Origin of the sequence: Streptomyces sp. NPDC006510 (genome assembly GCF_040611955.1) — a bacterium.
Taxonomy (GTDB): Bacteria; Actinomycetota; Actinomycetes; order Streptomycetales; family Streptomycetaceae; genus Streptomyces.
The window spans coordinates 1-45,662 of the sequence record NZ_JBEXPH010000053.1; the positions used below are offsets into that span (position 1 = coordinate 1).

General features: G+C 70.3%; 28 protein-coding genes and 1 pseudogene. 13 read left to right on the top strand and 16 right to left on the bottom strand.

Annotated elements, in window-relative coordinates:
• Window positions 1–354: 354 nt before the first annotated feature.
• From ABZY11_RS18235 to ABZY11_RS18245, 3 genes are all read left to right on the top strand, one after another.
• Window positions 355–1,101: a helix-turn-helix transcriptional regulator gene (locus ABZY11_RS18235; RefSeq protein ID WP_356480089.1), complete on the top strand. Its 747-nt coding sequence runs from the start codon at window positions 355–357 to the stop codon at window positions 1,099–1,101.
• 199 nt (window positions 1,102–1,300) lie between these two features.
• Entirely contained in the window at window positions 1,301–2,503 is a 1,203-nt protein-coding gene (locus ABZY11_RS18240) for an MFS transporter (RefSeq protein ID WP_356480090.1), read from the top strand.
• Window positions 2,504–2,557: 54 nt separating this feature from the next.
• Window positions 2,558–4,003: a glyceraldehyde-3-phosphate dehydrogenase gene (locus ABZY11_RS18245; RefSeq protein ID WP_356480091.1), complete on the top strand. Its 1,446-nt coding sequence runs from the start codon at window positions 2,558–2,560 to the stop codon at window positions 4,001–4,003.
• A gap of 582 nt (window positions 4,004–4,585) precedes the next feature.
• On the opposite strand, the gene ABZY11_RS18250 is transcribed toward ABZY11_RS18245, so the two are convergent.
• Window positions 4,586–5,071, bottom strand: coding sequence for a carboxymuconolactone decarboxylase family protein (locus ABZY11_RS18250; protein ID WP_356480092.1), 486 nt, complete (start codon window positions 5,069–5,071; stop codon window positions 4,586–4,588).
• 101 nt (window positions 5,072–5,172) lie between these two features.
• Here ABZY11_RS18250 and ABZY11_RS18255 point away from each other — a divergent pair, with 101 nt between their 5' ends.
• The gene (locus tag ABZY11_RS18255) at window positions 5,173–6,183 is read left to right on the top strand and encodes an RNA polymerase sigma-70 factor (RefSeq protein WP_356480093.1); all 1,011 of its coding nucleotides are present in this window, start codon (window positions 5,173–5,175) and stop codon (window positions 6,181–6,183) included.
• A gap of 62 nt (window positions 6,184–6,245) precedes the next feature.
• On the opposite strand, the pseudogene ABZY11_RS18260 reads toward ABZY11_RS18255, so the two are convergent.
• A pseudogene (locus ABZY11_RS18260) lies at window positions 6,246–6,699 on the bottom strand (PaaI family thioesterase).
• Between the two features lie 41 nt (window positions 6,700–6,740).
• Window positions 6,741–7,358, bottom strand: a complete 618-nt coding sequence (locus ABZY11_RS18265) for a LysE family translocator (protein WP_356480094.1) — start codon at window positions 7,356–7,358, stop codon at window positions 6,741–6,743.
• 111 nt (window positions 7,359–7,469) lie between these two features.
• Between ABZY11_RS18265 and ABZY11_RS18270 the strand changes: the two genes are divergently transcribed.
• Together ABZY11_RS18270 and ABZY11_RS18275 are read left to right on the top strand one after the other, a co-directional pair.
• Window positions 7,470–7,922, top strand: a complete 453-nt coding sequence (locus ABZY11_RS18270) for an Lrp/AsnC family transcriptional regulator (protein WP_356480095.1) — start codon at window positions 7,470–7,472, stop codon at window positions 7,920–7,922.
• Between the two features lie 420 nt (window positions 7,923–8,342).
• Window positions 8,343–8,840, top strand: coding sequence for a discoidin domain-containing protein (locus ABZY11_RS18275; RefSeq protein WP_356480096.1), 498 nt, complete (start codon window positions 8,343–8,345; stop codon window positions 8,838–8,840).
• A 106-nt stretch (window positions 8,841–8,946) separates the two neighbouring features.
• On the opposite strand, the gene ABZY11_RS18280 is transcribed toward ABZY11_RS18275, so the two are convergent.
• From ABZY11_RS18280 to ABZY11_RS18290, 3 genes are all read right to left on the bottom strand, one after another.
• Window positions 8,947–10,596 (bottom strand): amidohydrolase, encoded by a 1,650-nt coding sequence (locus tag ABZY11_RS18280; RefSeq protein ID WP_356480097.1) that lies wholly within the window; start codon window positions 10,594–10,596, stop codon window positions 8,947–8,949.
• A gap of 82 nt (window positions 10,597–10,678) precedes the next feature.
• Window positions 10,679–12,094 carry a cytosine permease gene (locus tag ABZY11_RS18285; protein ID WP_356480098.1) on the bottom strand — a complete coding sequence of 472 codons (1,416 nt, stop codon included), beginning with the start codon at window positions 12,092–12,094 and terminating at the stop codon, window positions 10,679–10,681.
• 345 nt (window positions 12,095–12,439) lie between these two features.
• A complete protein-coding gene (locus ABZY11_RS18290) occupies window positions 12,440–13,204 on the bottom strand; it encodes an aminoglycoside adenylyltransferase domain-containing protein (protein ID WP_356480099.1) in 765 nt (254 codons plus the stop codon).
• 394 nt (window positions 13,205–13,598) lie between these two features.
• Between ABZY11_RS18290 and ABZY11_RS18295 the strand changes: the two genes are divergently transcribed.
• The 5 genes from ABZY11_RS18295 (at window position 13,599) to ABZY11_RS18315 (ending at window position 18,697) form a co-directional block, all read left to right on the top strand.
• Window positions 13,599–14,204: a TetR/AcrR family transcriptional regulator gene (locus ABZY11_RS18295; RefSeq protein WP_356480100.1), complete on the top strand. Its 606-nt coding sequence runs from the start codon at window positions 13,599–13,601 to the stop codon at window positions 14,202–14,204.
• Window positions 14,205–14,301: 97 nt separating this feature from the next.
• Entirely contained in the window at window positions 14,302–15,741 is a 1,440-nt protein-coding gene (locus ABZY11_RS18300; protein WP_356480101.1) for an FAD-dependent oxidoreductase, read from the top strand.
• Between the two features lie 360 nt (window positions 15,742–16,101).
• Entirely contained in the window at window positions 16,102–16,431 is a 330-nt protein-coding gene (locus tag ABZY11_RS18305) for a hypothetical protein (protein WP_356480102.1), read from the top strand.
• Between the two features lie 43 nt (window positions 16,432–16,474).
• Window positions 16,475–17,731, top strand: coding sequence for an MFS transporter (locus tag ABZY11_RS18310; RefSeq protein WP_356480103.1), 1,257 nt, complete (start codon window positions 16,475–16,477; stop codon window positions 17,729–17,731).
• Between the two features lie 84 nt (window positions 17,732–17,815).
• Window positions 17,816–18,697, top strand: coding sequence for an NmrA family NAD(P)-binding protein (locus ABZY11_RS18315; protein WP_356480104.1), 882 nt, complete (start codon window positions 17,816–17,818; stop codon window positions 18,695–18,697).
• Window positions 18,698–18,721: 24 nt separating this feature from the next.
• On the opposite strand, the gene ABZY11_RS18320 is transcribed toward ABZY11_RS18315, so the two are convergent.
• The 7 genes from ABZY11_RS18320 to ABZY11_RS18350 form a co-directional block, all read right to left on the bottom strand.
• On the bottom strand, window positions 18,722–19,924 hold the full coding sequence (locus tag ABZY11_RS18320; protein WP_356480105.1) for a cytochrome P450: 1,203 nt from the start codon (window positions 19,922–19,924) through the stop codon (window positions 18,722–18,724).
• 65 nt (window positions 19,925–19,989) lie between these two features.
• The gene (locus ABZY11_RS18325) at window positions 19,990–21,045 is read right to left on the bottom strand and encodes an NADP-dependent oxidoreductase (protein ID WP_356480106.1); all 1,056 of its coding nucleotides are present in this window, start codon (window positions 21,043–21,045) and stop codon (window positions 19,990–19,992) included.
• Complete coding sequence (locus ABZY11_RS18330) at window positions 21,042–22,763, bottom strand: NAD(P)/FAD-dependent oxidoreductase (RefSeq protein WP_356480107.1); 1,722 nt, start codon at window positions 22,761–22,763, stop codon at window positions 21,042–21,044. The genes ABZY11_RS18325 and ABZY11_RS18330 overlap by 4 nt, the downstream gene beginning before the upstream one ends.
• A 20-nt stretch (window positions 22,764–22,783) precedes the next feature.
• Window positions 22,784–24,466, bottom strand: coding sequence for an NAD(P)/FAD-dependent oxidoreductase (locus tag ABZY11_RS18335; protein ID WP_356480108.1), 1,683 nt, complete (start codon window positions 24,464–24,466; stop codon window positions 22,784–22,786).
• Window positions 24,456–33,980 carry an amino acid adenylation domain-containing protein gene (locus ABZY11_RS18340; RefSeq protein ID WP_356480109.1) on the bottom strand — a complete coding sequence of 3,175 codons (9,525 nt, stop codon included), beginning with the start codon at window positions 33,978–33,980 and terminating at the stop codon, window positions 24,456–24,458. The genes ABZY11_RS18335 and ABZY11_RS18340 overlap by 11 nt, the downstream gene beginning before the upstream one ends.
• A gap of 49 nt (window positions 33,981–34,029) precedes the next feature.
• Window positions 34,030–34,902 (bottom strand): sterol desaturase family protein, encoded by an 873-nt coding sequence (locus ABZY11_RS18345; protein ID WP_356480110.1) that lies wholly within the window; start codon window positions 34,900–34,902, stop codon window positions 34,030–34,032.
• Between the two features lie 480 nt (window positions 34,903–35,382).
• Entirely contained in the window at window positions 35,383–36,891 is a 1,509-nt protein-coding gene (locus ABZY11_RS18350; RefSeq protein WP_356480111.1) for a glutamate synthase subunit beta, read from the bottom strand.
• A gap of 257 nt (window positions 36,892–37,148) precedes the next feature.
• On the opposite strand from ABZY11_RS18350, the gene ABZY11_RS18355 reads away from it, so the two are divergent.
• Window positions 37,149–37,739 (top strand): lytic polysaccharide monooxygenase auxiliary activity family 9 protein, encoded by a 591-nt coding sequence (locus tag ABZY11_RS18355; protein WP_356480112.1) that lies wholly within the window; start codon window positions 37,149–37,151, stop codon window positions 37,737–37,739.
• A gap of 515 nt (window positions 37,740–38,254) precedes the next feature.
• Here ABZY11_RS18355 and ABZY11_RS18360 read toward each other — a convergent pair.
• A complete protein-coding gene (locus tag ABZY11_RS18360; protein WP_356480113.1) occupies window positions 38,255–39,850 on the bottom strand; it encodes a hypothetical protein in 1,596 nt (531 codons plus the stop codon).
• A 196-nt stretch (window positions 39,851–40,046) separates the two neighbouring features.
• The gene (locus tag ABZY11_RS18365; protein ID WP_356480114.1) at window positions 40,047–43,412 is read right to left on the bottom strand and encodes a glycosyl hydrolase; all 3,366 of its coding nucleotides are present in this window, start codon (window positions 43,410–43,412) and stop codon (window positions 40,047–40,049) included.
• A 213-nt stretch (window positions 43,413–43,625) separates the two neighbouring features.
• On the opposite strand from ABZY11_RS18365, the gene ABZY11_RS18370 reads away from it, so the two are divergent.
• Entirely contained in the window at window positions 43,626–44,642 is a 1,017-nt protein-coding gene (locus ABZY11_RS18370; RefSeq protein WP_356480115.1) for a LacI family DNA-binding transcriptional regulator, read from the top strand.
• Window positions 44,643–44,667: 25 nt separating this feature from the next.
• Here ABZY11_RS18370 and ABZY11_RS18375 read toward each other — a convergent pair.
• The coding region (locus ABZY11_RS18375; RefSeq protein ID WP_356480116.1) for a DMT family transporter at window positions 44,668–45,662 on the bottom strand (995 nt) is incomplete at its 5' end.

Below are 45,662 nucleotides of genomic sequence, written 5' to 3' on the forward strand. Positions count from 1 at the left end.
CCATGGTTAGCGGCGGCCGGGGCGGGGGTCAATGATGTGACGTACTACCCGAATACGGAGCAATGTCCGAAATGAGAGGTTCTATATCGATTTCATGCCGCTCGGGCGGCCCTGTTCCTACTATCCGCCCTAGGATGTGACGTGGCCCCTATGGGTGGCATCACATTCACAGGGCCATTTCGAGGGCATTCGAGGACATCCGAGCCCGGTTCGCCGTCGGGCCACCACGGGCGCTCGCACCCACCGCTCGCCACCCGCGCCACCTGATCGACCGGCCGCCCACCCGCCCCCGTACGCCCAGGCTGTCGGCGCCCACCCGCACGACTCGGCGCCCTTCCGCTAGCGTCCCGATCCATGCCGGACATCCGCCACTCCCCCGAGGCGCCCACCCGCACCCAGGCAATGGCTCCCGGGGAGCGCATCGACGCACACCGCCACGACGACCATCAGGTCGTCTACGCGGGCTCCGGTGTCCTCGCGGTCACCACCGACGCGGGCACCTGGTTCGCCCCCGGCACCCGGGCCATCTGGGTTCCCGCCGGCTGCGTCCATGCCCACCGCGCCCATGGGCACCTCGCCCTGCACCTGCTGGGCCTGCCCGCCGACACCAATCCCCTCGGCCTCGATGCCCCGACCGTGCTCGCCGTCGACCCCCTGCTGCGCGGACTGATCCTCGCCTGCACCCGGAGCCCCCACGACGACACACCGGAGCGGCGGCGCCTGCGCGCGGTGCTCCTCGACCGACTGCGCGCCTCGCCCCAGCAGCCCGTACAACTGCCCGCCCCCACCGATCCCCGCCTCAGAGCCGTCTGCGACGCCCTGCACCGCGACCCCGCGGACCCGCGCACGCTGGACGCCCTGGCGAGCACGGCGGGAGCCGGAGAGCGCACCCTCAGCCGCCTCTTCCGCCGCGAGCTGGGCATGACGTTCCCGCAGTGGCGCACCCAGCTACGCCTCTACCACGCCCTTCGCATGCTGGCCGACGACGTACCGGTGACGACGGTCGCCCACCACTGCGGCTGGTCGTCCACCAGCGCCTTCATCGACGTCTTCCGCCGCGCCTTCGGCCACACCCCGGGGACCCACAACCGTCGCCCCTGACCGCCCTGTGCCGTACCGGCGAACTCTGAGCGTGCACCATCCCCATTCGATCAACAAGCAGTAGCCCGGTAGCGCGAGTTGACCACCACCGAAGCGGGCGGAAGCACACGGCACCCGACGACGTCGCACGGCGGAATTTCGGTAATGGTTGGCAGATTATCGGAAGCGCGACAAGCCACCCGGCGATGACCCTGATGCCATGCCAAGGAATAGATCAATCGTTCTACTTTCGGTCGGGCATGCGTGCGTGGATGTCTATCAGGGCGCCGTGGCGTCGCTCGTCCCGTTCTTCGTCGCCGAGCGCGCCTACACCTACGCAGCGGCCTCGGGCATCGTGCTCGCCGCATCGCTGCTGTCCTCGGTGGCCCAACCGGCGTTCGGTGCGCTCACCGACCGGCGGGCCATACCCTGGCTGCTGCCCGTGAGCACGGTCCTGGGCGGGCTCGGGGTCGCGTTGAGCGGCCTCAGCGGTTCGTATGCGCTGACGCTGCTGTTCGTGGCGGTGTCCGGTATCGGGGTCGCCGCCTACCACCCCGAATCCGCCCGCGTCGCACGGCTCGCCGGCCAAGGCAGCCACAGCGCGATGGGGTGGTTCTCCTTCGGCGGCAACGTCGGCTTCGCGGTCGCACCCCTCCTGGTCACCGCCGTCGTGGCCACCGGCGGGCTGCGGTTCTCACCGCTGCTCGTGGTACCAGCCGTCGTCGGCAGTGTGTTGTGTCTGCCCGTCCTGCGCGCACTGGAGAGGACGAGATCCTCCGGCCCCGGGGCCGGGACCGGGGCCGCGACGGGCAGCGACGACAAGGTCTCGTTCGTGAAGCTGTCGCTCGCCGTGGTCTGCCGGTCGATCGCCTTCATCGGCCTGAGCACGTTCATCTCGTTCTACGCCCGGCAGCGCACGGGAGGCGGTACGACGGCGGGCTCGGCCGCGCTCTTCGTCCTCTACCTCGGCGGCGCGGCGGGCACCGTGCTGGGCAGCCGTCTGGCCAACCGGTGGGAGCGGGTCGCGGTGGTGCGCATGTCGTATCTGATCACGGTCGGCGCCGTGGCCGGGACCGTCTTCGCGCCCGGCCCGGTGATCTACTTGTTCATCGCCCTGACCTCCGTCGGCCTGTACGCCCCGTTCTCGCTTCAAGTCACCCTGGCCCAGGACTACTTGCCCTCACGCGTCGGCACCGCCGGCGGGATCACCCTCGGTCTGACCGTCAGCATCGGCGGCCTGGTCAGCCCGCTCATCGGCAGCATCGCCGACGCCACCTCCCTGCAGACGGCCCTCACCCCGCTGATCCTGATGCCCGCCCTGAGCTGGCTCCTGTTCCGCACCCTGCCCGAACCGGCCACGCCGAAGCACCTCGGCGCCCCAGTACCGGTCGCGGCACCCGCCCCGGGCGGCCCACTTGAGTGATCAAAGTAGCGAGGGGTTACCATATGAGCGCCGCCTAGCTCGAAAGATAAACCTGTGACTGTCAATGACGACTCGTTCACCAGCTGGAAGAACCGCGAGGAGATCGCGGAGTCGATGATCCCGGTCATCGGGAAACTGCACCGGGAGCGGGACGTAACGGTCCTGCTCCACAGCCGCTCCTTGGTGAACAAGTCGGTGGTCAGCATCCTCAAGACCCACCGATTCGCCCGCCAGATCGCCGGTGAGGAACTCTCGGTCACCGACACGCTGCCGTTCCTCCAGGCCCTCACGACGCTCGACCTCGGCCCTTCGCAGATCGACATCGGCATGCTCGCCGCGACCTACGCGGCCGACGAGCGCGGTCTCTCGGTGGAGGAGTTCACCGCCGAGGCCGTCGCCGGCGCCACGGGTGCCAACAAGATCGAGCGCGGTGACGGACGCGACGTCGTCCTGTACGGCTTCGGCCGCATCGGCCGTCTCGTCGCCCGCCTGCTCATCGAGAAGGCCGGCTCCGGCAACGGACTGCGGCTGCGCGCCATCGTCGTCCGTCGGGGCGGCGACCAGGACATCGTCAAGCGAGCCTCGCTGCTGCGCCGCGACTCGATCCACGGCCAGTTCCAGGGCACGATCACCGTCGACGAGGCGAAGAACACAATCGTCGCCAACGGCAACGAGATCAAGGTGATCTACGCCAACGATCCGTCCGAGGTCGACTACACGGCGTACGGCATCAAGGACGCCATCCTCATCGACAACACCGGCAAGTGGCGCGACCGCGAGGGGCTGTCGAAGCACCTGCGCCCCGGCATCGACAAGGTCGTCCTGACCGCGCCGGGCAAGGGCGACGTCCCCAACATCGTGCACGGCGTCAACCACGGCACGATCAAGCCGGACGAGCAGATCCTGTCCTGCGCGTCCTGCACCACCAACGCGATCGTGCCCCCGCTGAAGGCGATGGCGGACGAGTACGGCGTCCTGCGTGGCCACGTGGAGACCGTCCACTCGTTCACCAACGACCAGAACCTGCTGGACAATTACCACAAGGCCGACCGCCGTGGCCGTTCCGCGCCGCTGAACATGGTCATCACCGAGACCGGTGCCGCGTCCGCCGTCGCCAAGGCACTGCCCGAGCTCAAGGCGCCGATCACCGGCAGCTCGATCCGTGTCCCGGTGCCGGATGTCTCGATCGCGATCCTCAGCCTGCGGCTCGGGCGCGAGACGACCCGCGACGAGGTCCTCGACTACCTCCGCAACGTGTCGCTGACCTCGCCGCTCAAGCGCCAGATCGACTTCACCACCGCCCCCGACGCGGTGTCGAGCGACTTCATGGGCTCGCGCCACGCCTCGATCGTCGACGCCGGTGCCACCAAGGTCGACGGCGACAACGCGATCCTCTACCTCTGGTACGACAACGAGTTCGGCTACTCGTGCCAGGTCATCCGCGTCGTCCAGCACGTCTCCGGCGTGGAGTACCCGACCTATCCGGCCCCGGCGGTCTGATTCCGGCGGACTCCCCCTCACCCCGGCCGGTCCACCCGCCCCGGGAAGAGGATCATCCAGACGCACCGTGACGGGCGCCTGATGGGCAGATGCCCGTCAGGCGCCCGTCGCGTTGACCGTGCCCACCGCGCTCTCCAATTCGGCCACAGCGAGGCAGACTTGATCCGCGAGTGACGGAACCGTCGCTCGCGGTCGGGCGACGCGCGGGGGAACGTTGAGCGTGTTCAGCGAAGGGAACGACGCCTCCCGGCGAGGAGGTGCAATCGATCCGTACACCGACGGCGTGGCGATCGTCCTCGGCGACGCCCAAGTCGAGCCGCGAGCGGGCCTGGCCTCCGAGGTCGGGCCCGAGCATCTCCGCCTGGGGCCGACCAGGCCGTCCGAGGACGCCGACGAACTGCCGCTGCGGCACGACAGGCCCTTCTGGCGGCGGTGCCGGGCCACTGAGCCGGCGTTCCACGCGGTACGGGGTGCGCGCTGGTCTTCGACGCCTGCCCGGCCCAACGCGGTTGGCCGCGATCGGACATGAGCGGGCCCGGTCCGGACCGGATGGTCCTGGGCCGGGCCGGGTTCGTCCGCCGGTCAGTCGAACGAGGCGGCGAACATACCGGGCTTGTAGGAACCGCCCTGCTGGTGCACGATCACGGCGAGCCGGTTGGCCGCGTTGATCAGGGCGACCAGGGCGACCAGCGCGGCGATCTGGTCGTCGTCGTAGTGCTTGCGCACCTGGCCCCAGGTCTCGTCGGACACACCCTGGTGGGCGTCCGCGAGCCGGGTGCCCTCTTCGGCGAGCGCCAGGGCGGCCCGTTCGGCCTCGGTGAACACGGTGGACTCCCGCCAGGCGGCGACCAGGTTGAGCCGGACCGCGGTTTCACCGGCGGCTGCCGCCTCCTTGGTATGCATGTCGATGCACCAGCCGCAGCCGTTGATCTGGCTGGCGCGCAGCGACACCAACTCCTGTGTGGAATGCGGCAGCGGCGACTGCTGGATCACCAGGCCGGCATTGGCGAAGCGCTTGGCGAACTTGGCGGCGATCTCGTTCTCGAACAGGTTGAATCGGGTGTTCATCACTTCGTCCTCACTCGTGGTGTTGCGCTGGACGAACACGAGACGCCGACGGCCCGCTCCTTGTGACGGGGCTGCCGTGTGACGTACGCCACCGCTCATGGATGTCACAGAACCGGGGGGACCGGCGTCCTGTGCGCGTGGGACCGTCGGGAACGAACAGTCAGGAGCAGCCGGTGAAGAGCGAGCAGAGCGGGCGCACAGAGGCCACGGCCGGGCAACTCGCGGGTGACGGCCGTGTGGACCCCGCCACCGAGGCGTTCGTCGCCCATCGCAATCTGCTGTTCACCGTCGCGTACGAGATGCTCGGCTCGGCCGCCGACGCCGAGGACGTGCTCCAGGAGACCTGGCTGCGGTGGGCGGGGGTCGATCTCGGCACGGTGGAGAACCAGCGTGCCTTCCTGGTCCGGATCACCACACGCCAGGCGCTGAGCCGACTGCGTACGCTCGGCCGCCGCAAGGAGTCCTACGTCGGGCCCTGGCTGCCCGAGCCGCTGCTCACCGCACCCGACGTGGCCGAGGACGTCGAGCTGGCGGACAGCGTCTCGATGGCGATGCTGCTGGTGCTGGAGACGCTCGCGCCGACCGAGCGGGCGGTGTTCGTACTGCGCGAGGTGTTCGACGTCGAGTACGACGAGATCGCCGCGGCCGTCGACAAGAGCCCGGCCGCGGTCCGGCAGATCGCGCACCGGGCGCGGGCACACGTCGCGGCGCGCCGACCGCGCGGGGTCGTTTCCCCGACCGAGACCCGGGACGCACTCGACGCGTTCCGCCGGGCGACCGAAACGGGCGATCTCCAGGGCCTGCTCGACATCCTCGCGCCGGACGTCGTCCTCATGGGCGACGGCGGCGGAATCAAGCAGGCCGTCCTGCGGCCCGTCGTGGGGGCCGACAAGGTGGCCCGCCTGCTTGCCGCCGGGCTGGGCAGGCTCACCGAAGTGTCGCTGCGGCCCGCCCAGGTCAATGCCTACCCGGCGCTGATCTTCCGGCTCGACGGCGCGATCGACACCGTCGTGGCGGTGCGCATCGACGACGGCCTCATCTCCGCGCTCTACGCCGTGCGCAATCCCGAGAAGCTGTCGCACATGGAGCGGGAGACCACCCTGCGCCGCTGAACCCGGAACTCCTCGGCGGCGCACACGGTGCCGGCCTCCGCCGCCGGGTCACCGACCGGCGGTCACTGCTCGGGCCGTGCCACGCGGATCAGGGTCTGCTGCCCGTTCGCGACGAGCTTGCGCTGCTCGTCCTGGATCCCGAACACCTCCAGCCGGCACACGGTCAGGGTGCGCCCCGGCTTCAGGACGATTCCGACTGCCTCGATGTGGTCGCCGACGGCGGGCGCGAGGAGGTTGATTTGCACTCACGCTGAGGACCTCGGTGTTCTCGGGGAACAGTGTGAACGCGGCGTAGCCGTCGGCGCTGCTCGCGATCGCGCTGGTGGCACCGGCGTGGAAGTAGCCGTGCTGCTGGGTGACTTCGGGGCGGCTCGGGAGCACGATGTATACGCGGCCCGCCGCGATCTCGGTCAACCGCGCGCCGAGGCGGGCCATCAGCCCCTGTCGATCGAAACCGGCCCGGATGCGGGCCTGCACTTCGGGGCTCGCCGGGTCCTGCCGCGTCTGGTCCTCCATGTGCTCTCCTGCGGTGGATGCAGCGAGGTGGTGTGGTTCCTTCAGCCGATCAGGCGTTCCGCCAGCAGGAACCCGCCGATGACGATCATCATGACACCGGAGGCGCGGCTGACCACCCGGGCAGCCGCGGGCCGGGTCTTGAGGACGGTGCGGGCCAGGACGCCGACGGTGAGGTAGACGGCGGCGCAGGCGGTCATGTGGAGCGTGCCGAGCAGCCCGGTCTGCGCGGCGACCGGCCAGCCGCCCGCGGAGTCGATGAACTGCGGGAACAGCGAGAAGTACAGCAACAGCGCCTTGGGGTTGAGTCCGCTGATCCCGGCTCCCCTGAGCATGATCTGCGCGCGGGAGGACCCGATGGCCTCCTCGGAGGACGTCAATGTGGCCGGCTGCCGCAACACACCCCAGCCGAGCCACACCAAGTACCCGGCCCCGGCGACGGTCAGTGCGGTGAGCAGGGTTGCCGAGCTCGCCACGATCACCACCAGGCCCGCGACGGCGAGCAGTGTGTAGCCCGCGTATCCGGCTATCAGCCCGGCGACCGCCGGAACGACCGACCGGTCCCGGAGGCCCGCCGAGATCGCGTAGGCCCAGTCCGCGCCCGGGGTGAAAACCAATAGAAGATCTACGGCCAGGAATGCCGCCAGTGTGGTCGTGCTCATGGGTCGGTCCCTCTCACGTTCTTTGTTACGTGAGGAAGGCTAGGCCGGATCAGCCCGAAGGTGTTCCCGGATTTGTCTCGTGATCGCGAGTTCTGGGGGAGAATCTTCTCCATGGATGCCTTGGACCGTAAGATTCTTGCCGAGCTCCAGCTGGATGGCCGCCTCACGGTCACAGAGCTGGCCGCCCGGGTACAGCTGAGCGTCTCGCCCTGCCACCGTCGCCTGCGCGACCTCGAACGCGAGGGCGCGATCCGCGGCTACCGAGCGGTGGTGGACCCGGCCGCCGTGGGCCTGGAGTTCGAAGCCCTCGTCTTCGCCACCCTGCGCTGGGAGGACCCCGATACCGTCACCACCTTCGAAGAAGCGGTGACCGCAGTCCCGCACGTACTCCAGGCCCAGCGGCTGTTCGGCGAACCCGACTACCTCCTGCGCGTCGCCACCACCGACCTGGCCGCCTTCCAGCAGCTCTACGACGAGCAGCTCGCACGACTGCCCGGGGTCCAGCGTCTGACCTCAACGCTGGTCATGAAGCACGTGGTCGACGACCGCCCCCTCCCCGGATAGCGGAGCCGCCGAAGCCACCCGGAGCTTGATCGGGCCGGAGCCGTGTCCGCCTCAACGGCTGCCTCGGCAACGCCTTGAACTGCCGCCGATCAGCAGACCCGGCCCCGGTACGCACACCGGACAGCACGAAGGCCACTCGGCGCCCGCCGCCTATGTCCTGGCCCGCTCCGTCCGGCGCGCCGCCGGACGGCTCACCGGGTACTTCGCGATGGGGCTGGCATCCCGGTCCAGACGATCGTGATCACCCTCATCGTGATCAAGCTGTCCTGTCCATCTTCGTGATCGACTGGGTGACGGGCTGGTGGGACAACCACAGCACGCTCCTGGTCTTCCGCGGACCCGAAGCTGGTCTCCATCGGCGCTGACCCGGCGGGCTACAAGCTCCGGGCCGACTCCCCCGCGCGGGCGCGCGGCGCGACGGTGGCGCAGGGCATCAAGGACTACTTCGGCAACCCCGTCCCGGCCACCGCTCCCGACCGGTGCTTCCACCAGTTCACCGGAGCTCCGTACCGCCCGGCCGTCATCACCTCGTACCCCACGCTCGGCAACAGCCACGCCTACCGGATGGCCGACGGTGACACCTCGACCGCTTGGAGCAGCGCGGCCGCCGGGATCGCCTTCCCCGGCACCATCAATGTGGACTTCCGGCAGCCCACCAGCATCGGCACCGTCACCCTGCACACCGCCTTCGCCACCGGCCAGGGCATCAAGCGGTTCGACGTGCAGACCTGGAACGGCTCGGCCTGGGTGCCCCGGGCCGCCGGGCAGCAACTGGCCTGGTCGGGCTACACCTCGACCGTCGAGCAGCGCACGATCACCCTGCCCCAGCGGGTCACGACCGAGCGCCCGCGTCCGACGGTCCGTGACGCCCACCTCCAGTGGGGCAACTTCGCGGTCTACGAGATCCAGGCCGCCTGACCGGTCCCGATCCACCGGCCGGACCCGAGTACCGTGAAACGGAAAGAGCCCTGACGGCCTCCCGGTCGCGCAGCCGCGCGTAATTCCGGGAGGCCGTCAGGGCCGGTCACGCGAGATGCTCGACGACGCCACCGACCACGACGGTCTCCGCCACGGTGCCGGGGATGTCCTCGGGTGCGGCGCGCAGGATGTCACGGGAGAGGACCACGAAGTCGGCTTCCTTGCCGACGGTGAGTGAACCGCGTTCGTTCTCAAGGAAGTTGGCGTACGCCGAACCCATCGTGTACCCGTGGACCGCGGCCTCCACGCTGATCGTCTCCTGCGGCATCCAGGGCTCGCCACCGCCCAGCGGGCGCCGGGTGACGGCGGTGTGGATGCCGATCATCGGGTCCATCTCGGCCACGTTCCAGTCGCTGGAGAGCGCGAGCACGGCGCCGGCCGTGTGCAGGCTGCGCATGGGCCATGCCTTGTGCCAGCGCTCGGCTCCGACGTTCTCCGCCCAGTCCTTGCCGGGGCCGGCGACCTCCGGGGCGCAGTGGCGGGGCTGCATGCACGCGACCACGCCCAGCTCGGCGAAGCGCGGGGTGTCCTCGGGGTCGAGGCACTCGACGTGGACGACCTGGTGGCGGGCGTCCCTCGCCCCGTTGACCGCGCGGGCGTGTTCGACGGCGTCGAGCACGGTCCGGATGCCCCGGTCACCGGTCGCGTGGACGAAGCACTGGAAGCCGCGGGCGTCCAGCTTCGTCAGCAGCTCGGCGAACTCCTCGGGCGGGTAGAAGGTGTCGCCCCGGTGGTGGCGGCAGCCCGCGTAGGGTTCCAGGAGGGCCGCGGTACGCGGCTCGACGACGTCGTCGATGTAGAGCTTGAGCGGTCCGACCCGGATCCGGTCGTCGTCGTAGCGTGCGGCGGCGGCGAAGTCGTCGAGGTCGGCGTCCGTGGTGCCGCGCGGGTGGAAGAGGGCGGCGACGATCCGGGACTTGAGCCGGCCCTCGGCGCGTGCGCGTTCGAAGAGGGGGAGGTCGTCGAGCGAGTTCTGGGGTTCGACCACCGTGGTGATGCCGAAGCCGATGGCGTCGTCCAGGGACTTGGCGAGCCGCCCGTACTGCCGGTCGGGCGAGGCCCACGGCAGACCCAGCTGTTGCAGGGCGCGGTGGCCGTCGCGGGAGAGGCCCTTGACCGCGAAGTCCTTGATGAATCCGGTGGGTTCACCCGTGGCCGGGTCGGTGGCGGCTTCACCGAAGGGCAGGTGGATGCGGTCGCGGTCGATGCCGAGACGGCGCAGGCCCGCGGTGTTGACCCAGGCGGTGTGTACGTCGTAGCTGAGCATGAAGGCCGGTACTTCGCCCGTGGCCGGGTCGAGGTCGGCGGCGGCAGGCATCCGGCCGTCCGGGATGGCCGAGTAGTCGAAGGCTTCCGCCTCGATCCACTCGGCGTCGGGGTTGGCCGTGTGCCAGGCACGGATGCGGGCGTGGACCTCGTCGAGGGTACGGGCACCGGAGAGCTGGACGCAGGCGTCGTCCGAGCCGAGCCGGACATGGTTGTGGGCGTCGATGAACCCGGGGAGTACGAGTTTGCCCTCGGCGTCGATCACCCGTGTACCGGGCCCCGTCCACCCGTTCGCGTCCTCGTCGGAGCCGAGCCAGGCGATGCGGCCGTCGATCACCGCCATGGCCTGTGCCTCGGGAAACGCCGGGTCGACAGTGTGGACGCGCGCGTTGCGCAGGACGAGGTGGGCGGGGCGGGCGGTGCTGGCCATGTGAGGTGACTCCTTGTGGTGCGGTGGCGCGGTCGGTCGGTGGTGCGGGCGCCCGGTGGTTCGGGCGGGGCGCGGCCGCCGGTCAGGAAGGGGCGGTGTGCGGTGCGACGGTCCGCCGGGCGAGCGCCCAGTAGACGAGCCCCGAGACGACGGAGCCGAGCAGGGTCAGGTCGGCGCCGCCCAGCGGTGCGACCAGCGGGCCCGTCCACAGCTCGGAGTCGCAAGTGACCGCGGCGAAGACCATGCCGGCAAGCAGCGCGGTCATGCCGGCGGGGTGGTAGCCGGACCGGTACCAGTAGGCACCGTCCGGTCCGGCGTGCAGTGCCGGTGCGTCGTAGTGGCAGCGGCGCATCAGCATGTCCGCGAGGAACACACCGCCCCAGGGTGCGAACACGATGATCAGCAGGGAGAGGAAGGACAGCAGTGAGCTGGTGAAATCGGTGAAGAAGAGCGCGCACAACGAACCCGCCGCGGTGACGGCCGCGCTGATGATGATGGCCTTGGAGCGGCTCCAGGGGACGCCGAGCACCTGGAGGTTCAGGCTCGACGAGTAGAGCGTGACGATCGAGTTGGTGACCGAGCCGCCGAGCACCAGAGCGAGGAAGAGCGGCTGGAACCAGCCCGGCAGAAGCTTCTCCGTTCCCGCCACGGCGTCGGTCATGTCCGTCTGCGTGGCGGCGGCCACCCCGGCCACGCCCAGAGCGACCGAGGAGACGAAGCCACCGAGGGCCCCGTACCAGGTGAGCGAGCGCATCGAGGTCGTCTCCGGGAGGTAGCGCGTGTAGTCGGCGGGCATCGGAACGTACGAGAACGGCCCGGCCAGCATCACGACGAAGGCCAGACTCCACCCGGACGCCCCTGGGTGGACCGCCCCGCTGCCCGTGTCGGCGCCCGGCAGCAGGAACACGAGGAGGGCGGCGAACCCGACGGCGAGGACGTACGCGATCCAGCGCTCGGCGAACTGGACGGTGGCATGGCCCCAGAGCGCGACGAGGAAGGTCAGCGCAAGGGTGATCAGCAGGGCGAGGGCCCGCCCGGTGCGGCCGGACGCCCATCCCAGATCGGCGAAGAACGCTTCGAGGGCGAGCGTGCCGACGACCGTGTTGAGGATCGTGTAACCGATGCTGACCACCCAGTTGAGCATGCCGGCGGGCCAGTTGCCGCGTACGCCGAACGGGGCCCGGGAGATCACCAGGGTGGCGGTGCCGGTGCGCACGCCGCTCAGTCCGGCGGCGCTGATGGCGAAGAACGCCAGTCCGCCGATGACGACGACACCGGTCGCCTGCCAGAAGGAGAGCCCGAAGGCGACGGCCAGGGCGCCGTTGATGACGTAGGTGAAGGTGAGGTTGGACCCGAACCAGAGCCAGAACAGATCCTTCGCGCTGCCGTGGCGGTCCTCGTCGGGAATCGGGTCGATGCCGTGCGTCTCGACCTGGAAGACCTGGTCGGTGGCGCCCGTCCCGCCGGGCGCCCTGGCGGTCGTCTCCTGCTGCGTCATGCGGCCTGCCCCTCATCCGTGCGTGCTCCGGGAGCCCCGGAGCACACTTTGAATGCCGTTCTAAAAGTTAGAACGGCATTCAAGATGTGTTCTCGGGGGCCCGTCAAGACCTCTGCCGAAATCGGCGGGCTGCCCGGCCACCGTGTGGTCGCGGGTGGGCAGGGGTGTGCCGCCCACGATGAGCACGGTGTGCTGGGCGAACCGCCTGCAGGGCCGGCGTGCGAGCATCGGGCCGAGGCGGCGCTCAGAGAACGGGGCCGTCCAGGACGGCCCAGACGCCGTGATCACACCGGCCCCGACCGAGATCGCTGTACGGGGTGGTGCCGCTCACTGGGCAGGTCACGGCTACCGGGGGTCCGGCACCGGTCCGGGCAGGCCCAGCTGTCCACATACGGCTGCCACGAACGCGGCGGCAGCAGGAGCCGTCGGCCCCGTCCGGCCGCCGCGCTGGTGGGCAATGGCCGCGGCTACGACCGCATTGTCCCCGCGACGGGCCAGGTACCAACGGCCGCCGTCGACCTTGGAACACAGCTGCCCGTCATCGGCGAATCGCAAGGCACGGCAGGCGTTGAGGACGGCATACGTTGGGCCGGCGTGGTCCAGCGCCCACCGCAGCTCGCTGCCGATCGCGGCGCCGACACGGTCGGCGGGAACCGGGCCGAAGACCTCGAAGGCCGGAGGACCACAGACGGCGAGCGCATGCTCTCGGCTCACGGCACAGTGCAGGACCAGGTCCGGATCGCCGGCGTGGCCGGACCCGGGGATGATGACGGTCTCGGTCGCGCTGGTGCGGATGTGGACCTCGAACGGGCAGGAACCGAGGCTCGCCGCAGTCGCGGCGGTGATGACGCTCATCTCCAGCCCCGTGCCGGGACACCGCGCCGCGGTCCGCGCCACCAGCTCACCCATGGCCTGTTGGGCAGCCTTGGTGCCGGATTCGGTGGCGACGGCCAGCACATCCACGTCACTGCGGTCGGCACGGAACTCCCCCAGCACAGCCGAGCCATGCAGGTAGACGCCGACCAGGTCGGGCCGCGCTCCGGCGAGGGCTGCCGAGACGTCAGCCACGTAACGGACGACGTCGGAGGGCGCGGGGGTGTCATCAACCACGGACCCGAGCATAGTGGCGGCTCACCCGACTCCGTTCGCGTCACGGAGGTCGTGGGTTCGCCGCGTGAGCGAGAAACAGGCCGTCACTGCCGCGTCCACGTACTCACCTGGCGCCAAGGCGGGTAAGGGCGACCTGCCGGCCGTCCGACGCGAAGGCGAGTGGCGAGCGCAGCGGGTCGTGCCTGTCTCCGCAGGAGACGATGTGTACCCGGTGTACGTGGACGCCGAGGCAGGCAAGGCGGACGAGAGAGCGTCTCCCCCTCAAGGGCCGCCTTCGGATCCTCCCGGCTGAGGGAGTCGGCTTGCAGGAATCCGACCGACACGGCGCCCAATTCCTTCCCGGTGCGGCCGCCCCTTAAGGTCGTCACCGGGTTCACGGAAGAGGAGGGGCGGCGTGGCAGCGACGGCGCGACGGCGTGACGGGCACCTGGCCCGGGAACGCATGCTGGAGGAGGCGATGGCGGCCATCGCCGAGGACGGCCTGGCCGCACTGACCATGTCGGCACTCGCCAAACGCCTCGGCACCAGCGGCGGTCACATCCTCTACTACTTCGGCAGCAAGGACCGTCTGCTCCTGGAGGTGCTGGGCTGGAGCGAGAGCGCGCTCGCCGAGGAGCGCCGGGCGCTGCTGGCCGGCCGGTCCGGTGCAGAACGCAAGCTCGGCCTGTTCGTCGAGCTGTACCTCCCCCGTGGGCCGCGCGATCCGCGCTGGACCCTGTGGATCGAACTGTGGGCGCGCACCGCGTCGAACGAGCCGCTGCGACAGGCCCAGGCCGAGATCGACCGCGGCTGGCAGGAGGACCTCGAATCGCTCCTCGCCAAGGGCGTGCGGCAGGGGCGCTTCGCCGCGGACCTCGACACGGAGGCGCGCGCCTCCGAACTCCTCGCCCTGCTCGACGGGTTGAGTACGCGTGTGGTCCTCGGTCAGCGAGGTGCGGACCGGGCGAGTGCGCTGCGTATGGCGCTGTCGGCGACCGAGCGGCTGGTGGAGCGGGCCTGAGCCCGCCGGGACCACCGCCACGGGCCCGCCGCCCCTCGGCTCGGCCCCTGAGAACTGGGATACGGTTGGTGCGCAACACGGCGTGAAGGGGGCCGCATTGACGCGGGTCGCGATTGTCGGTGGCGGGATCGGCGGCCTGGGCGCGGCGTTGTTCCTGGCACGTCGGGGTCATCCGGTGACCGTGTTCGAGCGGGACGACCACCGGCCGGGACGCGACCTCGACCGGGACTTCTTCGACTGGCACCGTCCCGGTGTGCCGCAGGCGGTCCAGCCGCACGGCCTCCTGGCTCCGGTGCGGACCGTACTGCGCGCGGAGGCTCTGGACGTGTACCGCGCGATGCTGCGCATGGGGGCCCGCGAACGCAACGAACTCGACTGGTTCGACGAGCGTCCACCCGCCCGCCCGGGGGACGAAGATCTGGTGACGGTCGAGACCCGGCGCATCGTGCTGGAGGCCGCGCTGCACGATGCGGTGCACCGCGATCCGGGCATCGACGTGCGGCTCGGGGAGCCCGTCGAGCGGCTCCTCGTCGACCGGCGCGGTGACATCCCGCGGGTCACGGGGGTGCGGTCCGGATCGGCGACGCACGACGCGGATCTGGTGCTCGATGCCGGCGGGCGCCGGTCCCCGGTGCCCCGGTGGCTCGCCGAGGCAGGCTGCCGGGACGCCGTCGTGGAGCACCACCGGGCCGGAATCGCGTACTTCTGCCGCTGGTACCGGCTTCGGCCCGACGGGCCGCGCAATCCCGGACGTGTCAAGGCGGGTTCGGTCTCGGCTTTCGCCGTCGGCGGGGTGTTCCCGTCGGACAACGGCATCTTCGCGGCGTCCCTGACGGTGTCCACCGCCGATCCCACCCGCGCGGCGCTGCGGGACCCCGCCGTGTTCGAGCGGGTCGCCCGGACGTTTCCCGCCATCGCCGCATGGCTGGAGCTGGAGCCCGAGGCGGTCTCCGGAGTGCTGGTGATGGGGGGCCTGCACAATCGATGGACCGCGCTGGCCGACGGCGACGGGCCCGTGGTCACCGGCCTGGTCGGCGTCGGGGACTCGGTCGCGTACACCAATCCCACGATGGGGCAGGGAGTGGCCATGGCCCTGCGGGCGGCGCAGTGGGTGGCTCGCCACGCCGGTGCCGCCTCGGACCCGGCGTCGTTCACCGGTGAATACCACCGATGGACGGCACGAGCTCTGCGTCCGTGGTTCGATGTGCAGGTCGCCTCGGACCGGGCGAACGCCGCTCAACTCGGCGATCCCGCACGGGTGTCGACGGAGCCTCCCACCGCGGCCGCCCGCGAGCGGGCCGCCCTCGCCGCCTGCGCGTTCGAAGACCCGCTGGTCATGCGCGCACGGGCAAAGGTCCGCCACCTTCTCCTCACCGCCGGTCAGGCATACGGCACCGAAGAGGTACGTGCCCGGCTGACGCACTGGCTGGGCGAACACCCGGACTTCACGCCCCGGTTCGACGGCCCCACACGTGCGGAATGGGAGTCCGCCACGGGGCACGCGCGGCACGCCGTCCGAACGCTTCGCACCTCCTGAACAGTGCGTACTGCCTGACCGGTCCTGCCGGTGGCGAGTACCAGCAGCGCACTCGGACCATTCGCACCATTTTTGCACTGTTGTCACTCGTTCGGGTGGTGCATCACTGGGTGTGGCCATATTGTCGTTTCAGGAACGACGGCTGAAAGAAGGGCGCCACGACCGACGACTGCGCCGGGCGGCGTGGGCCCGACATGAGGCAGCCGAGGAGCCGATATGCACATACGCAACCTCAGCACAGCATTCATGCTGTGCGCCGCCACAGCACTCGCAGCGGCCATTCCCGTACCGGCATCCGCTTCCGCATCGCCGCCCGGAGCGGCGCCCTCATCCGCCCAGTCCCGCCCATCGACTCGCGTGGTGGCCGTCGACTGCTTCTCGAATGCGCAGGTGCGCCCCGGCGACTTCCTGCTCGCCTGCGGGGACGGCAACAACCGCCTCATCAAGATCCACTGGTCCCACTGGGGAGCGACATCCGCCGCGGGCACGGCACTTGACGCGGTGAACGACTGTCAGCCGTACTGCGCGGCCGGCAAGTTCCACTCCTACCCCGTCATCGTGCGACTGGACCACCCCGAGACCTGGCGACCCCATCCCGAGCTGCGGCAGTTCACCCAGCTGCACCTCATCTACACCGAGGGCAGGCCGGCGGACACGGAGCGGGTCGTGACGCACGAGCTCTGGGACTGACCCCTCCCCGACCCGGCCACGACGGAGCACCGGTCCCGAGGTGATGTGCGTGAGCATTCGCAAATGCACATCCAATGTCGACAGTAGATGGCGGCCCGGCTATGTGGCTGCGGCACTGGTGTTCGCCATCGGTATGGCCGGGACCACCCTGCCCACCCCGCTGTACGGGCTCTACCAGCAGCAGCTCGGGTTCTCCGAGCTGATGGTGACCGTGGTCTTCGCTGTCTACGCTGTCGCGGTCATCACGGTGCTGCTGGTGGCGGGAAACCACTCCGACGAGGCCGGTCGACGGCCGGTGCTCCTGTACGCGCTGGCCTTGTCGGCGGCGAGTGCGGGGTGTTTCCTGCTGGAGGGCGGTCTGCCGCTGCTCTTCGCGGGGCGGCTGCTGTCCGGCTGCGCGGCGGGCCTGCTGAGCGGCGCGGCCACGGCGGCCGTCATCGAACTGGCGGGTCCTGGGCACAAGGCACGCGCGGGGTTCGCCGCCACCGCGGCGAACATGGGCGGCCTGGGCTGCGGGCCGCTGCTCTCCGGGATCCTCGCGCAGTACACGCCCTGGCCGCTGACGCTTCCGTTCTGGGTCCACCTGGGCCTGGTGACGCTGGCCTGCGGGATCACCTGGCTCCTGCCGGAGACCGTGGCCGTGCCGAAGCGCCGACCGCGCCTGAAGCCGCAGGGGCTGACCGTTCCCTCCGAGGTGAAGGGGGTCTTCCTGCCCGCCTCGCTGGCGGCCTTCGCCGGCTTCGCGCTGCTCGGCCTGTTCACCGCGGTCGCACCGAGCTTCGCCTCGAAGACTCTCGGTGTGCACAATCTGGCGGTCTCGGGCGCCGTGGTCTTCTCGGTGTTCCTCGCTTCGACCGTCGGGCAGTCCCTGACCCAACGGATCGGCGCGCGCCTCGCGCTCCCCGTCGGCTGCGGCATCCTCGTCGCCGGCCTGCTGCTGGTGGCGTCGTCACTGATCGCCGAATCCCTGCCCCTGCTCGTCCTGGGTGCCCTGTGCGGCGGCACCGGCCAGGGACTGGCCTTCCGTGCCGCGCTCACCCTGATCAGCGGCGTGGCCCCGGCGCAGCATCGCGGCGGCACCATTTCGGCGTTCTTCGTGGTCGCCTACGCCGGGATCTCCCTGCCCGTGGTCGGCGTCGGCGCCATGGCCACCTGGCTCGGGCTGCGCCAGGCCGGGCTGATCTTCGCGGGCTGCGTGATCCTGCTGGCGGCGGGTGCGGGCACGTACGCAGCGCGCAGGCTGCCCCGGGTGCCGGATCTGCAACCGGGCCCACCGCCGACGGCATCCTCCCGGTTCTGAGTACCTGGCCGGAACGGGCGCCGACGGCCCGTACTTGTGTGGTTCCCGCTGGCGGGCCCGGCTGCCTCTGGTAAGCATGGACGCATGTCGCTCAATCACGGAGATCTCAAGTCCATCGCGGTACTCGGCGCGACCGGTGGTCAGGGTGGCGCGGTGGTTGCCGCCCTGCTGGAGGCGGGGCGTGCCGTACGGGCCGTGGTGCGCGATCCTGCCAACAAGCGGGCCCGCGCGCTGGCGGCGGCCGGGGCGGAGGTCGTGCCGGGCGATCTGTTCGACGCGGCCTCGCTCGCAGAGGCTTTCCGGGGCACGGCGGCCGCGTTCGCCGTCACCACCCCGTTCCAGGACGGCCTGGACGCTGAGGTTGCCCAGGGCGCGGCGATCGTACGGGCGGCCGCGGACGCCGCTCTGCCGCATCTGGTGCTGGCCTCCGTCGCCAGCGCGGACCGCGATACCGGTGTCCCGCACTTCGAGACCAAGGCCAGGACCGAGGAACTGCTCGCCGCCTCGGGACTACCGGCGACGGTGGTGGCACCGACCTATTTCTACGACAACGCCCTGGGCGCTCTGGACGAGGTGGCCACCGGTCTCCTCACCATGCCGATCCCCGGTGACACTCCCCTCCAGCAGGGGGCACGGCAGGATCTGGGCCGGGTCGTGGCCGCGGTCGTCGGCGATCCGGACCGCTGGATCGGGCAGCGGATCGAAGTGGCGGGCGACGATCCCACGCCGGTCCGGATGGCCGCGGAGATCGGGCGGGCCGCAGGCGGCACGGTCGAGTTCCGCCAGTCGTCGCTGGAAGACCTGCGCACCGCGAACCCCGATATGTTCGCCATGTACAGCTTCTTCACGAACACCGGTTACCAGGTGGACATGGCGGCACTGCGGACACAGTTTCCCGCCATCCCCTGGACTTCCTACGCCGCGTGGGCGGACGCCCAGGACTGGCCGAAGCCCGCCCCCGCGTGACGCCCGCCCGCGCAGCGAGCGCTCCTACCAGGTGACGGCGATCCGCCGTGGACTGCGGGAGGTGGTGCCCAGGTGCCATTCGACCGCTTCGGCGGGCTGCGCCAGGCGCAGCCCGGGAAAGCGGGCGGCGAGCCGGTGCATGGCGAGCTGGAGCTCCAGCCGGGCCAGCCAGGCGCCCAGGCAGTAGTGCGCGCCCGCGCCGAACGACAGGGTGGGTGCCGCCAGGGGTGCGAAGAGGTCGTCGTACGGCCGGGGCGGAAACACCTCGGGGTCACGGTTGGCCATACCGCAGTCGGCGAGAACCACCGAGCCCGCCGGGATCGTCACGCCACCGACCTCCGTGTCGGTCGCGGCGTAGCGCGCGGTCCCCCGGTCGTCGCCGAGCGGGATCAGGTGCAGCAGGCGCTCCGCCAGTGTCCCGGCGGCCCGTTCGTCCGCCCCGAGACGTGGCCAGACCTCCGGCCGTTCCCCGAGCAGATAGAGCAGCGAATTGCCGAGCATCGTCATCGTGCTGTCGTGACCGCCCACTACCAACCCGCATACCAGGTCGACGAGTTGGCCCTCCGGTACGCCACCCTCCTCGTCGGCCGCCCGGACCAGCACACTGGTCAGATCGTCGCCCGGCGCGCTCCGTCGAGCGGCCAGCAGCTCCGCCCCGAAGGCGGCGAACTCCGCCAGTGCGGACGCCATTTCCTCCTCGGGGTGGGAGCCGTCGGAGAAGGCGTACCGGCTCCAGTGGCGCAGCCGCTCCCGGGCCTCGGTGTCGAGGCCCATCAGTCTGCTGATCACGGCGACCGGGAGCGGGAGGGTGAATCCGGCGACCAGGTCCACCGGGCGGGCGCTGTCCGCGAGTTCGTCCAGGCACTCTTCGACGATCGTCGCGATCCAGGGCCGCCAGCGGGCCACGGCCCGGGGCGTGAACGCGCGCCGCATGGTGCGGCGCAGGCGCAGATGGTCCTCTCCGTCCTGGTTGAAGATCAGGTCGAGGCTGCTCACCAGGCCGGATTCGCCCGACAGGGACGGGGAGTCCGGCGTGTGGAGCCCTGAGCGTCCGAATCGGCTGTCGGTCAGAACCTGGCGGACGTCGGCGTAGCGGCTCACCAGCCAGGCCCGCGTCCCGTCGGGTAAGTCGACGGGCCCGGGCGGTCCGGGTGGGTCGAACGTCAGACGGTGCAGAGGGGGCGTGGACGGGCCGGGGCGAACGTGGGCGTCGGCGGGGCAGGACACGGGACCTCCTGGCTTGCGCGGGGCGGCGAACCGCTGGGCGGGAAAGGAGTGTTGCGAGGACAGGGTCAGAGTTCGACCAGTACCTTGCCCCGGTTGGCTCCGGTGCCCCGGTAGAGGCTCCGGTAGGCGTCCGGGATGTTCTCGAAGCCGTGGTGGAGGGTGTGTCCGCAGCGCACCTCGCCCCGTCGGACCAGGCCGCCGAGCTCGTCGTGGAGCGCGCGCCAGTTCTGCTCGGTGAACCACTCCAGCGAGAAGATGCCTCGTACGTGTGCGCGCGGGAACATGATGTGGGGCAGCAGTCGCGGCCCCATGACGTCGCGGCCCACCTGGGTGGCCCACTGCCAGCACACGGCCACCTGGCTGCCGACGTTCAGCATGGAGAACACCGCGTCGGTGACGGTGCCGCCCAGATTGTCGAAGTACTTGTCGACGCCGTCCGGCGCGGCCCACTGCAGCGCGTCCCGTACGGCCTCGCGGTTGTCGCCGTGCCGGTAGACGACGACCGCGTCGAAGCCCAGCTCGTCGAGGTAGTCCACCTTCGCCATCGTCGACGTGGTGCCCACCACCCGGGCGCCGGCGAGCTTGGCCAGCTGGCCGACCAGTGAGCCGACGGAGCCGGAGGCGCCGCTGATCACTACGGTGTCCCCCGGACGGACCGACATGAACTTGGTCAGGGTGCCCCAGGCCGTCATGCCGGGGCCGCCCATGACGCCGAGTGCGGTGGGGAGCGGCAGCGCGTCGTCGTACCAGCCGGGGTCCAGGCGGCGGAAGGCCGGGAAGACCATCGGGAATGTCCCGGTCACCCAGGGGGTGGGCGCGCCGTTGCTGACGAGATGGGTGCGCCAGCCGCCGAACCCCTGCACCAGATCGCCGGGACGGTGGGCCGCCTGCGGTCCCGCCTCCAGCACTTCCATGATCGAGTCGGCCCCCATGTGCGCACCGAGCGGGGTGTCCAGCGCGATGCCCTGAAGGTAGGGGTCCACCGATACGTATCGCGTCCTCAGGAGCATCTCGTCCGGGGCGAGTTCGGTGTCGAGTTCCTCCTCGACCTGTCCGTAGACCCTTTCGACGTCGGGGACGCCGTTGATGTGCTCGCGTACCACCCATTTCCTGGCCCTCATCCCGTTCCCTTTCTCTCGACGAGGGCCGGGCGGCCCTCCGTGACGGCCCTTGGCGCCGGCCCGGGGCCCACCTCGATGACCCGATGGGTGGGTGGCGGTCCGCTGTCGACGGATGCGGTGAATGTGCGGCCGTCGTCGCGGCAGATGAACTGCACGACGTGCCGGCCGGCGGCGGCCGCACGGATCAGGCCGCCGGTGGTCGCCCATACGCCGGACTGGTAGAAGTTCCGCAGTCCCGGCAGGCCGGGGCCGTGCCGCTTGATGAGTTTCTCCAGTGTCTCCCCGCTCTCCACGAAGGGCTGCCAGCCGAGCACCGTCCCGTCGTAGTTGCCCGTGTAGCGGACCTGGGTGAGCGGGCTGGACACATCGCGGACGGCGATCGCGTCCGCGATGCCGGGGTGCTGCCGTTCCAGAAACGCCACGAGTACCTCGCGGGCCCGGCGCTTGGCCGCGTAGTACCCACGGCCGTGGCGTACCGGCAGCGTGTGCAGTTCCTGCCCGCCTCTGGTACGGGTCGCCTGTTCCGGGCCTTCGTCCAGGGCGCGCCAGGGGGCGATGTCGCAGAAGTAGGTGACGTACGCGATGCTCGTCCCGGGCGGGGAGAGCTCGGGGTAGTGCTGGTTGCGGAACTGGACGTTGATGCTGGGGTGCCGTATGCCGGTCAGTGCGGCCGCTTCCGACTCGTCGAGCAGATAAGTGGTGCAGGGGGCGGCGTCGGGGAATTCGCGACGCAGGCCGAGGAAGAGTGTGAAGTAGCCGGGGAACACCATGCCGGGTTCCCGGATGGTGCGGGTGTAGAGGCGCCGGTACGCGTCGTCGAGGTAGCGGCCGCCCAGCAGATCCATCATGGTGGTACGTCCGTCGCAGGCCGAGACGATGATGTCGGCGCGCAGTTCACGCCCGTCACTGAGACGCACCCCGACCGCGCGGTCGTCCTCGACCAGTACCTCCTCGACCTTGGCGTTGTAGGTCACTTCGCCGCCGAGCCCGCGGTACCGCCGCTCGATCGACTCGGCCAGCCCGAGCGATCCGCCTTCGGGGACGCCCGCGGAGAGGTTGGCGTGCGAGGCGAGCTGGAAGTGGAACGGCAGTACGGGGAAGGCCGGATGCTTCTCGTACAGGATGAAGTTGAACGCCTCGCGCAGCAGGGGGTCCTTGAACCGCGCCGAGTAGTCGGTCATGAGTACGCCGATGGTTTTGCGCACGACGTTGAAGTACGGGATGAAGGAGGCCAGCATGCGCCAGCGTTCCATCGCCGGCATCAGTCCGACGGGTCTGAGGAAGGGATAGACGGCGAGGCATTTGCGGAAGGCGCGCAGTTGCTTGCAGAACTCCCTGATCAGGGCGGAGTCGGCGGGCGAGAGCTCCGTGAGGTGGGCCTGGAGCCGGTCGGGGTCGGAGTAGAAGTACACGGCCCGGCCGCACCGGCCGCGTACGACGTTGAACACATCGAAGTGCCGGATCTCCTTGCCCTGCAACGCACCCAGCTCCAGCCAGATCTGATGCATCTCGTTGCCGGGACCGCTGCCCAGGAGCCAGCTGACGCAGGGGTCCAGTGTGAAGTCACCGCGGTCCCAGGCCGTGCAGCAGCCGCCGGGCAGTTCATGCATCTCCAGGACATGGGTGCGGTAGCCGTTCATCCGGGCGTAGCAGCCGGTGGAAAGACCGCCCAGCCCCGCACCGATGATGATCATCGACTCGCGTTCGGAATGCCCCATGACCCTGTTCTCCTCGGTGCTCATGCGCGGCTGTCACCACGCATGGACCAGTTGTCGAGCTGGGGCAGCCGGCCCAGCTTTCCGGGGTGCCAGGGCTCGGTGCCCCGGCTCTCGGACGCCGTGAAGCCGCGTCCCAGCTCGTCGCAGAGGTACTGGACGACGAAGCGCCCGGTGGACGCGGCGCGGATCAGTCCGCCCATGCCGACCCACTGCCCGGCCATCGAGAATCCGTGCAGGCCGGGCAGGCGCATGCGGTCCTCGCCCACCAGTTTGGCCGCGATGTCGTCGGCCTCGGAGAACGCCTTCCAGGCCAGGATGGAGCCGTCGTGGTTTCCGGTGTAGCGCCGGGTCGTCGCCGGGGAGGCGACATCGACCAGCTCGATGCGCTCGCCCGTCCCCGGCAGCCGGCGCTCCAGGAATCCCCGGACGAAGTCGGCCACTTGGCGCTTCTTCGCGCGGTACTCCTTGCGGTCGGCGGCGCGCAGCGCCTTCCAGTACGCGAAGTCGCTGAAGTAGGTGCAGTGGATGACCGATCTTCCGGGCGGGGCGAACCCGTCCGAGTAGTCGGAGCGCAGTTGGACCACCACACTGCTCTGGAGCGCGCCGGGCAGTTGTGCGGCGTCCTGCGGAGCGAGCAGATACGTGGTGCTGTGGGCCCGGTCGGGGCCCAGCTCGCCCCGGACCCCGACGAAGGCGGAGACCACGGCGGGGAACAGGGTGCCGGGGCGGTGCAGCAGTTCGTCGTAGAGCTTGTCGATCCGCGGCCCGGTGAACCGGCCCTGCAGCAGTCCGTGGATCGTGGTGTGGCCGTCGCAGGCCGAGACGATGTGGTCGGCGTAGTAGCGCCTGCCGTTGCGCAGTTCGATCCCGACGGCGCGACCGTCCTCGACCAGAATTCGTTCGACCCGTGCCCGGTAGCTGATCCGGCCGCCCAGCGATGTGTAGCGTTCCTCGATCGACCGGGCCAGACCGAGTGAACCGCCTTGCGGGAAACCGGCGTTGTGATGGTGGGCGCCGGCCATGTTGAACAGGTACGGGAGGAGCGGGAAGCCCTCCGGGTCCTGGAAGAAGATGTTGCGGAACGCCCTGCGCAGCAACGGGTCCTGGAACCGGTCGGCGAATTCGTGCATCGGCGTCGAAGCGGTGCGCCAGAACAGCCGGAACGCGGGCAGGACGGTGCGCAGCAGCGCCGCTCTCTCGCGTACGGTGCGCAGGGCGGGGGCGGTCAGGAACGGATACAGCTCGATGCCGGTGAACCGGCGCAGATCGCGGCAGAAGGAACGGATCAGCCGGGCGTCGGCGGGCGAGATGCCGAGCAGGTGGCGTTCCAGCCGGTCCGGGTCGTTGTAGAAGGTCACGGAGCGGCCGGTCTCGTCGACGACCCGGTTGAACATCTCGAAGTTGGTGATGGTCTTGCCGTCGAGCGCCCCCAGTTCGCGCCACACCTGGTTGGCGTCGTTGCCGGTGGCCGTGCCGATCAGCCACTCGATGCAGTAGTCGAAGATGTAGCCGTCGCGCGACCAGGCCGTGCAACAGCCGCCGGGCAGCACATGTTTCTCGAAGATGCGGGAGCGCATCCCGTTCATCTGCGCGTAGCAGCCGGTGGACATTCCCGCGACGCCGGCGCCGATCACGATGACCCGCGGGCCGCCGTCCCCCGCCCGGTCACGGGTGCTCCACTCGCCCTCAGCCTCATCGGACATCGGCGCCGCCCTCCTGGAGGATGCCGCGCACCAGGTCGGCGTTGCGGGCCGCGTGCTTGGGGTCGAGCATGTCGGCGTGGATCCCGGAGCCGCGCAGCACGGCCGTGGCCGTGGTCGAGCTGCCGTGCCAGGTGCCGGACGCGCCGGCGGCGTAGAGTGCCGTCTTCTCCTCGTCGGTGACCACGCTGACGGTCGCGGACACCGTTCCGAGGTTCGGTGTGCGGCCGCAGAAGGCCAGGTACTCGGCGGCGTGGTCGAGGGTTTCGCGGGCGACGGCGTCCGATCCGGTGTGCTTGCGCAGGTGTTCGGCGAGTTCCGCCTCGAAGAACTCGATGTGTTCGGGGCCGGGTACGTACGGTTCGAGGATGCGGTGCGAGTCCAGCACGATCACATGGGCGACGTCGCGTCCCCGGCCTTCGAGTTCCTTGGCCACCTCGAATGCGAGGTTGCCGCCGAGCGAGTAGCCGAGCAGCAGGCATCGGCCCTCGGGCCGGTGGGATTCGACGAGGTCGGCGTAGCGGGCCACCTTGTCGGCGCCGGGTACGTAGTTGAAGGCGATCAGCCGGTACTCGGGCAGCGTGGCGGCGAACCCCCGGTAGACGAGTCCGTGGCCGCCCGCCGGCGGGAAGCAGAACACGGTCCGCTCCCGATCGCTGTTGAAACTGAGGCAGGGCAGGTCGTCGGAGACCGAGCCGGTGGCGAGGCGCTCCAGTGTCGCGGCCATCCCGTGCAGGGTCGTCACCCGGTACAGCAAGCTGACGGGGATGCCGACGCCGAATTCCTTCCTCAGCCGATGGATCAGCTCGATCAGCTTGATGGAGCTGCCGCCGACCTCGAAGAACTCATGCGTCAGACCGACCCGCTCCAGTCCGAGGAGTTCCTGCCAGTGCCGGGCCATGCTCACTTCGAACGGTGTGCTCGGCGTCTCCTCGGGCTCGTCGTCCGCATCGAACCGGGGCATCGGCAGGGCAGCGAGGTCGACCTTGCCGTTGGCGGTCAGCGGCAGTTCCGGCAGTACGACGAAGTGGGCCGGAACCATGTACGCGGGCAGCCGGTCCGCGAGGTGCCTGCGCAGCGCTCGCCGGTCCGGTGCGGGGTCCCCGGCCGGTACGCAGTAGGCGCAGAGCATGTCCTCGCCCCGGGTGTCGGGGCGCACCGTGACGACGGTCCGGGCCAGCCCGGGCCACTGGGCGAGGTGTGCCTCGATCTCGCCGATCTCGATGCGGTGGCCCCGGAGCTTGACCTGGTCGTCGGCCCGGCCGAGCAGATGGACCCGGCCGTCGGCGTCCCAGCGTGCCGAGTCGCCGCTGCGGTAGAGGCGTACGGGGCGGGCGCCCGGTTCCCGGCTCAGGGTCCGGGTGACGAAGCGCCGGTCCGTCAGCGTGGGGTCGCCCGCGTAGCCGAGGGCGACGCCGTCGCCGCCGATCCACAGCTCGCCGGGCACACCGGGCGGCACCGGTTCACCGTGCCGGTCGAGCACATGGAGTGTGCTGTTGCTCAGGGGCCGTCCGATCGGCACCGTACGTCCGGGTTCCAGGTCGTCGACGGGTCCCTCGAAGCAGGCGCTGTCGATGGTCGCCTCGGTGACCCCGTAGGAGTTGATCAGACGGGTGTGCGGCCCGCACAGGCCGTGCAGCCTCCGGTACTCCCCCGCCTTCCACACATCGGACCCGACGACCAGCAGACGCATGAAGTCCAGCCGCAGGCCCCGGCGTTCGCAGTGGTCCATCAGACCGCGTACGACGGCGGGCACGAACTCCGCGCAGTCGACCCGCTCCTCGCGCATCGTGGTGTACAGGCGCTCGGTGTCGAAGAGCAGATCGCGGTCGGCCAGCACCAGGCTGCCGCCGGAGCACAGCGCGCGCACCACGTCACCGGTGAAGACGTCGAACGACGGGGCGGCCATCTGGAGGTGCACCCGGACGTCGCGGTCCAGCCGGTACTCCTGGAGCCAGGCCGCGTAGGCCGAGGCGAGGTTGCGGTGGCTGACCCGCACGGCCTTGGGGAGGCCGGTCGAACCGGAGGTGTGGATGATGTACGCGGGCGAGTCGGGATGGGCCGGGTCCTCGGCAACGGACTCGACCGCGCTCCGGTCGTCGGCCCCGGGAGCCGTGTCGGCAACCCCCTGACGCAGTTCCCGCAGCGTGAGCGTCCGGGCCGGCACCCCCGCCATCCGGTCCCGGCCGGCCTCGTCCTCGACGACGACGAGGGTGGCGCCCGCGGTCCGTACGGTGTGGGCGGCACGGTCGGCCGGGTGGTCGGCCGGGATCGGGAGATAGGCGCCGCCGGTCCTGAGCACCGCGAGCAGTGCGACGACGAGGTCGGGCGACTTCTCCAGGCAGAGCGCCACCACCGAGCCGGCACCGGCCCCGAGCCCACGCAGCCGTCGGGCCAACTCGCCCGATCTGCGGTCCAGTTCCGCGTACGTCAGCCGATAGGACGCACCGTTCAGCGCCGGGACCGTGATGGCCACGGCGTCCGGGCAGCGGGCGGCGGTCTCGCTGATCAGCCGATGCACCGGCCGGAAACCGTCCGCCTCGCCGTCCCCCGCCGCCGCCGGGGGCAGCGCGGCGCGCCCGGCGCCGCTCCACTCGCCGACCAGCCGTTCGCGCTCCTGGGCGCCCAGCATCTCCAGCCGGGAGGTGGGCCGATCCGCCGGAGCCCGGGTCATGCTGTCGAGCAGTGCGGTGTAGTGTGCTGCCATCCGTCGCATGGTCTCCGGCAGGAACAGGTCGGTGTTGTACTTCAGGACACAGTGGAAACGCCGCTCCGCCTCGTCCTCGTACACGGACAGCGTCACATCGAACTGACCTTCTTCTTCGGGGAGTTCGATGTACTGGAGCCGATAGCCGTACTTCTCGGTGGCGACCTTGTGGGTGAGCAGGATGAACATGGCCTGGAACACCGCGGAGCGGGTGGGGTCGTGCTGGAGTCCCAGCTTGTCGACCAGCAGGACGAACGGGTACTCCTGGTTGTCCAGGCCGCCCAGCACGTTCGTACGGACCTGTTGCAGCAGTCGGGCGACCGACGGATCGTCGGACAGATCCGCGTGCAGGGGGAGCGGGTTGACGAAGTAGCCGTAGACGGAGGCGAATTCCTGCTCGGTCCGGCCGGTCACCGGGCTGCCCACGATGACCTGGTCCTGGCCGGAATAACGTTGCAGCAGGAGGTAGTAGGCGCTCAGCAGCACCATGAACGGGGTCACGTCGTGCTCGCGGGCCAGGGCGTGCACCCGGGCGGTGAGCGCGGCGTCGAGTACGAAGAACTCCGAGGCGCCGTTGTGCGTCTGCACGGCGGGACGGGGCTTGTCGACGGGCAGTTCCAGGGTCGGCACCTCGGCCGGCAGGTGCGTGCGCCAGTAGTCGAGCATGCGCGGCGCGGCCGGTCCGGCCAGGAAGCGGTTCTGCGCGTTGAGGAAGTCCAGGTAGCGGGCGGTGACGGGCGGCAGCGAGGGGGCCTGGCCCTGGCGCAGCCCCTCGTACACCGCCAGGAGCTCCTCGATGAAGGTGAACGTCGAGATCGCGTCGGAGACGATGTGGTGCACCGCCTTCATGATCACCCAACGGTCGTCGGCGCGCTTGAAGAGGCGGAAGCGGAAGAGCGGGTCGCACTCCAGGTCGTACGGCTTGCGGTATTCCGCCACGATCGTGCGGTGGATGTCCTCCCACTCCTGGTCCTGCACATCGAACAGCGCGACGTCCGGGTCCGCCGCCGGCGACACCTGTTGCATCGGCACGCCGTCCACCGTGCGGAAGTTGGTGCGCAGCGCGGGGTGTCGCGCCACCAGACAGCGCACCGCCTCGAACATGAGGTCGGGATCGAGTGCGACCCGGACCTCTACCGCGCCGCCGATGTTGTACGCGTAGCCCTCGGGGTTGAGCTGCCTGAGGAACCACAGGGCCTTCTGGTTCTGCGTCAGCGGGTGGCTGAGTTCGTCCTCGAATACCTCCACCGCGGCCGTGTCGGCGCCCTTGGCATCGTGGGCGACCAACTCGGCCAGAGCATCGTGGAGTTGACTGATCAGCTCGGCGACGGGAGTGCCGCTCAGCAGCGCCACCACGGGCGGGGCGACGCCGAGCTCGGAGCTGATCCGGGCGCGCAGCTCCATCGCGAGGAGCGAGTCGAGCCCCAGCGCGTTGAGCCCGGCCTGCGGATCGATCCGGTCGGGGCCCGTCCGGAGCACCGCGGCGGTCAGCGCGATGAACCGCCCGGTCACGAGGGTCAGGCGTTCCGCCGGGTCCGCATCGCGGAAGGTGTCGATGATGCCCTCGCCCGCCCCGGCGGCCGTGCCGGCGGGGGCCGCCGCCGCCAGCTCGGCGACCAGCCGGGGCGGTGACGCGTACCAGGCCAGGAACACCGGCCAGTCGACGACCGTGGCGACGAGCAGCTGGGCCCGGTCCTGGCCGATGACGCGCTCCAGCACGGCCATGCCGACGTCGGGTGCGAGCGAGCTCATCCCTCGGTTGTGGAGGTAGTGGTCGACGAGTCCCAGCTCTTCGATCATGCCGGTGGCCCACGGGCCCCAGTCCACGCTCAGCCCCGGCAGCCCGAGTGCCCGGCGATGCTGGGCCAGCGCGTCCAGGAAGGCGTTGCCGGCGGCGTAGTTGGTCTGGCCCGCCGTGGTCAGCACCGAGGCGATCGAGGCGAACAGCACGAAGTGGTCGAGCGGTTCGTCCCGGAGATGGCGGTGCAGCAGGTGGGCACCGACGGCCTTGGGATCGTGGGCCTCGGCGAACATCCGGCGGTCCATGTCCTCGACAAGTGTGTCGCGGACCTGACCGGCGAGATGGAACACGCCGCGGACCGGCAGCGGATCGGTGCGCCGGTGAGCCTCCAGCCAGGACGTGAACGCGGCTTCATCGGTGATGTCGAGCGGTGCCAGGACGACCCGTGCCCCGAGCGCCTCCAGTTCCTTGACGAAGGCAGTGGCACGGCCTCCGGTGGTGTCGGGGTCGAGATCCCGCCAGGCGGAACGCTCCGGCAGGGCGGTGCGGCCGATCAGAATCAGGCTGCGCGCGCCACGCCGGACGAGCGTCCGGCAGAGGAGTCGGCCGAGTGCTCCGAAGGCGCCGGTGACCAGGTAGTTCGCGTCGGTGCGCAGGCGCAGCGGAAGGGGGTGCGTCAGCTGTTCGGCGCGCCGGATCCGGCTGGTGCGGCGGGCCGCGCCACGCAGTGCGATCTCCTCCTCGTCGTCGGTCAGGAGTTCACGCAGCAGCGCGCGGGCCTCGGCCCGGCATCCCCCGTCGCTCGGCGCGCCGGGGTCCAGATCGATCAGCTTGCCGGGGTGGGAGATCAGTTCCTGGTGTCTGAGCACCCGGCCGACGCCCCAGGCGGGGGCTCCCAGCGGCTCGACGGTCTCACCGGGCTCGACGTTCTGGGCGCCGCGGGTCACGATGTGCAGCCGGCCGGCCGCATCGCGGCGGCGCAGCGTCCGGGCTAGCGCGATCAGTGAATAGGCCCCGGTGCCGCTGTGCTGTACGAGGTCCTGCGGTGAGGACTTGGTGAACTGAGGCAGGTCCAGGTTCCACAGATGCACGATGGGGCCGATGGGTCCGGCAGGGCCGATGAGGCGCCCGCTGTCTCCGCCGTCGTTGCTGTTCTCGCCGTCCCCGGCTTCGCTCAGGTCGGTGAGGAGCCGCTCCAGGTCGGTGGCGGACCCCGGTTCGACGGTGAACGCGCGGCCTTCGCCCCCTCGTCGGTATGTGTCGCCGGGACGCACCAGATGGCAGCGCTCGCCCCGCTCGGCGAGCAGGGTGCTCAATGCGTCGCCGACGCCCTGGCTGTCGGCGAACACCAGCCAGGCGCCGCCGGTCGCTGCTCCGTGGCCGACCGCTGCTCCGTGCCCGGCCGCGACATCGTGCTCGGTCCCGTCCTTGGCGGAATCGACGGGGCTGTCGATCCAGACGGTCTCGGCGAGCCAGGAATCGATCGTGCCGAGGCCGACCGCGGTGGACGCCTTCTCCACGTCGGCTGCGCGGAAGCCATGGATCCCGCCGAGGGGTTCACCGCTGTCCGCGTAGACGGCCATGTCGCCGACGAGCTCGTCCGCGTCGCCCCGGGTCACCGTCGCATGCACCCAGATCGGCCGGTCTCCCACCGGGGCGAGGCGCAGCTCGTCGATCGAAAGGGGCAGGCGGATCCCGGAAGTCTCCCGCTCCGGTTCGCCTTCGGCTTCGCTGTCGGGGAGCTGCGTCGCCAGCAGGGACTGGAAGCAGGCATCGAGCAGCACGGGATGGATGTGGTGTCCGGCCGCGTCGTCACCGATCACCGCGGGCGGACGAAGTCGGGCGAGCACCTCTCCGGCGCCGATCCACACCTCGTCGATGGCCCGGAACGCGGGCCCGTAGTGGTAGCCCAGGGCGGCGAGCGCCGCGTAGCAGTCCTCGCCGCTCAGCCGGCGCCGGGTGCGCGCCCGGAGGGCTTCGGTGTCGGCGGGGGGCCCGGCCGGTCGCGGCTGCCCCGATCGCACGACTCCGCTCGCGTGCACCGCCCGGTCGCCCTCGTCCTGCCCCGCCGAAGCGATCGTGAAGGCCGCGTTCTGCGAGGAGAGGCTCAGGCGCACGGCCCGGTCCTCGCCCTCGGGCAGGAACAGTGCCTTGCGGAACTCGATGTCCGTCAGCACGACATGGGTGCCGCCGGTCAGGGACCGTACCGCCTGCGTGGCCATCTCCAGGTACCCCGCTGCCGGGAAGACGACCGTGGACTGGATGCGGTGGTCGTCGAGGTAGGGCAGCCGCTCGGTGTCCAGAGTGGTGTGCCAGGTCGGCTCGGTGTCCGCGGTGCGGCGGCCCAGCAGGGGATGGTCCACATGTCCGAGACGGACCTGGGCGACGGGTGCGGGCTCCGTCCAGTACCGGTCGCGCCGCCACGGGTAGCGGGGCAGGACCACCGGTCTGCCCGCCGGGTGCAGGGTGTCCCAGGCGATGGGAACGCCGAGGTTGTGCAACTCCGCCAGCGAGGCGGCGAAGCGCTCCGGTTCGTTCTCCTGGCGGCGGATCGACGGCAGGGTCCGTGCGGCCGTCCCCCTGGCGTCGAAGCACTCCCGGACGGAGTGGCCGAGCACCGGATGCGGACCGATCTCCAGGAACAGTCCGTACCCGTCGTCGGCGAGCCGGTCGACGGCCGAGCGGAAGCGGACCCGGTGGCGGACGTTCTTCCACCAGTAGCCCGCGTCCAGTTCACTGCCGTGCGCCGTGCCTTCCTGCCCGGTCAGGTAGAGCGGAACGGTAGCGGCCCGGGGGTCGAGACCGTCCAGGGAGGCCAGCAGTTCGTCCTTGATCGTCTCCATGCCCGCGCTGTGGTACGGAACCTGCACCGTGAGGAACTTGGCGAATACCTGCTCCGCGCGCAGCCCTTCCGCCAGCTCGGCCAGCGCGTCGCGGTCGCCGGCCAGTGTGACCGCCGAGGGACTGTTGACCGCGGCCACGGACACCCGGTCCCCGAAGGCGGCCACCCGGAACTGCGCCTCGTCCTCGGGCAGGCTCACGGCGAGCATGGTGCCGGTTCCGGTCAGTTTCTGCTGGAGCCGGCTGCGGTGCACCACCACCCTCGCCGCGTCCTCCAGGGAGTAGACCCCTGCCTCGTAGAAGGCGGCGACCTCTCCGGTGCTGTGACCGACCACGGCGTCCGGCCGCACACCGTACTGGCGCCACATGGCCGCGAGCCCCACCTGGACGGCGAAGTTGGCCGGCTGTGCGAGCCAGGTCTCGCCCATGCGCGATCCGGCTTCGTCTGCCTTCATCTCCTCGATCAGGGACCAGCCCGCGATCGGGCGGATGGCCCGGTCGCAGCGGATGACCGCGTCCCGGAACGTCTCGTCGCCCTCCAGCAGCTGGCGGCCCATCCCCCACCACTGCGGCCCCATGCCGGTGAAGACCCAGACCAGACCGCGCTGTTCGGCTTCGAACTGCCTGCCGTGGATGACTCCGGGGTGGGGTTCACCGCGCAGGAAGGCACCGAGTGCCTCGTCCAGTCCGGCTTGTGAGGAGTACACGACGGAGAGCCGTGACTCCAGGTGCTGGCGGCGGCGGGCCAGGGTGTAGCCGAGGTCGGGCAGCGACACTCCGGGCCCGTCGGCCCCTGCCAGCTCGCGGCGGATGCCGGCCGCCACCTCCGGCAGGGCTTCCGGCGTGCGGGCGGTCAACGGGAGGAGATTCCAGGCCCGTTCGCCGGGTGGGGCCTGCGGGGTGCTCCGGTCCGGTGCCTGCTCCAGCACGACGTGCGCGTTGGTGCCACCGAAGCCGAAGGAGTTCACCCCGGCCCGTGCGGGTCCCTCGTGTGCGGGCCATTCGACCGGCTCGGTCGGGATGCGGTACGGGGAGGCCCCTTGGTCGATGGCGGTGTTCAGCTGCTCCAGGTTGATGTGGGGCGGGATGCGACGGTGCTTGAGGCAGAGCACGGTCTTGATCAGGCCGGCGATGCCCGCCGCCGCTTCGGTGTGCCCGATGTTCGTCTTGACCGAGCCCACGTAGCAGGGCGCGTCGGGGCGGCGGCCCACGGCCAGCGCCCGGCTCAGTGCGTTCGCCTCGATCGGGTCGCCCACGGGCGTGGAGGTGCCGTGCGCTTCCACGTACTGAAGGTCGCCGGGCGTGATGCCGGCTTCGCCGCAGACGCGTCGGATGAGGGAGACCTGGGCGTCCGCGTTGGGCACGGTGATGCCATTGGTCCGGCCGTCCTGGTTGACCCCCGCGCCGAGGATCACGGCGTGGATGGGGTCGCCGTCGCGCAGGGCGTCGTCCAGTCGTTTGAGCGCGACCAGGCCGACGCCCTCGGCCCGTACGTAGCCGTTGGCCGTGGCGTCGAACGCGCGTGAACGGCCGTCGGGCGACAGGAATCCGCCCTTCGTCTCGGCGATGGTGTACTGCGGCGCCATGTGCAGCAGTACGCCACCGGCCAGCGCGAGATCGGTCTCCCGGTTGTTGAGGCTCTGGCAGGCGAGGTGCACCGCCACCAGGGAGGAACTGCACGCGGTGTCGATCGACAGGCTCGGTCCGCGGAAGTCGAAGCAGTACGAGAGACGGTTCGAGACCATCGTCATCATGGTGCCGGTGGCGGTGTGGGCGGCGAGTGATCCGAAGCCCAGGTCGGAGAACTGAAGGATCTTGTAGTCCAGCGTGAACGCACCGACGAACACGGCGGTATTGCTGCCGGCGAGCTCTGCGGGCCGCTGGCCTCCATCCTCCAGTGCCTCCCAGGCGACCTCCAGCAGTTTGCGCTGCTGCGGGTCCATGTGGTCGGCCTCGCGCGGGCTGATGCCGAAGAAGGCGGGGTCGAATTCGTCGAAACCGTCAATGTATCCACCGCGACCGCCGATCAGTCGACCGGGTTTCTCCTTGTGTCTGCTGCCGAGAGTGCCGACGTCGTAGCGATCGGCCGGTGTCGGTGTGATGCAGTCTTTGCCCTCCATGAGGTTCTGCCAGTACGTGCGGTGGTCCGACGCACCGCCGGGCAGTCGGCACCCCATGCCGATGATCGCTACCTTTTCGCTCACGGGGGCACTGTTCAGGTCGGGCAAGGCTGTACTCCTCGAGTCGTGACGCCGCGGCACGGCATGAAAGGGCGGTTCAGGCAGAACCGGTCCCGGGCCCCTTCGCACGGCGGAAGGGGTGGAAAAGGCTGGCAAAGATCTCCCCGGTTCCGGGGAAGGACGCGGGATCGCCCAGCCCGACCGCGACCGGCTCGCGGCCGGGCCGCCAGGTGTAGCTGTCGAAGACGTGGTCCCAGATCGACAGGTCCGAGCCGTAGTGGCCCGCCTCGGACAGATCGGTGCTGTGGTGCAGTCGGTGTTGTTCGGGGCTGGCGAGCACATGGTTGAGCCGGCCGATGCGCACGCCGATGTTGGCGTGGACGAAATAGCCCTGGGCGGCCACAAAAAGGCCCACGACGAACACGGAGTCACGGGAGAAACCGACCAGTGCCAGAGCCAGCTGAACGGTTCCCTGCGCGAGAACGATATCGAGGACGTGATTGACACCATTATTGGCGACGTTGACCTTTTCCGGCACATGGTGCACGCCGTGCAATCGCCAGAGTATCGCGTTGGTATGACCGAGCCTGTGCACCAGATAACTGGCAAGGGAACCGGTCAGCAATGCTGCGGGTATTTCCGCCCAGAGATTGATCTCCGACTCGCGCGGAGACACTTCGGAGACGACCTTGGAAACCAGAAATTGCGCAAATGCGCTGGCCACCATCGTCAGCAGGAAGTAGACGCCGTACCAGCGCCACTCACCGGCGTTCGGGTGCCAGGCACGCCGGTGCGGAATCAGCCGTTCGAGCGCGGTGAGATAGCAGATGACGCCGAGCAGGAAGAGCGGGCTCACACGATCGGGATCCCAGTCGAGACACAGCGCCGTAGCGGCCACCGAAACCGTGCCCGCCAGCAGGATCGGGTACGCCGCCACGCGCACGACAGCGCGCACGGAGGCGACCGGCACCCCTTTCCTCCGGGCCCGACCGGAATTCACCTCCGGGTCATCGCCGGGCAACGGTTCACAACTTTCCACTCACAGCACCTTTACGAAAGGAATCAGCACAGCAGAGTGCACAGACCGTGAAAGAGAAACTGATTACTTCCTGCGGGCGCACGAGACCGGCGCACCGGACGTCACCTGTCACACGCAAGGAATACGGGATGAAGTGTGATGCGGGTCGCCTCATGGACCCCGCGGACCCGAGCGCCGTCGCCGGACGGGCCCGCCCTACTAACTTTTCCCTGCTCGGCATCCTCAACCGTCGAAATCAAGCCTCATCCTGATACGGGGCAGCGATGATGGCGAGAATTGCCGGTGAGAACTGAACCAATCGATCCGCCGTGAATATGAATTACTAATAGTACCGACGGGTCTCTTCAATTCGTCACTTCGCCGCACGCCCGTACGTTGTGTCCGTCCATGCATCCGCCCGGTCCGGGGCGCTCAAGCCACCAGGGGCCGGTCCTGCGGTGCGATCGGTGCCGGGAGCACCGTGGAACCGCTCAGATAGCGGTCCGTCGCTGCGGCGGCGGACCGTCCCTCCGCGATGGCCCACACCACGAGGGACTGACCGCGCCCCGCGTCACCGGCGATGAAGATCCCGCCCGTCCGGGTACGGGCCGCCCGCCCGGACGGCTCCGTCGTCATGGCCCCGAAGCCGGCGTTCCGGGCGAAGTTTCCCCGGGCGTCCAGTGTGAGTCCGAGCTGCCGCATCAGCCCGGTGCCGTGTTCGGGGCCGTAGAAGCCGAGGGCGAGCAGGACCAGATCCGCCGGGATACCTCGTTCGGTCCCCGGGCGCGGCCTTCTGGCTTCTGGTTCCACTTCCGCCAGCCGCAACGCGCGCACTCGCCCCGACCGGTCCCCCTCGAAGCGGAGGGTGGCCGAGGAGAAGACCCGGGGATCCGCGCCCTCCCGCCCACGGGCCTCCTCATGGGCATGGGATATCCGATAGACCTTCGGATACGTGGGCCAGGGCTCGCTGTCCCGCCGGTCGTCGCCGGGCTCCGGATTGATGTCCAACTGCACCACGGAGGCGGCCCCTTGGCGCAGCGCGGTACCCATGCAGTCCGAGCCGGTGTCCCCTCCCCCGATGATCACCACATGCTTGCCCTCGGCGGTGACGGAAGGCGCGTCGCAGTCACCCTCGGTGACCCGGTTGGCCAGGGTCAGATAGTCCATGGCCTGGTGGATGCCCTCCAACTCACGGCCTGGTACGGGAAGTTCCCGTTGCCCTCGCGCACCGACGGCGATGACGACCGCGTCGTGTCGCACGGTGAGTTCGGCGGCGTCGAAGTCGCTGCCGATGTCCACCCCCGTGCGGAATTTGGTGCCCTCCGCCCGCATCTGCTCGATGCGGCGGTCCAGGTGGCGTTTCTCCATCTTGAACTCGGGGATGCCGTAGCGCAGCAGTCCGCCGATGCGGTCGGCACGCTCATAGACGGCGACGGTGTGACCTGTTCTCGTGAGCTGCTGCGCCGCGGCCAGGCCCGCCGGGCCGGAGCCGACGACGGCGACCGTCTTCCCGCTGAGCCGCCCGGGCGGCTGCGGTGACGCGTATCCGCATGCCCAGATCTGGTCGGCGATGGCCTGCTCGACGTTCTTTATGGTCACCGGGTCGGCGTTGATGGTCAGCACACAGGCGTCCTCGCACGGGGCCGGGCACAGCCGCCCGGTGAACTCCGGGAAGTTGTTCGTCGCGTGCAGCCGCTCGGCCGCGGCCCGCCAGTCCTCCCTCCGCGCGTACGTGTTCCACTCGGGGATGAGGTTTCCCAGCGGGCAGCCGCTGTGACAGAAGGGGATGCCGCAGTCCATGCAGCGCCCGGCCTGCTCCGACACGAGGGGCAGCCGCGCCTGTCCCGCGTAGACCTCGTTCCAGTCACTCAGCCGCTCCTGGACGGGCCGCGCGGGGACGGGCCGGCGGGGGAACTTGAGGAAGCCATGTGGGTCGGTCATGGGCCGCCTCCATCGCTCATTCGCGGTGCACAGGCGTTTTTGCCAGCCTACGCCCGCTTTGCCCCCTACCCACCATGCCGGGAGCGCCCTCTCACTCCGATCGGAACCACGACGGGTCGGCCGCACAGCGGCGCATTACTGGTATGGACATGACCAATCGCCCTGACTAATCTCGACGTTGGTCTAGACCTAGTGAGGTGGAGCGCGCCCACCCCACTCGTCTCGCAGCGCCCCCACACCTCCCTCAGGAGCGAAGCATGCGCAGAAGGATCACCTCGTTCGTTCTCGGCCTCGGAATCGCCGGAGCCTCCCTCCTCGTCACCACCGGAAGCGCCCAGAGCCATGGCTACACCGATGCTCCGGTCAGCCGTCAGCAGCTCTGCGGCAACGGCACCGTGCGCAATTGCGGCCAGATCCAGTGGGAGCCGCCGAGCGTCGAAGGTCCCAAGGGATTCCCCGCCCGCGGCCCGGTCGACGGCACCATCTGCTCCGGCGGAAACGGCCGGTTCTCCGAGCTCGACGACCCGCGGGGCGGTGCCTGGCCCGCGACGAAGGTCACCGGCGGGCAGAGCTACACGTTCCGCTGGCGCATCACGGCCCGGCACGCCACGACCGACTTCCGTTACTACATCACCAAGGACGGCTACGACCCCGCCAAGCCCCTCACCAGGGCCGACCTGGACCCGCAGCCGTTCCTGACCGTGCCCTTCGGCGGACGTCTGCCGACGTCCACGGTGACCCATGCCGGAGTCCTGCCGCAGAAGTCGGGCAAGCACCTGATCCTCGGTGTCTGGACGATCGCCGACACCGGCAACGCGTTCTACGCCTGCTCGGATGTCACCTTCTGAATCCGGTCCGCACCTGTGCGACGTCCGCTGCCCGGGGTGGGGCCCATCCCGGGCAGCGGGGTTGGTACGGCGGCGTCCTCGGGGCCTCTCGTCGGGGTCAGGCCTGGCTCGCGGGGCCGGCGTGATCCCGGACGGAAGACCCCAGCCGATGAGGGCCTCAGTGATCCGTCGGCCGGTCTGCGCCGCGTCCCACAGCTCGGTCACGGCCGTCGCGTCGAACGTGCCGTCGACCTCCGCCACGGCGGCCCGCGTCGCACCGTCCCGGTCGGCCAGGTGAGCGACGGGTCAGGCCCTCGTCGCCCGCGCAGGGCGCGATTGCCCGAAGGGCGGCCAGGAACCCCGCCGACTCGACGGCGGCGTCCGCCGAATCCGCCAGGTCCTCGACGGTCGCCACCTGGCCGTCCAGCCACCGGGAGAACGGCTCCTGCCGCCGGCCCACTCCGTACGGCGGGCAGTGCCGGTCATCCCAGCGTGCCCGGCACCCGCCCGTCGACCCGTTTTCCGGACCGGCCTCGCTACGGCGTCGCCGCTCCGGCTCCGGTGACAGGACCCTCGACGAACACCGGGGACGGGCCTGCCTCCAGGGTGATGCTGCCGTTCGTCGGCTGGGTGACGGAGCGTCGGCCCCAGGAGTCGACCAGCGTGACCGGGCCGGTCGCCGAGACCGTGAGGTTCCGGGCGGTGGTCGACCACACCACACGGGTCGTGCCGCTGCTGCCGGTGAAGCGGACGGAGTGGGCCGGTGCGGCCGGCCCGTCGTCACCGGCGTATGTCTTGCCGCCGAGCATCCGGGCCACCACGGCCTGGGCGACCGCGGCCGGTTTCGGGGCATTGGCGGTGACCGAGACCGGATTCGCGGTGGTGGCGGTCACGGGCTGCCGGAGCATGCCGAAGTTGTGTTCCTTGTTGGCGGGGTCGTTGCCGTCGTCGACCAGGTCGTACCAGTAGACCCGGGTCACGCCGTTGGCCAAGCCGGTGGCGTAGAGCCGGATCAGGTTGTCGGCCTGCTGGCGTTCGGTGGTGCCGTGACCGGTGTCGGTGGGCCAGCCCATCTCGCTGAGGATGATCGGTTTGTCCTTGCCGCCGTTGGCCGCTCGGATGCGCTGTCGCAGGCCGGCGATGGTGTCGCCGGAGCCGCCCAGCCACTCCGGACCGCCCGGGTAGTGGTAGGGGTGGACACTGTAGGCGTCCATCGCCTCCAGTCCGCCGCGGTCGATCAGATCCGGTGCGAAGCACTTGGTGCCGTCGGCGGCCACACAGTTGCCGATGCCGATGGTGGCCGGGCCGACCACCGTGGCGCCCGGGTCGGCGGCCTTCACGGCCTGGTGGACCCCTTTGAGTACGTCCAGGTAGCAGGCGGCGGTCCTCCCGCAGGCGCTGGTGTTGAAGGTGCCGGCGTTGTACTCGTTGAGCACCTCGACGTTGCTCTGGTCGTAGTGCTTGAGCACCGCCGCGGCGAACTTCCCGAAGGCGGCGATGCCCTCGGGGCTGCTCGGTGTGTGGCCCGAGTCGTACAGGGGGTTGGCGCCGTTCGCGATGATCAGCGGAGTGATGCCCAGCGCCCGGGCGCGGTCCATTTCTTCGGAGAAGGCGGCCGGGAAGGTGTAACTGCCCTTCGCGGTCTCGAACCGGTGCCACCAGGCGTCCTCGCGGATGTGCGCAATGCCTGCCTTTCGGGCCTCGTCCAGCACGTTCAGGCCCCAGCCGGCGCGTCCGATGTGCACGGCGGCGCCGAACGGTGAGGCGGGGCCGACCGTGCTGTCCGGCACCGGTTCGATGACGGCGAACGAGGTGCGCAGGTCGGTCGGGTCGGTGGAGGAGCCCGCGTGCAGGGAGAGTTCGAAGTAGCCGGGGTCGAGGTCGGCGACGGGAATGGTGGCCTTCCCGCCGGAGAGCCAGCTGGTGCCGCTGCGCACCCGGGTGCCCTGCTCATCGGTGACCGCCCAGGAGACCGAGGCCGCCGACGAGCCGAACTCCACGGCGCCCTGCCCCCGTTGGAAGATCAGGCTCGGGGAGGTGACGGACAGGGTGAACGTCGCGGCAGGGGCGGACGGCGGGAGAGCCACGATCAGGGACAGCGCGAGGGCCGGCGCGAGTGCGAGAGCCGACACGCGGGCGAAGGGTGAGCGCCGTCGTGAACCCGGCCGGTTGCGGCGCGGGCGCCGGGAGCAGGCAGTATCGCCGGTGCCGATGGAGGTGTTGGTCATGGTGATTCGCCCTCTCGCTGCTGATGGTCGACGTGACGGTTGTCGGGAACGGTGGCCGGTGGGCGCCGCTCGTCGCGGCGCCCACCGGTCCGGGCGCAGGTCAGCGGGTCAGCTGCACCTGCTGGTAGCGCACCAGCTTCCAGTTGTTGAGCCCGTCGCCCCAGGTCTGCCATCCGTCCAGACCGAGCGAGCGGTAGTTGTCCCGCTGCACACGGTCGTGCTTGTTGACCGTCAGGGTCAGCGAGAACGAGGGGTCCTCGGGCGACAGCGGGGCGATCCGCTTCCACGGCACGGCGACCAGGTAGGTGGTCGTCCCCGCCGCCTCGTCACGGGCCACCCGGACATCGGCCCCCTCCACGGTCCCCACCGGGTAGTCCTTGGGCAGGGATTCGACGAAGACACCCGGTCCCTCCGTCACGGTGTCACCGGCGTAGAGCATGTACCAGTCGGCACCCCAACGACCCAGCCCCTCCCCCGGTTTGCCCGGCTGGACCCCGATGCCGATGCTGTCACCGGCGGGCAGCCAGGCCACCTTCTGTGCCGTCCGGTGGTCCTTCTCCCGGACGACCGCGGAGACATAGAGGTTCTTGTCGTCCCAGGTCGCCCACATGTCACCGTCGGCGACTGAGGGTTCGATGCCGTTGTACGTGCCGACTTCGGAGAGGTCCACCTTGGGTACGTTCTCCAGGCCGGTGAGCCTGCCGTCCACCAGGTGCGGGGTGGCCCTGGCGATCGGGCTGAAGCCGAAGGAGTCGCTGTCGCGTACGGTGCGTCCGTCGGCGAGCCTGGCGGTCACCCCGACCGGCTTGACGGCATAGGCGGAGGCTCCGTCGACGGTGGTGCGGAAGGTGCGGGCGGCCAGCGGTGGGACCGTACCGCCGCCGTCGATACCCCGGCCCGCGATCGTTCCGGTGAGGTCGCCGAAGGACCAGTCGACGCCGGTCACCCCGACCGGTGCGTCCGGCGAGTGGTTGGTGACGGTCACCGCCAGCCGGTCGGTGCGGACGCCGCCCCTCACCGACATCTCCGGGGACACGTCGACCGTCACCGGATCCGCCGTCACCTCCGTGCCGGTCGCGACCGCGCCGGCCCGCTTCCCGTCGAGGGTGACCGCCGCGGCCAGGCCCCGGCTGCCGGGGGTGTCACCGGCCGGGACCTTCAGCGCGGCGCTCGCCCGTCGGCCGGGCGCCGCCGAGACAGTGACCCGCTCGCCCTCGATCTCGAAGACCGCGGTGCGCCTGCGGGCCGATGCCCCGTCACCGTGGCCGGTGCCACGGTTGTCGAGTGTGGCGGTCACCGGAATCTCCGCGCCCGCCGCGATCTCGCTCGGCGCGGACAACGACAGCAGCGGTGACTCCTCGACCTTGTCCACCGCGGCCCGCAGATAGACCGGGGCGCCGGTGGCCGTGAGGTGGACCCAGCCGTCCACCGGCTCCACCACCCGCTCCGAGCCGAGCATGTCCACCACGGTGACCGGCTTCCCGGTCCGCACCCGGACCGGTTTGCCGGTGCGGTCGCTGCTCCACAGCGCAGTGGTCACCGCGCCGCCACCGGGCGAGCCGGGCGCGGAGCCGAACGTGTAGGCGTGCAGGTCGGGGTCGCCGGTGCGCAGCCGGCCGGTGAACTTCGCCTCCGTCAGTTCGCGGGCGACGGTGGAGTAGGCGAGGTAGGCGGGCTTCGGGTTGAGCCCGTTGGCCTCCGGGCCCGTCTTTCGCAGCAGGCCGAAGTTGTGCTCCCCGTTGCTCGGCCCGTTGCCGTCGTTGATCAGGTCGTACCAGTAGTAGCGGGCGATGCCTGCGGCCTTGGCCTCCAGCAGGGCGCGTGCGGTGGCCTGAGCCTGGGTCTGCTCATTGACGCCGATGCCGTCCCGGTCGGCGGAGGTCCAGCCCTGCTCGGTGATCCAGATGGGGAGTTCCTTGCCGTCGTTGTATTGACGCATCAACCGCTTGAGGCCCGCGATGTCGAGCTCGACGCCCTCGGGGTCGCCCGGGGCCCGGTAGGGGTGGATGGAGATCGCGTCCATGTGCTTGAGCCCGCCGAGCTTGAACAGTTCCTCGAACCAGTCCAGGGGCACCTTGAACGACGAGGCACCGACCAAGGTGATCTCCGGATCGGCGGCCTTGACCCCCGAGTACGCGGCGGCCAGCATCTTGGCGTAGCACTTCGCACTCTGCGAGCACACTCCGCTGGAGAAGCCGCCGTAGTACTCGTTCCAGACCTCCAGCGACTCGATCCGGCCGTCGGCCTTCTCCGCGACCTGCCCGGCGTACTTCCCGAACGCCCGGTACGCCTCGTCGGTGCTCGGGATGTTGCCGTAGTCGGAGTTGCCGAAGCCCAGCAGCATCAGGCCGTTCTGGCCACGGGCGCCGAAGTCCGCGGTGACGCGTTCGCTGGCCTCGGGCCACTGGTACTCGCCCTTGGGGCGCTCGATGCTGCTCCAGTAGACGGAGTCGACGCGCAGAGTGTCGGCTCCGGCGCGGGCGGCCAGCTTCGTGCTGTCGTCCCAGGCGTCGCCGGGTGCGGAGCGGTGGTGGTGGTTGATGCCGAAGAACGAGTCGGTGGTGTGCTTCGGGTCGGGGCCGGGGTGCTGCACCGCGAAGCCGGCGGTGCGGGCGAGGGGGGCTCCGTCCGCGGCGGTTCCGCGAAGCGTCAATGTGTAGTAGCCGAGGGGAAGTTCACCGGCGTCGACAGTGCCTTCGCGGGTGGCCGGGTCGATGGCGGCGGTGCCCTGCCGCACGGTGCGGCCCCGGTAGTCGCGGACGCTCCAGGGCACGGAGCGGTCGCGGGCGGAGAGGACTCCGAAGGTCGCCCGCTCGCCCGGGTCGAAGAGGTTGCCGGGGGTGGTCACATCGATCTGTACGTCATCGGTGTCGACCGGGGACGGCGCGAAGGCGTAGCGGGCGAAGCAGACCGGTTTCTCACTGGATCCCATGTCCTGCGCCCAGGTGGCGATGCGCATGTCCCGGCCGTGCTGTCCGCCGGTGAACGCCCCGTCCGGGATGTAGAAGTGCGCGGTCTTCCAGGTGTTGGTGCCGGTCGTCTTCACGATCCGTGAGGTGCGCCACGGGTTCGCGACCCCGTCGTAGACCAGCGCGAACTTGGTTCCGGGCGCGTCGAAGTAGTCGATGTCGACGGCCGCGTGGTTCGCCCCCTCGTGCTTGAGGCGGGCGTCCAGGGTGACGTACAGGAACTGGCTGGGGCGGCCGGGGCCGATCTCCCAGCAGTCGCGGTCGCCGTACGTCTTGACATTGGCGCTCGCCTCGTCGCTGCCCGGGGACGCGTCGATGGTGACGCCCTGGGCCTCAAGTGTCCTCCCCAGCACGGCAGTCGCCGATTCATTACCGTCCGCTGCGGTGGACCCGGCCCCTTCCGCGGAGGCGGCGGCCGGGCCGAAGGCCAGCAGGCCGAGCAGCGTGGAGAAGGCCACCGCCGCGCGGAACAGGCATCTTGGTGGTCGATGTCGCATGGCGTGAAACTCCCTGATCATCGGGCGCGGGGGTGCTGCGCGCGGTCTCTGTGGAGAGGTGGGCCGAACTGGGCCCGAGGCGGCTCCGGGCCGTTGCGCAACCGCTTGCTCAAGCGCGGCACACACTGGCCCCGCAAACAAACTCTGTCAAGGCTTCACACAGGAACCGCCGGAATCGCACAAGCAGTTGCGCATCATGGATAGGCTGAGGCCATGGCGGAACGGGGCAGGGTCACACTGAGCGATGTCGCGGCGGTCGCCGGGGTGTCGCTCTCCACGGCATCAAGGGCGTTGAACGGCGGCGGCCGCGTCTCGACGGCGACGCGATCGCGCATCGCGGAGGCCGCGCGCAGACTCGACTTCCGTCCCAACGCCCTGGCACAGTCCTTCGCGTTGGGACGGAGCCGGACGATCGGCATTCTCGCCCGGAACGCCCGGGGGGCGTTCACCGAGCCGGTGCTGGTCGGGGCGGTCACCCACCTCGGCAGCCGGGAACAGGCGTGTCTGCTCTACGACACGTGTTTCGACCCGGACTCCATGGCCGAAAGCGTCCGCAGGCTGCTGGCCCGGCGCGTCGACGGAGTGCTGGTACTGGGCGACGACCTCCGGGCCGAAATGCGCTCCGTCACGGCCGAGTTCTCCGTCCCGGTCGCCTACGCGTTCGGACTCACCGACCGGGAGGGCGACTCCTGTTACGTCCCCGACAGCCGGATGGCGGGCCGGACGGCGGGCGAACATCTGCTGTCGCTGGGCAGGCGGCGCATCGCGCACATCACCGGTGAGGCGGCCGACACCGCGACGCAGGGCCGTGAGCAGGGGCTGCTGGCCTCGCTCGCCGAAGCCGGGCTGCCCCCCGCGACCGGCACGCTCCGGGGCGACTGGAGCCGGGAATGGGGGGCCACCGCCTGCCGCCGGCTGATCGAGTCCGGAACCCCGTTCGACGCCGTCTTCTGCGGCAACGACCAGATCGCGCTCGGCGCGGAGTCCGTCCTGCTGGAGTCGGGAAGGCGGGTCCCGGACGACGTCGCGCTGATCGGCGTGGACAACTGGGAGTACGTGATAAGCGGTCAGCGCAACCGCCATCTCACCACCATCGACATGGGGTTGGCCGCGCTGGGTGCCGCTGCCGCGGCCCAGGTGGCCGACGGACGCGACGCCCCCGGGATGCATGCCCACCCGTGCACACTGGTGGTCGGCACGACGACGACCGGACCACGGCCGGAGGTCTGAAGCGGTCGTCCCGACGGCCTCGCGGTCACTCGGTGGCAGCGAGCCGTGCGTGCGGCTGGACGGTGACCAGGGCGATGCCCCCGCAGCACACCGCGAGGAGCAGCAACTCGGCGGGAGAGGGTGCCGGCGCGGTGTCCAGCGCCCAGTCGCCCAGGCGCACGGTGAAGGGAACGGCCAGTTGCACGGCGGCCGTGAAGACCGGCCCGCGGAGCAGAATGAGCCGGTGCTGGACGAGGTAGGCGGGCGCGTACACGACCGCGCCCAGCACGACTGTGCCGCCGGTCGCGGCCGGTGTCGGAGGGTGGGCGATCAGCGCGGGCAGGGCCATAGGGAGCAGCAGACAGGTGGCGGCCGCGAGCAGTACGGGCAGCACGGCAAGGGGCGGCAGCCCCGACAGCCGGTCCCGGTACAGGAACCCGTACACGGCGAAGGCCACGGTCGCCGCCACGACCAGCAGCAGCCCCAGCCCGTCCGCGTCACCGGCGTCCGCACCGAGCGCCGCGTATCCGGCGGCCGCCGCGCAGGCGAGTACCGCCCCCGCCACCTTGCGCGGCCCGGACCGTTCGCCGAAGAACAACACGCCGACCGCCACCGAGGCGCACGGCATCAGCGCGACGACGAGATTGGTGAGCGAGGTCCCGATGCGCGGGATGGCGAGGAGGGTCCCTGCCGCGTACCCGGCGAAGCCGAGCAGGCCCAGCAGCCAGACCGTGCCCGGCCTGGCAGCGGCCCGGCGCAGGTCGGCCCGGCCGTCCGCGGTGGAGGCGGCGACGGCGGTGAGCACCACGCAGCACACCGCGGTGCGGCCCACGGCGACGATCAGCGGTTCGGTCCCGGTGACCAGGGCGCCGGAGAGCAGCCAGGTTCCGGCGAGCAGCAGTACGAGGACGGCCGGCATCGCGCGCCCTTTCCGTGGGTGGTGGTGGAACGGGCAACGGATGCGGAGCCGTTCGGCGGCCGGACCGCCCGCGTCGCCGGAGTGCCGGTCGGGGCCGTCGGCGGCGGGCGCCCCCCGAGTCG

Bases quoted from the DNA above. Each gene is read 5' to 3' on its own strand.
- ABZY11_RS18235 (WP_356480089.1), top strand. From the start codon at position 355: ATGCCGGACATCCGCCACTCCCCCGAGGCGCCCACCCGCACCCAGGCA.
- ABZY11_RS18240 (WP_356480090.1), top strand. From the start codon at position 1,301: ATGCCAAGGAATAGATCAATCGTTCTACTTTCGGTCGGGCATGCGTGC.
- ABZY11_RS18250 (WP_356480092.1), bottom strand. From the start codon at position 5,071: ATGAACACCCGATTCAACCTGTTCGAGAACGAGATCGCCGCCAAGTTC.
- ABZY11_RS18255 (WP_356480093.1), top strand. From the start codon at position 5,173: ATGTCACAGAACCGGGGGGACCGGCGTCCTGTGCGCGTGGGACCGTCG.
- ABZY11_RS18265 (WP_356480094.1), bottom strand. From the start codon at position 7,358: ATGAGCACGACCACACTGGCGGCATTCCTGGCCGTAGATCTTCTATTG.
- ABZY11_RS18270 (WP_356480095.1), top strand. From the start codon at position 7,470: ATGGATGCCTTGGACCGTAAGATTCTTGCCGAGCTCCAGCTGGATGGC.
- ABZY11_RS18280 (WP_356480097.1), bottom strand. From the start codon at position 10,596: ATGGCCAGCACCGCCCGCCCCGCCCACCTCGTCCTGCGCAACGCGCGC.
- ABZY11_RS18285 (WP_356480098.1), bottom strand. From the start codon at position 12,094: ATGACGCAGCAGGAGACGACCGCCAGGGCGCCCGGCGGGACGGGCGCC.
- ABZY11_RS18310 (WP_356480103.1), top strand. From the start codon at position 16,475: ATGTGCGTGAGCATTCGCAAATGCACATCCAATGTCGACAGTAGATGG.
- ABZY11_RS18315 (WP_356480104.1), top strand. From the start codon at position 17,816: ATGTCGCTCAATCACGGAGATCTCAAGTCCATCGCGGTACTCGGCGCG.
- ABZY11_RS18325 (WP_356480106.1), bottom strand. From the start codon at position 21,045: ATGAGGGCCAGGAAATGGGTGGTACGCGAGCACATCAACGGCGTCCCC.
- ABZY11_RS18330 (WP_356480107.1), bottom strand. From the start codon at position 22,763: ATGGGGCATTCCGAACGCGAGTCGATGATCATCATCGGTGCGGGGCTG.
- ABZY11_RS18335 (WP_356480108.1), bottom strand. From the start codon at position 24,466: ATGTCCGATGAGGCTGAGGGCGAGTGGAGCACCCGTGACCGGGCGGGG.
- ABZY11_RS18350 (WP_356480111.1), bottom strand. From the start codon at position 36,891: ATGACCGACCCACATGGCTTCCTCAAGTTCCCCCGCCGGCCCGTCCCC.
- ABZY11_RS18355 (WP_356480112.1), top strand. From the start codon at position 37,149: ATGCGCAGAAGGATCACCTCGTTCGTTCTCGGCCTCGGAATCGCCGGA.
- ABZY11_RS18365 (WP_356480114.1), bottom strand. From the start codon at position 43,412: ATGCGACATCGACCACCAAGATGCCTGTTCCGCGCGGCGGTGGCCTTC.
- ABZY11_RS18370 (WP_356480115.1), top strand. From the start codon at position 43,626: ATGGCGGAACGGGGCAGGGTCACACTGAGCGATGTCGCGGCGGTCGCC.